The organism is Paenibacillus periandrae (assembly GCF_022458865.1).
GTDB lineage: Bacteria > Bacillota > Bacilli > Paenibacillales > NBRC-103111 > Paenibacillus_S > Paenibacillus_S periandrae.
In genome coordinates, this window is sequence record NZ_JAJNMU010000031.1 from 57,672 (window position 1) to 103,289 (window position 45,618).

At 45.3% G+C, this 45,618-nt stretch carries 41 protein-coding genes (1 of these 41 cut by a window edge); 10 read left to right on the top strand and 31 right to left on the bottom strand.

From position 1 onward, the window contains the following. Positions 1 to 155, bottom strand: partial view of a lipid II flippase Amj family protein gene (locus LRL21_RS37565; protein WP_240420929.1) — the start only. Its footprint begins 643 nt before the window's first position; 155 of the gene's 798 nt are visible here — the first part of the coding sequence; its start codon is at positions 153 to 155; its stop codon lies off the left edge, out of view. Next, positions 152 to 511: an Hpt domain-containing protein gene (locus tag LRL21_RS37570; RefSeq protein WP_240420930.1), complete on the bottom strand. Its 360-nt coding sequence runs from the start codon at positions 509 to 511 to the stop codon at positions 152 to 154. The genes LRL21_RS37565 and LRL21_RS37570 overlap by 4 nt, the downstream gene beginning before the upstream one ends. A 41-nt stretch (positions 512 to 552) precedes the next feature. On the opposite strand from LRL21_RS37570, the gene LRL21_RS37575 reads away from it, so the two are divergent. Then, complete coding sequence (locus LRL21_RS37575; RefSeq protein WP_240420931.1) at positions 553 to 927, top strand: response regulator; 375 nt, start codon at positions 553 to 555, stop codon at positions 925 to 927. A gap of 133 nt (positions 928 to 1,060) precedes the next feature. Here the strand turns inward: LRL21_RS37575 and LRL21_RS37580 are convergent, their stop codons facing one another. The 5 genes from LRL21_RS37580 to LRL21_RS37600 all read right to left on the bottom strand — a co-directional run bounded on the left by LRL21_RS37580 (position 1,061) and on the right by LRL21_RS37600 (position 4,792). Continuing rightward, positions 1,061 to 1,834 (bottom strand): ABC transporter permease, encoded by a 774-nt coding sequence (locus LRL21_RS37580; protein ID WP_240420932.1) that lies wholly within the window; start codon positions 1,832 to 1,834, stop codon positions 1,061 to 1,063. Beyond that, positions 1,827 to 2,762: an ABC transporter ATP-binding protein gene (locus LRL21_RS37585; protein WP_240420933.1), complete on the bottom strand. Its 936-nt coding sequence runs from the start codon at positions 2,760 to 2,762 to the stop codon at positions 1,827 to 1,829. Before LRL21_RS37585 ends, LRL21_RS37580 begins: the two co-directional genes overlap by 8 nt. An 88-nt stretch (positions 2,763 to 2,850) precedes the next feature. Beyond that, on the bottom strand, positions 2,851 to 3,657 hold the full coding sequence (locus LRL21_RS37590) for a uroporphyrinogen-III synthase (protein ID WP_240420934.1): 807 nt from the start codon (positions 3,655 to 3,657) through the stop codon (positions 2,851 to 2,853). 24 nt (positions 3,658 to 3,681) lie between these two features. Then, complete coding sequence (locus tag LRL21_RS37595) at positions 3,682 to 4,587, bottom strand: YitT family protein (protein ID WP_420832537.1); 906 nt, start codon at positions 4,585 to 4,587, stop codon at positions 3,682 to 3,684. Further along, positions 4,505 to 4,792 (bottom strand): hypothetical protein, encoded by a 288-nt coding sequence (locus tag LRL21_RS37600; protein WP_240420936.1) that lies wholly within the window; start codon positions 4,790 to 4,792, stop codon positions 4,505 to 4,507. The genes LRL21_RS37595 and LRL21_RS37600 overlap by 83 nt, the downstream gene beginning before the upstream one ends. A gap of 143 nt (positions 4,793 to 4,935) precedes the next feature. Here LRL21_RS37600 and LRL21_RS37605 point away from each other — a divergent pair, with 143 nt between their 5' ends. The 4 genes from LRL21_RS37605 (at position 4,936) to LRL21_RS37620 (ending at position 8,372) form a co-directional block, all read left to right on the top strand. Beyond that, positions 4,936 to 5,340 carry a hypothetical protein gene (locus tag LRL21_RS37605; RefSeq protein WP_240420937.1) on the top strand — a complete coding sequence of 135 codons (405 nt, stop codon included), beginning with the start codon at positions 4,936 to 4,938 and terminating at the stop codon, positions 5,338 to 5,340. A 128-nt stretch (positions 5,341 to 5,468) separates the two neighbouring features. Further along, positions 5,469 to 6,215 (top strand): ABC transporter ATP-binding protein, encoded by a 747-nt coding sequence (locus LRL21_RS37610; protein ID WP_240420938.1) that lies wholly within the window; start codon positions 5,469 to 5,471, stop codon positions 6,213 to 6,215. Beyond that, on the top strand, positions 6,212 to 7,396 hold the full coding sequence (locus LRL21_RS37615; protein ID WP_240420939.1) for an ABC transporter permease: 1,185 nt from the start codon (positions 6,212 to 6,214) through the stop codon (positions 7,394 to 7,396). The genes LRL21_RS37610 and LRL21_RS37615 overlap by 4 nt, the downstream gene beginning before the upstream one ends. A gap of 40 nt (positions 7,397 to 7,436) precedes the next feature. Next, entirely contained in the window at positions 7,437 to 8,372 is a 936-nt protein-coding gene (locus tag LRL21_RS37620) for an alpha/beta hydrolase (protein WP_240420940.1), read from the top strand. Between the two features lie 164 nt (positions 8,373 to 8,536). Here LRL21_RS37620 and LRL21_RS37625 read toward each other — a convergent pair whose 3' ends face one another. Beyond that, on the bottom strand, positions 8,537 to 9,571 hold the full coding sequence (locus LRL21_RS37625) for a Gfo/Idh/MocA family protein (protein WP_240420941.1): 1,035 nt from the start codon (positions 9,569 to 9,571) through the stop codon (positions 8,537 to 8,539). Positions 9,572 to 9,750: 179 nt separating this feature from the next. Between LRL21_RS37625 and LRL21_RS37630 the strand changes: the two genes are divergently transcribed. The 3 genes from LRL21_RS37630 (at position 9,751) to lplT (ending at position 14,300) form a co-directional block, all read left to right on the top strand. Continuing rightward, positions 9,751 to 10,599, top strand: coding sequence for a helix-turn-helix domain-containing protein (locus LRL21_RS37630; RefSeq protein WP_240420942.1), 849 nt, complete (start codon positions 9,751 to 9,753; stop codon positions 10,597 to 10,599). Between the two features lie 290 nt (positions 10,600 to 10,889). Next, on the top strand, positions 10,890 to 12,998 hold the full coding sequence (locus LRL21_RS37635; RefSeq protein ID WP_240420943.1) for an AMP-binding protein: 2,109 nt from the start codon (positions 10,890 to 10,892) through the stop codon (positions 12,996 to 12,998). Positions 12,999 to 13,085: 87 nt separating this feature from the next. Continuing rightward, a complete protein-coding gene (lplT, locus tag LRL21_RS37640) occupies positions 13,086 to 14,300 on the top strand; it encodes a lysophospholipid transporter LplT (RefSeq protein ID WP_240420944.1) in 1,215 nt (404 codons plus the stop codon). 89 nt (positions 14,301 to 14,389) lie between these two features. On the opposite strand, the gene LRL21_RS37645 is transcribed toward lplT, so the two are convergent. From LRL21_RS37645 to LRL21_RS37725, 17 genes are all read right to left on the bottom strand, one after another. Beyond that, positions 14,390 to 15,241, bottom strand: a complete 852-nt coding sequence (locus LRL21_RS37645) for an EamA family transporter (RefSeq protein WP_240420945.1) — start codon at positions 15,239 to 15,241, stop codon at positions 14,390 to 14,392. A 1-nt stretch (position 15,242) separates the two neighbouring features. Beyond that, positions 15,243 to 16,043, bottom strand: coding sequence for an alpha/beta fold hydrolase (locus LRL21_RS37650; protein ID WP_240420946.1), 801 nt, complete (start codon positions 16,041 to 16,043; stop codon positions 15,243 to 15,245). A gap of 240 nt (positions 16,044 to 16,283) precedes the next feature. Further along, entirely contained in the window at positions 16,284 to 17,258 is a 975-nt protein-coding gene (locus LRL21_RS37655) for an S-layer homology domain-containing protein (RefSeq protein WP_240420947.1), read from the bottom strand. A 156-nt stretch (positions 17,259 to 17,414) separates the two neighbouring features. Then, positions 17,415 to 19,625: a helix-turn-helix domain-containing protein gene (locus LRL21_RS37660; RefSeq protein ID WP_240420948.1), complete on the bottom strand. Its 2,211-nt coding sequence runs from the start codon at positions 19,623 to 19,625 to the stop codon at positions 17,415 to 17,417. A 106-nt stretch (positions 19,626 to 19,731) separates the two neighbouring features. Next, positions 19,732 to 21,381 carry an extracellular solute-binding protein gene (locus tag LRL21_RS37665; RefSeq protein WP_240420949.1) on the bottom strand — a complete coding sequence of 550 codons (1,650 nt, stop codon included), beginning with the start codon at positions 21,379 to 21,381 and terminating at the stop codon, positions 19,732 to 19,734. Positions 21,382 to 21,418: 37 nt separating this feature from the next. Next, positions 21,419 to 22,294, bottom strand: coding sequence for a carbohydrate ABC transporter permease (locus LRL21_RS37670; RefSeq protein ID WP_240420950.1), 876 nt, complete (start codon positions 22,292 to 22,294; stop codon positions 21,419 to 21,421). A 12-nt stretch (positions 22,295 to 22,306) separates the two neighbouring features. Beyond that, entirely contained in the window at positions 22,307 to 23,281 is a 975-nt protein-coding gene (locus LRL21_RS37675; RefSeq protein WP_420832538.1) for an ABC transporter permease, read from the bottom strand. A 283-nt stretch (positions 23,282 to 23,564) separates the two neighbouring features. Next, positions 23,565 to 24,284, bottom strand: coding sequence for a ThuA domain-containing protein (locus LRL21_RS37680; protein WP_240420951.1), 720 nt, complete (start codon positions 24,282 to 24,284; stop codon positions 23,565 to 23,567). A 23-nt stretch (positions 24,285 to 24,307) separates the two neighbouring features. Continuing rightward, a complete protein-coding gene (locus tag LRL21_RS37685) occupies positions 24,308 to 25,375 on the bottom strand; it encodes a Gfo/Idh/MocA family protein (RefSeq protein WP_240420952.1) in 1,068 nt (355 codons plus the stop codon). A gap of 246 nt (positions 25,376 to 25,621) precedes the next feature. Continuing rightward, positions 25,622 to 26,647 (bottom strand): LacI family DNA-binding transcriptional regulator, encoded by a 1,026-nt coding sequence (locus tag LRL21_RS37690; protein WP_240420953.1) that lies wholly within the window; start codon positions 26,645 to 26,647, stop codon positions 25,622 to 25,624. 29 nt (positions 26,648 to 26,676) lie between these two features. Beyond that, positions 26,677 to 27,231, bottom strand: a complete 555-nt coding sequence (locus LRL21_RS37695) for an HAD family hydrolase (protein ID WP_240420954.1) — start codon at positions 27,229 to 27,231, stop codon at positions 26,677 to 26,679. Then, positions 27,212 to 28,240 carry an ABC transporter ATP-binding protein gene (locus LRL21_RS37700; protein WP_240420955.1) on the bottom strand — a complete coding sequence of 343 codons (1,029 nt, stop codon included), beginning with the start codon at positions 28,238 to 28,240 and terminating at the stop codon, positions 27,212 to 27,214. The genes LRL21_RS37695 and LRL21_RS37700 overlap by 20 nt, the downstream gene beginning before the upstream one ends. Positions 28,241 to 28,242: 2 nt before the next feature. Beyond that, on the bottom strand, positions 28,243 to 29,304 hold the full coding sequence (locus LRL21_RS37705) for an ABC transporter ATP-binding protein (RefSeq protein WP_240420956.1): 1,062 nt from the start codon (positions 29,302 to 29,304) through the stop codon (positions 28,243 to 28,245). A 49-nt stretch (positions 29,305 to 29,353) separates the two neighbouring features. Continuing rightward, positions 29,354 to 30,499 carry an ABC transporter permease gene (locus LRL21_RS37710; RefSeq protein WP_240420957.1) on the bottom strand — a complete coding sequence of 382 codons (1,146 nt, stop codon included), beginning with the start codon at positions 30,497 to 30,499 and terminating at the stop codon, positions 29,354 to 29,356. Position 30,500: 1 nt separating this feature from the next. After that, positions 30,501 to 31,499, bottom strand: coding sequence for an ABC transporter permease (locus LRL21_RS37715; RefSeq protein WP_240420958.1), 999 nt, complete (start codon positions 31,497 to 31,499; stop codon positions 30,501 to 30,503). Between the two features lie 92 nt (positions 31,500 to 31,591). Beyond that, the gene (locus LRL21_RS37720) at positions 31,592 to 33,559 is read right to left on the bottom strand and encodes an ABC transporter substrate-binding protein (RefSeq protein ID WP_240420959.1); all 1,968 of its coding nucleotides are present in this window, start codon (positions 33,557 to 33,559) and stop codon (positions 31,592 to 31,594) included. A 734-nt stretch (positions 33,560 to 34,293) separates the two neighbouring features. Then, entirely contained in the window at positions 34,294 to 35,181 is an 888-nt protein-coding gene (locus LRL21_RS37725; protein ID WP_240420960.1) for an AraC family transcriptional regulator, read from the bottom strand. A 217-nt stretch (positions 35,182 to 35,398) separates the two neighbouring features. Between LRL21_RS37725 and LRL21_RS37730 the strand changes: the two genes are divergently transcribed. After that, positions 35,399 to 36,154 (top strand): SDR family NAD(P)-dependent oxidoreductase, encoded by a 756-nt coding sequence (locus tag LRL21_RS37730; RefSeq protein ID WP_240420961.1) that lies wholly within the window; start codon positions 35,399 to 35,401, stop codon positions 36,152 to 36,154. 173 nt (positions 36,155 to 36,327) lie between these two features. On the opposite strand, the gene LRL21_RS37735 is transcribed toward LRL21_RS37730, so the two are convergent. The 6 genes from LRL21_RS37735 to LRL21_RS37760 all read right to left on the bottom strand — a co-directional run bounded on the left by LRL21_RS37735 (position 36,328) and on the right by LRL21_RS37760 (position 44,136). Next, entirely contained in the window at positions 36,328 to 37,209 is an 882-nt protein-coding gene (locus tag LRL21_RS37735; RefSeq protein WP_240420962.1) for a carbohydrate ABC transporter permease, read from the bottom strand. A 19-nt stretch (positions 37,210 to 37,228) separates the two neighbouring features. Beyond that, positions 37,229 to 38,131: an ABC transporter permease gene (locus tag LRL21_RS37740; RefSeq protein WP_240420972.1), complete on the bottom strand. Its 903-nt coding sequence runs from the start codon at positions 38,129 to 38,131 to the stop codon at positions 37,229 to 37,231. 144 nt (positions 38,132 to 38,275) lie between these two features. Continuing rightward, the gene (locus LRL21_RS37745) at positions 38,276 to 39,931 is read right to left on the bottom strand and encodes a type 2 periplasmic-binding domain-containing protein (RefSeq protein WP_240420963.1); all 1,656 of its coding nucleotides are present in this window, start codon (positions 39,929 to 39,931) and stop codon (positions 38,276 to 38,278) included. Between the two features lie 226 nt (positions 39,932 to 40,157). After that, positions 40,158 to 42,548: a helix-turn-helix domain-containing protein gene (locus LRL21_RS37750; RefSeq protein ID WP_240420964.1), complete on the bottom strand. Its 2,391-nt coding sequence runs from the start codon at positions 42,546 to 42,548 to the stop codon at positions 40,158 to 40,160. Positions 42,549 to 42,715: 167 nt separating this feature from the next. Next, positions 42,716 to 43,153: a bactofilin family protein gene (locus tag LRL21_RS37755; RefSeq protein WP_240420965.1), complete on the bottom strand. Its 438-nt coding sequence runs from the start codon at positions 43,151 to 43,153 to the stop codon at positions 42,716 to 42,718. A 20-nt stretch (positions 43,154 to 43,173) separates the two neighbouring features. Next, positions 43,174 to 44,136, bottom strand: coding sequence for a peptidoglycan DD-metalloendopeptidase family protein (locus tag LRL21_RS37760; RefSeq protein ID WP_240420966.1), 963 nt, complete (start codon positions 44,134 to 44,136; stop codon positions 43,174 to 43,176). 215 nt (positions 44,137 to 44,351) lie between these two features. On the opposite strand from LRL21_RS37760, the gene LRL21_RS37765 reads away from it, so the two are divergent. Beyond that, positions 44,352 to 45,443, top strand: a complete 1,092-nt coding sequence (locus LRL21_RS37765; RefSeq protein ID WP_240420967.1) for a ParM/StbA family protein — start codon at positions 44,352 to 44,354, stop codon at positions 45,441 to 45,443. Positions 45,444 to 45,618 lie beyond the last annotated feature (175 nt).

Sequence of the window (45,618 nt, forward strand, 5' to 3'; positions counted from 1 at the left end):
GAGGTTCTCGATACAAGCACAATCATCCCGGTTAGCGATAGCGCAACGGCCAGCTTTCCTGTTCTAACCCCGGCCAGACGTATGCCGTAAGACAAGGTTTCCACAGCATGAATGATAAAAGTCAGGATCGATATGATCAACACTTTTTCAATCATAAAGCCTCCGCTTGACCATGCTCGCGCTGCAGCTCGATGTGGAGCTGATCCAAATATTGGCACAGCACTTGAATTACCTCTTCCGTCCACTCATTCTGATGCAGTATACTGTAAGAGTCGGCTGCTTCACTGAGCTGATGCACCTGATCGCAGCCAACGGTCTGAGCAACCCCTTTGAGTGTATGCACAAACAGGTATATATGCTCACCGATCTGCTGGTTTGACAGCTGCTGCTGATTCCACAGCTCCATGTCTGCTCTAAGTGCGGCCTCACGCTCCAAGGCATCTGTTACAAATATCCTGCGTGCTTTGACTATAATTGCCTGCATACGCTGTTCTCTGCTACTATCAGCCATGTCGAATCATCCCTTCATCTAATAAGGAAGTGACCCAAAGCATGAACAAACAAATTGCTCTCATTGACGACAGCTCCCCTTTTTGCTTGCTAGTCAGACAAATTTTCGAACATCGATATGATATAGACACCTTTTCCACGGCCAACGATTTCCTTGTGCTGATTTCTCGTATCACGCATTATGATCTCATTCTGCTTGATATTAATCTCCCCGGTATGAATGGCCTTGAGGCTTTGACAAAATTAAAATCTACACCGGAAACGGCAGCTATCCCGATTCTCTTACTGACTGGCGACGCGCGTCGTGACACCGTTGTACGCGGTATCAAGCTGGGTGCGCATGATTATATGTCCAAGCCTATAGATCCGCTTCTGTTGGAGGAACGGGTAATTGAGCTATTGGGAGACACGCTCTAGTACTTATATATGCATGTCCTTCTTCATACATACAGCCGAGCGCGTCAGCGAAAATATTAATTTCGCTGACGCGCTCGGCTATAGATATTTCTTTGAAGCATGAAGATGAAGGCCGGCAGCTGCCTGGAATTCGTTAGCTGGCAATATCACGCTTGGTGAAAAATAACCAGGAAACCCCATAGAACACAACCCAATAAGCAACAAGCATGGAAATTGAAAAGCCAAGCGACATGCCTTCCACCAACGGCTTCCCGCCGGATTGGTAGATGGATAAGTCCGTGTTGGCAAACAGCAAATATTTAACCCAGGTATATTTGAATTGCGCCAGAATAAAAATCAATCCGGAAGAAGTCACGAACATCAACAAAAAAGATAATCCGATAGCAAGCGAGCTGCTGCGAAAAGCGGCTGATATCATAAAGGCCAAAGTAATCGACATCAGCAGATCAATACCTTTGAATCCATAAGTTTTCAATATATCTGTAAACGTCTCCTGCTCAGGTATCATCCCTCCGAGACCAAAAAATATCAATCCGACAAAATAGGAGGCGATCAATAGAACCAGCAGCAATGTGATTAAAAAAAGCACAACAGATATATATTTGGACGCTAACACCTTGGATCTAGTAGCAGGCCGGATCAGCAGCAGTTTAATGGTACCCCAGGTAAACTCCGAGGCTACGATGTCACCAGCTACAATGACCGCAAAAATGAATACCAGTGTGGATAGTCCTGTACTCATTGATACGAATGAGATCATGCTGTTAAGACCCGTTTCTACCACGTATTTGAGCATGACGGCCCATAATACGACAACCAATACCAAGATCGCAAGCATAATCCATGTACGTGCCCTGCTGTATATTTTCATTTGCTCATTTTGGATGAGGCTGAGAAAGTTAGACAATTTGATTCCCCCTAGTAATTTCAAGGAATTGATCTTCCAGCGATTTGTTTTGTGTTCGGATTCCGTATACGCGCACGCCCGCGCTAACTAACCGGGCATTCAGCTCGGCAATCTCTTCTCGTTCACTGGTCAGGCTCACAGTCAAGATGCCATCCGCCTGCTGCACAACCGCTTGTTCACCGACAAACTCTGCTGCCGCTCTGGCCGCTGCTTGAAGATGATCCACATCGAATTGAACCTCAAGACGTCCGGCCTCAGCTTGCATTTCCTTGAAGGACCGCACATCCAGCAGCTTGCCATTCTGAATGATCGCCACCCGATCACACATCAGCTCCATTTCGGAGAGTAAGTGGCTGGATACGATAACAGCGAGGCCTTCTTCTCTGGAAAGCTTCCGCAAATAATCACGCAGCTCGCGAATTCCCTCCGGGTCAAGACCATTCGTAGGCTCGTCCAGTATTAATACGGAGGGCCGATGCAATATAGCCTGTGCCACACCAAGCCGCTGACGCATACCAAGCGAGTAAGTTTTTACTTTATCATGAATCCGGTGATCCAGCTTTACCAGAGCAATCACTTCGTTCATGCGTTCCTCGGTAATCCCTGGAATCATTCGGGCATAATGCTGTAAATTTTGATATCCGCTCAAAAACTTATAAAATTCGGGGTTTTCAACAATAGCTCCAACATGCCGCATCGCTTGCTCAAATTGGTTTTTAATATTGTGGCTGCTAACAAGTATTTCACCCTCGGTCATGGACATCAGTCCAACAATCATCCGAATGGTTGTTGTTTTGCCTGCTCCATTAGGTCCCAGGAAACCGAACACCTCACCAGGGTGCACATCAAATGACAAGCGATCGATAATAGTTTTGGAGCCGATCCGCTTGGTCACATTACGAAGCTGTACGATACTATTTGATTCCATGAGTCCTCCAAATTAAATAAGGATAGGGTAACTTTTCAGGAAAAGTATACCATACCCTTTATTCTATACCAACCTATGTATTCAGATACTATGCATTCTCGTAGTATTGAGCCAAAGTTACTATCATGCTGCCCATCCGTTCTTCAACGGGAGCAATCACGCGTTCCACACCTTCATCTCTAAGCGCCTCCGCCGTTACCTTGCCTACCGCAACTGCAACGGTCTTCTCGCGAAATGCTGCCAGCAAGCCTTCAGCCTGCCCTTGTTCGCGGGCATATGCCATCATAAACCGTACCTGCGGTGTACTTGTGAAGGTCACAGCGTCCACGGAGCCTGTAATCATTTCCGACATCAATTGATCCAGCACAGCCAAATCCGGCGGAACATGAATATAAGGAAGAATTTCATAATAATCAGCCTGCTGCTGCCTCAGCCATTCCACAAGCCTCGGCGCGTGATCGCCATAAAGCTGCAGCGCCACCCGCCGATTCTGGAGGTCATAGGGTTGGAGTGCACGAAGGATGCCAACGGTTGTACCATCATCATCGCGAACGGTAGGCACAAGCCCGAGGGTTTTCAAGTACTTTACCGTCTTATAGCCTCTGGCTGCGATCTGTGTCTGTTGAAGTCTTTCAACAAAGGCATCAGCAAGAGACATCCGTTCAGCAGCCTGGTACAGCATCTCCGTGCCTACGCCCGTGGTCAGTATGATCCAGTCCACGCCTTCTTCGATCAGCCTTCTTACTTCCGCCTCAACTTTATGGTCCTCAACTGCAACCGTCCCTTGAGCCGGGCGAACCAATGGAATACCACCCATCTTTTCTACAATAATGCTTAACTCTGAAGCCTTGCGCGGCCCAGTGATAGCAATTCTTTTGCCTTCCAGTCTGCGCATAATGGTGTGCCTCCGATAAATAGCTTAGTGGATGTCTTTTTTCTTAAAGCGTCCGCCTTTGACATCATGTATATTGCCTACAGCCAGAAAGGCTGTCGGATCATAGTTTTCTACGATTGATTTCATCTTGGCTTCTTCCAATCGGGTAATGACGCAAAAGATCACACGTTTTTCCCCGCCTGTGAAGCCTCCTTCTCCATCCAAATAGGTAACTCCACGTCCCAAACGACTTAATATCGCATCGCCAATATCGCGGTAATTGTCACTGATAATCCATACAGCCTTCGATTCATCGAAGCCTTCGATTGTAATATCAATCATTTTGAAAGCTATGTAATAAGCAATTAATGAATACATCGCATGATCCCAGCCAAATACGAAGCCCGCGCTGGCAAGAATAAATAAATTGAAGAACATCACGATCTCGCCTACAGAAAATGGCGATTTTTTATTCAGCAGGATAGCTACAATTTCCGTTCCATCCAGTGAACCTCCATAACGGATAACCATCCCGACACCAACACCCAGTATGATACCTCCAAAAACTGCCGCTAGAAGCGGATCAATCGTAAATGCCGGCACCGGATGCAGCAATGTGGTACCTACAGACATGATCAGAACACCAATGAGGGTCGATAACGCAAACGTTTTACCAATTTGCTTGTAGCCCAGAAAAAAGAAAGGAAGGTTAAGAATAAAGAGGAAGACACCCAGAGGAAGTGAAGTCAAATGGGACAAAATAATGGATATACCGACAACCCCACCGTCGATAATATTGTTCGGGACAAGAAAAATTTCCAGACCAACAGAAACTAAGCCTGCCCCGATCAAGAGGAATATAAAACGCTTAGCGACCTGGATCCTTGTTGCCCTCGAATGTTGAGGGTTTGGAAGATCCGAGCTTGGAACAAGTTTTGCTGACATGGTCATCGCCTCCTTCAGTATGATTTTCATTCAAACCAAATTCCATCGATATCTCTCGAATAATCAAATCGGTAGCCGATAGCTGACCGCAGATAAATTCTTTGGATATTTCCAAGCCCTGCATCTCAAGTTGTGCCGTTAAAGCCTCCTTGCGTACCTGCAGTCGTTCCAGGTAGTGCTCAATCTTGGATTTACGATAAGTTTCCGCCATGCTTAAACCCTCCCGTAATTCCATTGTTTAATATATATATTGTATTCAAATGTATACAAAAAATCAATTTTTTTCTCATGTCATGTTCTTCTGGCAGATCGGGCAACCTATCTTTAATTCTCTAAAAAGGGGCTGACCGTTTTATGAAGGGCTTACCTATCCGGTTGATGATATCGATTACTGCTGTATTCGTTGGCGTTTCCTTAATCATGTCTGTGGCAGGCTGCGGAAAAAAATCAGAACAACAAAGCGGAAACCAGCAAAAGGCCCAGGGACAGCAGCAATCAGGTAAACCAATCGACTCTGCACTCAAGGAACAAATGAACATGTATAAGGATATTAAGCAATATGAATTTCAGGAATCCGAAAAGGTTCGCAAATCCAATAAGGAGCAGCTAAAAAAACTGCAGAAGGATCAGTCAGGATCGAAATCCCAGTCAAGTGGTTCGTCGCAAAAGCAGAAAGGCGCTTCAAAGGATGCTTCGAAGGAACAAAAGAGTTCAACCAATCAATCTTCTAAAGACACTTCCAAGGATAAAGGGAAGTAAAGTAAAGCTCCTGCTTCCTTCGCAGCCTTGACGTCTCAACCACACCGATATCCGAGGTCTTACTGGAAATCTGCTGCTATTTCCGCTACTCTTAGTAGATACGGATTTCAAGGGAGGACCTATTTATCATGAAGCCGATTCTCGAAGTGGACGGCATTACCGGCGGTTACAGCCGCCTTCAGCCTGTACTGCATAACCTCAGCTTTCATGTGCAGCCAGGGGAAATGATCGGCTTGATCGGGCTGAACGGAGCAGGAAAAAGCACGACTATCAAGCATATCCTCGGATTAATGATGCCCCATCAAGGGGAGATTCGTCTGAATGGTCAGACCTTGGCCGCATCTCAGGAAAAGTACCGGCAAACGTTTGCCTATGTGCCAGAAAGCCCTTTATTATACGAAGAATTGAATGTTCGGGAGCATATGGAGCTAACCGCTATGGCCTATGGACTGGATAAAGCTACCTATGAGGAACGCGCTGGCGTGCTGCTCAAGCAATTTCAGATGGATGCTTATCAGGAGCGACTATCCTCCCACCTGTCCAAAGGCATGCGCCAAAAAGTGATGATTCTGTGCGCATTCCTCGTACAGCCGGAGCTGTATATTATTGATGAGCCCTTTCTTGGATTGGATCCCCTCAGCATGCGATCTCTGCTGGAGCTATTGGTCAGTGTTAAACAAAGCGGTGCCTCGATTCTCATCAGCTCTCATATTCTGGCTACCATTGAACGTTATTGCGACCGTTTTCTCGTCCTGCATCAAGGCAAGCTGATAGCTTCTGGTCCTGTGGATGCACTGCAGGCTGCTGCAGGCATGCCCTCTGCGTCCTTGGACGATCTGTTCTGCGAGCTGGTAACAAGGGGCGATCCTCGATGATGGATATACAAGCTTTATACCGTCGCCGTGAGGCTGAATTTCTCAAAGAAATTCGTCCCTATTTGCACTATGCGTTGCAAAGCTTGTCCATCGCTGCGGGGATCGCCTTTCTTGTTTTTATGATCGGGTATCGACAGTTCCTGCAGTGGGTAACACCGGAATTTCCTTGGCAGCTGACAGCGACGGTTTGTATGATGCTAGTGCTTGTCGGCGGCCGTATTCGTACCTATTTACAGCAAGCAGATACTTTGTTCCTGCTGCCTCAAGAGCCTGCGATGGCCATCTATTTGCAAACGGCCATGCGCAGAGCCCGAATTATTGGGTCTATTCTGGCTGCCATTGGCTGGTTGATCGTCTGGCCAATGTATCATAAGCTTGCGCCTTCAAGCGGCTGGTTATTCTTGCTTCTGCTGCTCGTCTGGCTTGTATTTAAACAGGTGCTGCTGTTCGGCAAATGGACAGAGCAGCAGCTTCTGGAGCAGCGGACACGTAACTTATTCATCCTGCTGCGATGGCTGCTGTGCGCCGGACTGACCTATGCTGTTTTCAAGCTAGGGCCTGGCTATGGTGCGGGGATATTAGCAGCTGGATCTCTGGCTTACCTGGGTATTCTTCGGCTTCCACGGCAGTACAAAGTACATTGGAATTTGCTCATTGATTGGGAGCTGCGGCATAAGGCGAGTATTTATCGGATTCTGAACCTGTTTATCGATGTGCCCGAGCTGCGCGGCAAAGCAAGAAACATTCGTTGGCTAAATCGAATCGTGAGCATCATCCCGTTTCAACGTAAATTCACCTATAACTATTTATTTACGCTCGTCTGGCTGCGCTCCGAATTGTTCGGCATGACCTGCCGTTTCACTGTCATTGGTATACTGCTGATGGTCGCTTTTGACAATAAAGTATTGGCAGCCGTATTGTATGCCATTCTGGCCCTTTTTAGCGCTGTTCAACTGGCCGATCTGCTGCGTTATTATCGCGAGCATCTCTGGCAGCACATTTACCCGCTCTCACCACATCTACGGAAGCAATCGCTGCGGAGAGTCCGCTTGATCCTGCATCTGTGTATGCTCGTGCTGATCATTGTACCTGCATTCTGGACGCTGTCTGCACCACTATGGGCAGCAGCCATGCTCGTTATTGCAGCTTGCGGGTCTATCATCTACCATCGTTTTAAGTAAGCTAATAAAGAAAGGAACGATTCCAATGCGACCGACCTTGATGATTTCAAGAGCAGCGCGCCCCCGGCGCAAGCCTTATAAAATCGTGCTGTTAGCCTTGATTCTGTTGGTTGCCATCCTATCGCTGGTCAGCGTCGGAGTTTCTACCTACGTAGGCTGGCAGCTGACTCATCCGGCACGCAAAGCGCTTACCGATAGCCCCGATCGTTATGGATTAGCCTTTACCCCTATCCAATTTCCAAGCCGTACTCAGGATGTAACACTGGAAGGCTGGCACATTCCTGCAGCAGCGGAGCCAACAACGGACAAGCTGACAATCATCATGGCCCATGGCTATCGGGAAAACCGGCTGCAGAGTGGTGCGGAGGCGATCAAATTGACCAAGGCGTTATCCGCTCAAGGCTTTGATGTTGTGATGTTCGATTTTCGTAATTCAGGTGAATCTGGCGGCAGCCTGACGACCGTCGGCTATTTGGAAAAAGCAGATGTGCTCGGAGCCATCGATTGGGTTCGAACTCATCATCCTGGACGAATAGCGCTACACGGCTTTTCCATGGGTGCTGCGACCTCGCTGCTCGCCGCTGCTGAGGAGCCTGCTGTAGCCGGAGTCGTCGCAGACAGTCCTTTTAATCATTTAACTCGCTATTTGGAGGACAACCTTCCGGTTTGGTCACACCTGCCGAGCTTTCCCTATACACCGCTGATTTTGGGGATTTTACCTCGTTTGACAAATATGGACCCGGATCAAGTCGATGCGTTGAGCGCCGTAGATCATATCTATCCACGTCCTGTCTTGTTTATTCACAGCATTGAGGACCAATCGGTTCCCTATGTGAACAGTGAATCGATGTGGGCAAAGCATAAGGACCGTTTTCAAATTTGGCAGACGACCGGTAAAGAGCACGTCAAGTCCCATGCCAAATTTGCGAAGGAATATGAGGAAAAGGTTATTGCGTTCTATAAGCAGCTGCAGTAGATCAATCCTAAGCCCCCGTAGATTGCGAGGACTTCTTCGGGCTTCAAATTCAAGAAAGAGTACTTGGTAAAAATAAAAAACAGAGTGCCTCTATTCGTTCTAGAAGCACTCTGTTGGATCATATATCATTAAATTGCAATCGAGCAGCAAAATTTGTTGATTTCTTACAAAGCTATTTCTGCGCCATTGTAAACAATCTTTTGGCCAGTACGTGAGGATTCATATATGTCCATCACCACACGGAAACCATTGAAGCCTTCTGGTCCATCGATCCAGAACGGTTTACCTGCCAGCAGATGCTCGTAGTAATCACGAATTTGCAGCTCGTGGCTCATTCCCCAATATGATTTCTCGCCCAGAGTGTTGACCACCGGCTCCTCCAGCGTGGTAAGCTTGCCGTCCTGATCAAGGTACAGCGAATCGCCGCGCTGCAGCAAGGTTCCTTGCTCGAATACGAGCTCCACCTCAACCGGTGAATTGCGTCCATATGCATTGGTTGCGTAGAAGATCGCAGTAGCGCCATTTTTAAATTCAATGTAGGCATGTGCAGTATCTTCCACTTCGATGACGCCCTCCAAGGAATCGGTAGAAATCGAGCCCTTAATGGAAGAAATTTCGCCACCCAGCCATTGCAGTAAATCGACCGTATGAATCGACTGATTAATCAGTACGCCGCCACCTTCAGTTGCCCACTTGCCTTTCCACTCGGTTTCATAATAAGCCGCTGTCCGATTCCAGGTAACGATTCCCTTCATGCAGATCAGCTTGCCCAGCTCACCGGATTCAACATACTGCTTCATTCTTTTGGATGGGGCATTGTAACGGTTTTGAAAAATAACGCCCAGCTGCACATTCGGATTCTCGACAGCTGCCTGCAGCATTTTTTGAGCGGAGGCAATATTTTCTGCCATCGGCTTCTCAGTCAGCACATGCTTGCCTGCTCTCAACACATCAATTGCCATTGGTGAATGCAAGTAATGTGCCGTGCACAGGTGAACAACTTGAATATCATCACGTTTGAGCATTTCCTTATAGTCGGTGTAATAATCGCAGCCATATTCCTCTGCTATCTGACGTGCCCGGTTTTCATCAATATCTACAACCGCTTTCAACTCTGTCAGTTCCAAATCTGCTATTGCCTTTAAATGGACCCCTGAAATGGCTCCGAGCCCGATTATTGCTGTACCCAATGTTGTCAATGGATTCACCTAATTTCTTCAGATTGGTTATGTCCAAAAGCTTATTCTTGAACATAAGATTAAAGTTAGCTTTATAATGCAGTATAATAAAAACAAATACATTGCGTCAATTGCCGTGTTTCTTGCTTTTTTTGACTTTTTGCTGATGTGATCTTGTTTATTTGGAAGGTGTGTCCTCTGTGAACTTTAATATCCATACTAATACTTCCCAACTTCAATATAACCATAGACGATTGTCGCCTCCGCCCAAGATGGATTTTCATTTGCATGAGCGTTTTGAAGTTTATTTTTTTATTGCAGGCGACGTCAATTTTATAATAGAGAAAAAGGTATATCCGATGAAATCCGGCGACTTGCTCGTTATTAACAACCGCGAGCTGCACAAGTCGACCTTCAAATCCGATGCACCGTATGAAAATATTGTTATTCACTTCGACCCGGAAATCGTTCAGCCGTTTGAATCCATTTTTCAATATGGTCTGCTCGATTGCTTTACAGAGCGTGAGTCCGGGGAGCACAATAAAATCCATCTTCAACCCCAACAGCTGGAGGAGATCATGGCCTTGTACAAAAGGATCGATACCCTGCTGCTGCTTCCATCCGAAGAAACCAATCTGCTGTTGACGATTCAATTCATTGAGCTGCTGGTGCTGCTGAATCGTTCCTTCCGCAACAATACCGCTCTGTCGGAATCGTCTACTGTATCAGAGAAGCTGGCACCCGTGCTCGATTATATCGATCATCACCTCGATCAGGATCTGACTCTGGAAATGCTGGAGCGGCAGGTGTACATGAACCGCTACTACCTGAGCCGTCTATTTAGGCAGAGCACCGGAAGCACCATTCACTCCTACATTCTTATGAAACGAATTTCCCGCGCCAAGAAGCTGCTGCATGATGGACACAATGTCACCGAAGCCTGCCAAATGTCCGGCTTTAATGATTACTCCAATTTTATCCGGATGTTCAAACGTATCGTCGGTATGCCGCCAGGGCAGTATCGCAAGCAGATCGGATTTACCAACTAAGGCTGCTGGAGGCAGACAATTGCTGTATGATTGGCTTGGATATGCAGCTTGTTTCGCCTTAATAAGAAAACCTGTCGAGGCCTTTCAAAGATGAGCGACCGCGGTTCAGAGGTAATTTTCTTGAAACATAAGAATCCTTCAGCTCCGCTGAAAACTGATAAATTCTTATGTTATCAGAAGGGTACTACATAAAGTTAGTACTCTTCTTTTTGCTGCCTTCCATGTACAATACAAATATCAGCCATACTCAATTTCCCATTTATGCGTTCCATCTAAAGGAGTCGATTGCCATGTCCGTGCTTATCACGTTCTTAAAAGGATTATTCCGGATCATATTCCGGCTCAAGCTATCCGGCTTGGAGAAGCTCGATTTCAGCCAGCCGACCATTCTGATGCCTAATCACGTGTCACTGCTGGATGCGCTGCTGTTAGCACTCTATCTGCCCCAGGAAGCGACCTTCGTGGTGAATACATCAATTGCCCGTCGATTGCGATTACCTCTGAAGCTGGTCCGGCATATTACCGTAGATCCGCTTAATCCGTATTCGGTTCGCAAGATGGTCAAGACGGTACAAAGCGGTGTTCCACTCGTTCTATTCCCGGAGGGGCGTATCACAACTACAGGTGGATTGATGAAAATATATAGCGGTATTGCTTACATTGCCTTAAAAACAGGGGCTAAGCTTATTCCCATCGCCATCAACGGAGCCGAACGCTCCAAGCTTTCCTATATCGGTCATAAAATCAGGACGGTCTTGTTTCCGGCAATCCGTATCCAGATTGGCGACCATTTCCGGATCGAGCAGCAGCCGGGAGTATCCATGAAGCTGCAAAAGCAGCAGGCTGCGGATACGATTCTGACTACCATGCAGGAGCATTTGTTGAAAAGCCGCTTGAAAACGGAAGTAAATCTGTTCAACGAACTGCTGCTGCAAGCTTCCCTTCATGGACAGTCGAATAAAATTTGCGAGGATTTGACACAGAGCCTTACCTACAAGAAGCTGATCGTCTCCTCTTACGTATTCGGGCGTAAGCTGCGGCCCAAGCTTAACAATCAAGCCGCTATCGGGTTGCTGCTGCCTAATTCGATTGCTCATGTGATCACTTTGTTCGCGCTGCTGCGTCTTGGGAAAACACCTGCCATGCTGAATTTCTCGGCTGGACAGCAAAGCCTGCTGGATGCTTGTGAAACAGCGGTGCTGCGGACCATAATCACCTCCCGCCAATTCATTGAGAAGGCCAAGCTGGAAGCCACCATTCAGGCCTTGGCACAGGAACACACGATCATTTATTTGGAGGATGTTAAGGACGAAGTCAAGCTGTCTGACAAGCTGGGAGGTCTGCTTGATTATTGGATGGGCGCGCAAGCCGAGCAAGGGTTTCGCGATATCATCCTGTTCACCTCCGGCAGTGAAAGCAAGCCCAAGGGTGTCGTTCTCGGTCATGATCAATTGTATGCGAATATTCAGCAGTGCAAGGCTGTATTCGATTTTACTGCGGCTGACAAAATGTTCAATGCACTGCCGATGTTTCACAGCTTCGGTCTGACTGCGGGTACCCTGCTGCCTATCCTTACCGGAGTGCCGGTGATGCTCTATCCAAGTCCCTTGCATTATCGTGCCATTCCCGAGGTCGTCTATGATCGCAATGCGACGATTTTATTCGGAACCTCTACCTTTCTCGCTGGATACGGACGGGCTGCACACCCATATGACTTTCATTCGCTGCGAATTGTTGTAGCAGGAGCCGAAAAGCTGAAGGATGAGGTGCGCGAGCTGTGGAGCCAAAAGTTTGGTATCCGTATATTCGAAGGCTACGGCGCAACCGAAGCTTCGCCAGTCGTCTCGATCAATTCACCGCTCAACTACAAAAGAGGTACCGTCGGCAAGCTGCTGCCGAGCATTCGCTACAAGCTTGAACCGATACCGGGTATTGAGCATGGCGGCAACCTGCTCATTCAAGGTCCTAATATTATGAAGGGTTACCTGATTCATGGCAAAGGCTTTGTTCCTTGCCCTGAATGGTATGATTGCGGAGATATTGTAGAAGTGGATGCACAAGGATTTCTGAGCATCAAGTCGCGGCTGAAGCGTTTTGCCAAAATCGGCGGTGAAATGATTTCCCTTCAGTTGGTTGAAGAGCTTGCCGCGGCCTGCTATGGCGATATTCCGCTTGCTGCAATCAGTGTAGCCGACGGCCGCAAAGGAGAGCGAATTCTGCTGTTCACCACCAAGGAAGGTCTGAATGTACAGGAATTTAAGGCCAAGCTTAACGAAAAAGGATATACACCGATGCTGCTGCCCTCCAGATTACAAGTCATCGATAAGCTGCCGCTGCTTGGCAGTGGCAAAACCGATTACGTAACACTGAAGAAACACGTTGAAGCTGGGCTCGAATAAAGAGCCTGAAATTGTTGCAACCGTGTATGCTTCTACCGACGCTTTGACAAATGTCTTGCCCATTGCCATTAGAAGGGATTGATATGTATGAAAGAGCGAGCCCTGAATGCCTTATATATCACTCAATTTTTGTCAGCTTTCTCAGACAACATGTCCCTATTAGTCATTGCCAGTCTGTTAACAAAAAATGGATTTTCGCCCGAATCGTTAGCCTTGGTGACGATGGCATTTTTCCTTCCCTATATTTTGTTAGCCCCTATTGTCGGTCCATTTGCAGATAAAATGCCAAAATCCGTCGTGCTCATTATAGGCAATCTGATCAAGCTGCTGGGTATCTCTGCACTTATCTTTATTGATCAATCCAATATTATTTTATTAATGCTCAGTTATTTTACCGTAGGCGTTGGAGCCGTTGTGTATTCGCCAGCCAAGTATGGAATATTACCGGAGCTCATCGAAACCGACCAGCAGCTGTTTAAGGCTAATTCCAGAATTGAAGCGTACACGATCCTCGCCATCCTGACAGGGATCGGTGGAGGCGGTGCTATTGTCTCCGCAACCAGTACGGTGCAATCGTCTCTCATCTGTGTATTGCTGTATGCTTTATCGCTCGGTGTGACTTTCTTGATTCCACGTATGCCGGGAGATCAGTCCATACGCTATACGCGGGAAGCTCTACAGTTTTTCAAAAGTGTCTCGACACTGCTGAGCCATTCCAAAACCAACTTTTCCCTGATCGGTACAGGAGCCTTCTGGATGAGCTCAGCCGTACTCCGTACAGCAGTGTTAGCCTGGATACCACTTGCTCTGGGGTTTAGTCCTGAGGATTTCAGTGTTTCCCTGATTCTCGCTACCACGTCGATCGGGATCGTGATCGGTGCATTCCTTGCCCCCAAATTTGTTCAGCTTCAGCAGTATTACAAATCGATTATTTATGGCTTTTTGATGGTAGTGCTCATCTTTATTTTCCCATGGCTGCATTCGACCTCAATCACCATCGTATTTTTATTGGCGGTAGGCTGTATGGGCGGGATCTTCATTGTACCGATGAACACGGTGCTTCAGGAAGAAGGCACGAGAATGGTAGGGGCTGGAAAAACGATAGCTGTGCAAAATTTTGTTGAAAATATATTGATGGTGATCGGATCGGGGCTGTACTATTTGGTCATTGAACAAGGGGCGTCGATTTCGATGGCTATTGTTATTCAAGGTGCGATTATGCTGCTCATTCTGTTGTATCTGGGCTCGAAGATCAGCAGGCATTCATCACCGATGCATGCAGGTGGAAAAAGCTTCAAATAAGGCTGGCAGCTCCTTCCTGATATTCCCACCTTACGCCGAATATTCAGTTTGATCCAACAGGAAACAGGCTCCAGGGAGAGCCTGTTCCATTATAAGAATCCCAGACCAATAACGCCTGCCGTTATAAGTGCAGAACCGATAATACGACTGCGGCCTTGCGGCTCATTCAGCAGCAGCAGACCGAACAAGGTGCCAAATACGGTGCCAATTTCCCGCATTGGCGCCAATTGCGACGCTGGTGCCAATGTTAACGCATACAGAAATAGCATGTAGCCGCCAGGCGCCAAAATTCCACCGATAATAATTGTACGATAGTTCAGCTTCCATTCAGCAGCAATCCCTTTTGAACGGATGACCGCTATCGTTAATGCCAGTAAGTTGGCGATATTGGTAGCTTCATTTAATACAATAGGCGGAATTGACGACTCGATGGCGATTTTATCCACAACGATATAACCACTGACACAGATCCCGACTGCACCCGCCAGCAGCAGGGTATGATGGGTATGAGCGGGCTGACGAAGCAACGCCCTGCCCCCACTCACCCAAACAATACCAGCTATAATACCCAGAATACAGATCCAACCGAGGCCGGACATCGATTCACCGAGCAGAAGCACAGCGACAAGCGGGACGATAATGGGACTGATCCCTCTCATGATTGGATAAGCCTGGGACAGATCACCAATCTGATACGTTCGGGCAAGCAAAAATAAATACAGTCCATGAATGAACATGGAGCCTGCCAACAGTCCCAGGCTTTTGAAAGTAAAAGTAAAGCTCCCCCACTCATACCAGGCTCCGGGTAGAAAGACTAAAGTTCCTACCCAATGCGCTATCCATAAAAAGACAGACTTATTAACGCTTTTCTTGGCAAACAGGTTCCAGACAGCATGCAGCATCCCTGAGAGCAATACGAGTAATAAGGCTATAACATGCAACCTAGTAAACCGTAGCTAGAAACGATTCGATAGCTTCCTTCAATGCTTCCGGCGCCTCCAGCATACTCATATGACCTGACGTTTCGATTAGGCGCTGTGTAATTTGACTTCCACTTACCGTAAACGTCCGTTCAACCGGAATAATTTGATCATGCGCACCTGCAACCAGCAGTACAGGAACCTTCGTGCTGGATAGTACACCGTTGCGATCAGGGCGTGATCTCATTCCTTGAAGTGTACGGATCGCAGCCTGTGAATCCGTGCTATTGCCGATCTCGATCGTTCTGACCACTGCCTCCGGCATCGATTGAAGATGATTCGGAGCAAACAGCTTCGGAACCAATCCCTCAATAAAAGCTGGCAGTCCTTGCTCCTCAATCGTAGTGATGCCTTTCAATCGCCCTTCTTTACCTGCATCCGTATCCGGGAAGCCTGTGGAATGAATCAACCCGAACCCGGACAGCAGTTCAGGGTATCGTTCGGCAAAAGCAAGCGCGATATAGCCTCCCAACGAATGTCCAAGTACAATTGCCGATCCTGAGACAAGTCCCTTAAGCAGCTGCGCCAGATCGCCTGCGAAGGCTTCCATTGAATATTCACCTGCCGGCGCTCCCGATTGCCCGTGTCCTCGCAAATCCGGCAAAATCCAGCGATAACTATTAGGCAGCAGCGGAAGCAGCTCATCCCAATAGGCAGAGCTTCCGCAAAAACCATGCAGCAGCACAACCGTCTTTTTACCTGTGCCTTGTTCCTTATAGGAGAGCTTGCCTCCACCTTCCACTGCAACAAATTTGTTTTCCATTCTTATTTCCCCTTCCCCAGCTATACGTTATATTATACGGCACTCTTCTGAATATTATCTATATAACGATACCCTACTTTCCTGTTCATTAAACAAGGATGGTGAATGAACAAAGAACGGTAAAAGCAGCAAAAGGCCGCCGCAGCAGCCTTTTACATTTTTATAAAAATAAAGTTTAGCTTGTAAAAAAACCTCCAGGCCCACGAGAATCGTGCAGCTGGAGGTTGAGAGCTTCCTTCATTAACTTGGGTTCGGGTTGACGTCAGCAGGTGCTGGAGGATCAATGGCAATTGTTGGTGCTGTTTCCCGCTCTGTGACCGGTTTATATTTGGACGAAATATAGGTTTCGGCTTTGCCCTCAGTGATGACCTGAGGATACATCATGCCTGGCTTAGGGTCACTTACCTGATATTGGATGACTGCCGTACCATCTGGCTGGAAACGAATGCCGCTAATTGTGAAGCCATACCCTGGACTCGGCAAGCTGCGGGTTAATGTGACTTTGCTGACATCCGCATTGACTTGCTCAACCGTCACTTTGACATCGTCCTGTTGATCGGGAGCTGGCTTAACAGGCTGCATGTAGTCAGGCTGGCTTTCCAAAAATTTCACCGTGTTGCCCACCCATACCGCCGCTTCACCACGCGTCATTTCGCGCTTCGGATAAGCCATCCGGCTTTCATCCGCCTTGGCGATACGATACAAGTACAGGCGCTGCAGTGTTCCTTGGTATTTAGGGTCAATTTGATCATTATCATCAAACAGAACCATCATCTTGACCATCGGGAAGGTACCTTTTAATTCCAGAGCGGTAACGAGCAGATTCGCATATTTTTCACGGGTGATGGCGGCATTGGGATCAACATCGTTGGGAATATCCAACCCATTGATCTTGGCATTAATAAAAGCCTCTGCATACCAGGCATCATTCGGAATGTTCGTAAAGAAGTCGCTTGCCTGCGGCTGCTTCACAAAAGAAACTGCGTTCAAATTAATATCGAGTGCCTTTACAATCAGGCTGATACTCTGTGCATAGCTCATCGTGCTCCGTGGTGCAAAATGCTCACTGTCCACACCCGTTACGAATCCTTTATCCTTAAGCATCATAATCGGCTCCTTCTCTGCTGCGTTCAAATCCGAGAAAGCAAACACTGAGCTGGCCGATACCGTACACAATAATGCAGCTGTAGAAACCAAAGTTACGAACTTTTTCATTATATTCATCCTTCCTTGATGTAAGAGTATAAGTTCAACTTCGAAGTTATACCTACAGACGGGACTCTTGTTCAAAAGGTTGCAGCTGGAGTTAAAAAGTTAAACTTAGCCTGCCCATTCATAGTAGTGAATTAACCATATCACCTACAAAAGTCGTTACTGGTGTACTTTACGATAGTCCCCTGGAGTCGTTACCACCATCTTCTTGAAAGCCCGAATGAACGACATTTGATGAAGATATCCTACCTGCTCGGAAATTTCCTGGATCGGAAGCGTCGTTCCTCGCAGCAGTTCCTTCGCATGCTCCATCCGGACCTGACATAGATAGACGACAAACTTTTCCCCGAACTCCTCCTTAAACAGAGTGCTCAGGCTGGATGTATTCATATGAAATTGTTCACTGAGTCCAGATAAGGACAGGTCCTGATTGCTGAAATTGTCTTCAATATAGTCTCTAACCTTCTGGACTACGGCATGATTACCCTTGCTTTCGCGAATCGCTGCCATTTTCCTCGCGCAGGCAGACAAATTCTTGGAATAGAAGGATTCCAGCTCGTCCAAGGTTTCCAGCGTATCCATACTCTCATCCCACGGCGCCCGGAACTCCCGGTTCCACAGCTCCTGATATTCCGGCGGCAGCTCCATCATTTCGCGGTAAAAATAATAGTTCATATAAATAAGGATACCGCTGATTTCTTCCTTAGGCAGCATCAGCCTTCTTAATCCGTCAAACAAAAGCTTTAATTGCTCCTCCCAGCCTTCGTTGCCTACACGAAAGGCTTGAGCGATGGTTCGTACATACTGCAAATAAATAAAAAGATCATCATGTGACAGCAATTCGATCTCCCAATGACCGATAACACGGTTGCTGCCAAGTGCCGATTTATAATCTAGTGCTCTAGCAGCCGACTCATAGGAACGGGATATGGCAAACACCTCGGATACGGTACATCCTAATCCAAACGTCACAGTAAGCTTCAAATTATGCTGCATCCATAGACGGACCTGGTCAGAGAGGGCCAGCATATGATTTTCTGTCTGAAACTGCTGCTCATCGAGACACATGACGCACAGTCTGTGATTGGTGACCCATTCCTGCCATATATGCAGTCCCTTGGCTTCCGCCGTCTCATCAACCACTTTTTTTAATATATATTTAAATAGACCTTGATCCTTGCGGGAATGCCCGCTAATAAACTCCATATACTTATCAATCTCAATAATGCTAACAGAGGCACTCCCTAACACCTCCAAACCCATCTCGCGAAGCTCCGCATCCCATTCAGCCTGATCGATAACTCGGCTACCTTCAACCAATTCCTGAAACAGCCGCAAACGCCGATATTGATGATTTTCTTTATTTTGGTTCTCATAATCCCGAGTGAACTCCATCATGCTGTTAAGCGTATAATCAATATATTTGAGCTCATCCACAGTAGGCTCCTGGATGGAATGCTCTTTATGCTGTTGATTGTATTTCTGAATTCGGGACATCATCGTTTCAATCGGTTTGTAATTCTTACGTGTAATATAGACGATCCACCCGATCCCAATAAGTAAACCGAGGAATCCGAATAAAAACCAACCGCTGGTTACATAGCTGTATAGATGACCAAGTCCAGCCGTCCGTAAACCGCTGTAATAGGTCCATCCCGTATAACTCGATAGGAGTTCCACATCGTCAGACTTTCGATCTCTGTGTGTTTGCTCGAATAAATAATTACCCGCACTATCCAAAACTGCAATTTGATTAACTTCTGAGCTCCCGTATTTCTCCAAAAACTCTTGAATCGCACTCACCCTGACATTCACTACAAGCAGTGAAATACCTTTAGCGTTAATCGGGACACCTTTAGCCATAGAAATGACCTTACTCTCATCATCCACATCCTTGAGTATGCGAAACACCCGGGGAGCACTCCAACTGCCTTTCCCAGAGTTATTTAAATTTTGTTCGATGTAGGAGCGATCTCCAAATTGCTCAATGGTAAGCTTCGTCTTATCACTGACAATCGTTCCATCTCCCGCTCGATATATATAAACGGAATCGATCAGCGGATTCGTCGTTGTCATGCTTTGAAGCAGCTGAGACAATTCAATAATGAATGGCGAGTCACTTTCCATACCGGCAAAAGAAGTGAGCTTATTGTTCCTTGTAATCGTCTCAATCATAATCATTTCTATCGATCTCAGAGACATGTCCATGCTGCTCTGTAGATTCTGAACATAAACGTGGCTTGATTTTATCGCTTCCTTCCTCGACAAATCGTTCAGTTGTACAATGCCTATGAAGATAAATAAACAGACGATCAAAAGAAGAACAGGCAAATAGGAAAGAAGCAAACGATAAAACCAATTTCTTCTCATGAAGTATTCTCTCCTTCGCATTGATGATACGATTATCTTAACATATTGCCAATCTCCCTTGGACAACAAAGAGAAGGCGAGGGGTCAGCTCGCCTTGCTCCTTGCCTTATTTCTGCATATACTTGTAGAAATCCTTCGTATAAACAACGTCTTTCTTATTATCCGTATAAGCTTGTGCATAGAAGCTATCGATTTTCTTGCCACCGGCCTTGTCCCAGGCATCCATTGCATCCTTCATCGCTTGATCCACGGTATAGCTGCTGCCGCCAACAACCGCCTTGGTATAAATATTGGTAATCGTATTTTTAACTGTATTGTTAATGACAAGCAGGTCATCCGGCAATGTTTGAGGAATAAGCACCTCAACGTGAAGCGGACGGTCCGGTGATACATAAGCTGCTCTTCCTTGCTCCATAAGCTTCATATATTGTTGATCCAAAGGCTTATTCGGGTCCAGCTGGTTGGAGAAATCTGCGCACTTGCCAAAGAGCGCTGTATTGCTCAGCATTTGGTAATCACCATTCCAGCTAAGCTCCTTTTTGTTCTTGGCTGCATCAATAGGCTTCGGACAACCATTCTCCATCTTGTAATGCTCACCTTCAAACCCGAACATCAAGGTTTTCTGTGTCTCTTCGCTTACTAGCCAATCCACATACTTGATAACCGCTTCTACATTCTTGGCTGTCGCATTAATGGCGGCATTGAATTGAACCGGTGTGGACGTCGCCGGAGCGAACTGGCCGAATTCGGACTTCGGCATAGGGAGTATCATAACCTCACCATCCGGATTGTTTTTCTTAAAGGTATCATACACGCCATAGCCTTTAGTACCTTCCAGATTATCTGAGCCATAAATACCGAGCTTTCCATTAACCCAATCCTGCTGAGCCTTGGCGCCAGTCTTGTCTGCAAATATATCCTTATCAACGGTTCCAGCATCATACAGCTTTTTCTTCATATCAATAACCGCTTTAGCGCGATCCCATGAACGGACATACTGATCATTTTGCAATAAGTACGCACTTAAAGTAGCAGGATCAAACTGGTAGAAAAATTCGATATCGTGGAACGTAGTTCCGAGTGTATCCTTTTTCCCATTTCCATCTGGATCCTGATCCGTGAACGCCTTGGCTGTTTGCAGATATTCTTCGGTAGTCTTCGGTACCGGGAGCTTTAACTTATCCAGCCAATCCTTGCGGATCATCAGATAATGGTTCGGTGTGAACGGAAGCAATCTGCCAAAAAAATAAGTTTTACCGTTATATAAGGTCGATTTCTGAATAACCGGATTTTCCTTCAAAAACTTCTTATATGTCGTTGAATATTTCTCAATCGGTTCATCAAGCGGGATGATTTGCCCTTTTGATGCCAAATCCTTTGTGTAGCTGTTGGTGAATTCCATGATCAGATCAGGCGCTTCACCGGAGGCAAACATCACATTAAACTTCTCTGTTGAACTCGTTCTTGGAATGGGAATAAATTCAACCTGAACCGGAGCTTTTTCATTAATCCATTTGGTCCAACGATTATTGGTGATCGTCCCTTCGCCTTCAGGCACATTGTTACGGTCGTACACCGAGACGGTTATTTTCGGTTTAGGCCCTTTAGCCTGAGCAGCCTCCTTGCCGGAATCGGCGTCTGCATTGGGAGCAGCCTGCTTGCTGGCCGGAGTACTGCAAGCCGCCAAAACGGCAGTACTGCTTACTAATAACGCCAAGGTAACGGATACCGCTTTTTTACTGTTCTGTTTTTTCATAGTAACATTCTCCCCTTAACTACATCATAATGGCAAACTAACCTTTTACGGCTCCAATCATAACGCCTTTGACAAAATATTTTTGCAAAAACGGGTATACAAGCAGCATCGGAAGTGTCAGAACCATAACCCCTGCTGCCTTCAGCCCTTCCGGAGTCAGGCTTGCCGCCATATCAGGCTGAACATTCGTCATTTCCTGCATCAGACTCTGGCTCTGAATCATTTGCTGCACCAGAACAGACAAATTGTGCTTGCTCGAATCATTGATGTAGATCAGTACATTCATGAACGCATTCCAGTGACTGACACCATAAAATAACGATAAAGCAGCTAAAACCGGTACGGATAACGGTAATACGATTTGTATAATCAACCTCCACTCTGAACATCCGTCTATACGCGAGGCCTCCTCCAGTTCCTCAGGAATACCTTCAAAAAAGCTTCTGAGCACCATCAGATTCCACACACTGACCAGACCCGGAAACCAGATCGCTCCGTATGTATTGAGCAGCCCCAGGCTTTTGAGCAGCAGGTAGGTAGGGATCATCCCTGCTCCGAACAGCATCGTAAAAATAATGGCGAACGAGTACAATTTGCGTCCGATAAAATATCTTTTGGATAACGGATAAGCGGCCAGCACAGTAAACAGCATATTTAGCGCAGTTCCGACTATCGTAATGATCAGACTATTTCGGAATGCTTTGAGGATTGGGGTTTCCGTAAATAAAGTGTTGTATCCACTGAAATCCAGATTGACAGGCCAAAAGCTTATAGTTCCGGATGCCAGGGCATGCTTGTCACTAAGCGATAGCGCCCATATATGTACAAGCGGCAGCACGCAGCTCATTCCGATCAGGAACATCACAAGGTAATTGATCGAATAAAATATTTTTTCTCCTGTTGTGCTTTTCATGAAATCCCCTCCTCACCACAAGCCTTGATTAAATCGCCGCGCGATTGCATTAGCCGTTAGCACAAGCACAAGTCCAACAAGTGATTCAAACAACCCCATCGCAGTAGCCAGACTAAATTGCGCTTGCTGAATCCCGATCTTGTACATAAATGTACTTATGACCTCCGATATATTGGCAACAGCATTATTCTGAAGCACATACACATGATCGAAGCCAACTTCCATCAGCTGGCCAATTTTCAAAATCAACATTATGAAAACGGTTGGCACAATTCCGGGTATCGTCACATTGCGCATCTGCTGCCACTTGTTCGCTCCGTCTATGCTCGCCGCCTCATAAAGGCTTTGGTCGATAGAGGTGAGTGCCGCTAAATAAATGATCGCCCCCCAACCCGCATCTTTCCATACACCAGAGGAGACATAAATGGAAACCCAGGAAGCTTCATTGTATAAGAAAGGATAGGTCGATCCGAACAGCTGCTCCACCAGATGATTAATGGTTCCCGTGCTTTGTGAGAATACCGTAACGATGATCCCTCCGACAATGACCCAGTTTAGAAAGTGCGGTAAATAAACAAAGGTTTGAATTGTCCGTTTGAACCATGCCCTGCGCATCTCATTAAGCATCAGGGCCAGAATAATCGGCATCGGAAAGCCGACAACAATATTTAATCCACTAAGCAGCAGCGTGTTCCATACGATACCCAGCATTTGGTCGTTATTGAAAATAAGCTCGAATGAACTGAATCCGGCCCAAGGGCTGCCCCAAATCCCCTTTATAAAGCTGTACTTCTTGAATGCGATGACTAAGCCCGCCATTGGAGAATATTTAAATAACAGGAAGAAAATGATTATAGGCACAAACATTATGTACAATGGAATGTTCTGCCTAAGAATCCGTCTTGAATACTTCCTCTCCAACCAGCTTGGTTTGGTTATGACTGGATCTCCGATGCTTGGTGGTGTTGACGGAGCCGGTGGTCTCATGGATGTCACTTCCTCGTATTGTGGTTTGAGCTCAATCGTATAGCACACCAACTCATGATTCAATATACATCATTTCGCCGAATTAACATGCAGGCTTCCACACGGTATTTGAGCGACAATATACTTTTTTTCGATCAATATACATGACCTCGTTTCTACCATTTTTCGCGTAGTTAACACAGAAAGCTCCGAATATATTCGCATTAAAAAAAGCTTCCCTCACCCAATGGTGATAGAAGCTCGCTTTTGTCTCATCTCAGCTATGAACATAATGTTATTTCAATTATTTCCCAATTTCCTCAAGCGGATCATGATGTCCGTAGAACGTCTGCTCTCTTTGAATAGGGGCCGTCCATTTTACAGCATTGGCGATTACGCGATGAACGTCCTTATTATGATAGGTCGGATAGGTTTCGTGTCCAGGTCGGAAATAAAAGATTCGGCCTTGACCACGTCGGTAGGTGCAGCCGCTGCGGAACACTTCTCCTCCGGCAAACCAGCTTACAAAAATGAGCTCATCAGGTACAGGGATGTCAAAATGCTCTCCGTACATTTCCTCCTCATCCAAATCGATATAAGGGCCAATGCCTTCTACAATAGGGTGAGACGGATCAATGACCCACAGCCGCTCCTTCTCATCGGCTTCTCTCCATAAGAGGTCGCAGGATGTGCCCATGAGCTTGCGGAATAGCTTGGAATGATGCCCTGAATGCAGGACGATCAGCCCCATCCCCTTATGAACACGAGCGCAAATACGGTCAACAACTTGATCCTGAAAGCCTTTATGATCCACATGACCCCAATAGATCAGTACATCCGTATTGTCGAGCTTATCCTGGGTAAGTCCATGCTCAGGCTCATCAAAGGTTGCATAGGAAAGCTCAAATCCATCCTGCTTGATCCCATCGGCAATAGCTCCATGCATACCTTTGGGATAGATGTGAGCTACCTCTGGCTTACGCTGCTCTTGGAGAAATTCATTCCATATGGTTACTTTAATCATCGAATTGACTCCTTTTCATTCGGTTATGGTCGATTTAAGCTTCTGGTTACTCCATCTTTAGCTGAATCTATGATCGCTTGCAGCACCTGCTGATTACGGTATCCATCCATGAATGTCGGGAATAAAGGAGAATGCGCCTGATCCAGATAATCCACAAAATCCTGAAGCATCGGTTTCATTGACTTCTCGTTTAAGAAAATCCTTTTTTCTATCAGCTCCAGGCTTTCTCCTTCTCTAACCGTCAAATGAACCTCATTGGGTTGTTCGACTGAGAATCTGATCGTGCCCAAATCACCAAACAAGGTCACATTAAACTGGTTGCCGGTTCCAAGCGCATTCTTATGGGTATAAAATGTGCCCATGACTCCACCTTCAAGCACACCCTGGAAGCCGGTAAAATCATCTACGTCGACCGCAGTTGGCTGCCCTGTACGCAAATCTATCCGTTGGTCAATAAATGTGCTCATCAGCCCGGACACCTGTGTAAATTCCCCAACAAAAAAACGCGCCGCATCCACCATATGAGAGCCAATATCCGCCAATATACCCGACCCGGCCATCGCTTGATTAAACCGCCATGTATACTCCTTGTTAAACATAGGCGCATTTTCTTCTTGCAGGTAGTGGGCGGCAATATGCCGAATCCGACCTAAAGCACCTTGCTCGACCAGCTGCTTCACGTATTGGAAGCAGGGTCTGTATCGGTATGAAAACCCAACCATGCAAGGAATCGGATTGTGATCATACAATTCCAATAGCTCGTCTGCCTCTTCCATCGTGCGTGTGAAGGGTTTCTCGGAAAATATCGGTTTGTTATAGGCAATCGCACATTTTAAAATATCATAATGGAATTTATTGGATACCCCGGATATAACAAAATCAATTTCCGGATCCGCAATGATATCCTCGTACTGGATGTATCTTTTGCTTGCAGACAGTCCCAATCGGCTGCCGACCTGTTCTACAGCCTGTACATTCACATCACAAATAGCTGCAACTCTTGTATTAGCGATTTTGGAGAGATTGTTCATATGATAATCACCAATGCTGCCAAGCCCAATAATACCGACATTCCACTTTTTATCGTTCATGGTATCCTCCTTATAAGTACGGTGAAAAAGTGGCGCTACACAGCCAAATATCCTTCCGGGATAATGCTTACGAAGCCAGTTTGCTTAAGCAAACTCTCAGCTGTTGAAATCGTGAAATTTGAATAGGTTAAGAGGTTTTTTCACGATTTCAAAGGCGAGCGCTTACGCTTCTCCAGGATCATTTGGCCGCTCCGCTCGTTGTTCACCGGCTTTTAGAGCTTCCGCAGGAAGCTTAAATAGTAAGCGTTAAATCGTCGAACAAGAGTCTCTTTCGATAATCTTGCTTTCGATAATTTTATTTTCAGGGAAATCGCCTTTTAACACGTCCAATTTATGCATTAACAGTCTGACCGATTGAACCCCAAGCTCCGAGGGCTGCAAATCCATACTCGTCAAGGAGGGGTTGGATTGCACCATCATCGAAAGATCTCCGCATATGACGAATAGAGAAATATCCTCAGGTACCCTTAGACCCAGATCCTTAATAGCATTCAGCACGCTAAACGCCGTTCGGTCATCATCGGCAATAATGGCCGTTACTTGTTTCTTGAGCTTTCCCAATACACGGATCGTTTCGGCGTATCCATAATCCATATATTCATTGGACAATATCGCTGGCTTATGGTGAATCATGTGCGGTTCCACTTCGATCTGGTGATCATGCATGGCCTGGATAAATCCCGCTTTTCTTACAATCGATACGGTCATCAGCTCGTTTGCATTCAAGAACATCAGATTGCGATGACCCTTATCTATTAAATAGTTGCATATGCTAGTAATAATTTTCATATTATCGTTATCTACACTTGCAGCATGATCCATATTGGTATTCATCACTTTCCCGACAGTAACAAAGGGAATTTGACCGTGATGCATCAGATCGATCCGCTCATCATCTGTCGTAGGACTCATAACCACAGCGCCATCAATCGGATAACTCGACAAGAAAGGCGTCTTCACCTTCTGCAAAGGGATCATATCGAGCAGCACTCTATATCCATAATAGGAAGCTTCCAATATTACCGCGTTGATAAACTGCGAATGAAAGGCGCTGAAAAAGAAGCTGCCATGCGGTATCGTCAACCCGATAGCCATTGTTTTTTTGGTAACCAAGCTGCGCGCAATATGATTAGGCACGTAATTTAATTTCCTGGAAATACTCATGACCCGCTCTGTGACTTCCTTGCTTGTAGGTCTTTTTTGGCTAAAAACATTCGATACCGTCCCCTTGGACACCTTCGCTAATCTTGCAACATCATCAATTTTGGCCATATCTGATCAACATCTCCTCAGAAATCAATTCAGCCTAATTGTTGATTAAGCTTTTCCACTAGGTCAATCAATTCCAGCGGCTCACTGATCGTATAATCGGGAATCTCGCTTTCATCCGTATGTAATTTGGGGTATCTCGGTGTCCAGCTCAGAAAGATGCTCGTAATGCCCATTTCATTGGCCCCCTTAATATCGCGGCTCAGATTGTTGCCTACCATGACAATGCGCGAGCAGTCCTGCTCCGTAAGATCCAAGGCTCCGATCGCGGCTTTAAACATGCGTGGGCTTGGTTTATACGCCTTAACTGTTTCCGAATATACCATTGTGGCAAAATAGTCGTATAATCCATTGTCCGTCAATATATTTTTGAACGATTGTGCGTAACCGTCAGCCACGATAGCCAGCGTGTAGCCGCGTTCGGCCAACGTCTTGACCATCACATCCGCTCCGGGAATGACATTGGCCTGGATGACGATATCGTGATCGTCCCGAATTTCGGTGCCTTCATCAATGATCGTATCTCCGCAATCCAGAAATACAATTAATTTCTTGTGCTCGGAAATATTACTTGTCTTGTGACTCATGGTTTACGCCCCTTAATGTAAATTCGTTAGCATAGTGACATGCAGCATAATGATGATCACCGACTAGCTGCAGCTCCGGCTCTTGCTTCATACACTTGTCAGTCTTATAAGCACACCTTGGATGAAAGTGACATCCACTTGGAGGGTTAGCTGGATTCGGAACTTCGCCTTCGAGAATAATGCGATCTTTTTTCAGATGTGGATCTGGCTCGGGCACTGCCGATAGAAGCGCCTCGGTATAAGGATGTTTGGGATGATCAAATAATGAATCCACTGGCGCTAGCTCCACGATTTTACCCAAATGCATCACAGCTACCCTGTCGGATATGTTTTGAACGATAGACAAATCGTGTGAGATAAAAATATACGTGATCTGCAGCTGCTGCTGAAGATCCTTCAATAGATTAATAATTTGCGCTTTAATCGAAACGTCCAAAGCCGACACCGCCTCATCACATACAATGAGTCTGGGCTTGGAAACAAGTGCCCTGGCAATCGCAATACGCTGTCTTTGCCCACCGGAAAACGCATGCGGATAACGCTTGAGATAGCTGACATTTAATCCGGTCTTTTGAGCGATTTCCGTGACCTTGTCATCAACCTCGGCTTTGCTCAGCTTGAAGTTGGCAATCAGCGGCTCGGAAATAATGTCATACACACTCATTCTTGGACTGAGCGAGGAGTACGGGTCCTGAAAAATCATTTGGATATCTTTTCGGTACTTCTTGAACTCCTTACCCTGCAGCCCTAAAAAATTAACCTGCTCTCCGCCCTCAGTATGATAAAGCACCTCGCCGGAGCTTGCATTCATTCCTCTTACGATGCATCGGCCCAAGGTCGTTTTACCACAGCCGGATTCACCCACAATACTTAAGGTCTCTCCCTCCATCAGCTCAAAAGAAACATTGTTTAACACACGAATGTAAGAAGGTTTACTAAATAACTTGGTTTTGGATTTCACTTGAAAATCCTTATTTAGATTATTTACATCCAAGATACGTTTAGACATATTTATTCTCCTTCATTCTTGTCCTTGTACAGAAAGCATCTAACCATATGATTGTCGGATAGCCTGGTTTTGGGTACCGCCTGCACATTGCATACACCTTCAATCCGGTCCGTGCAGCGATCGTAAAAACCGCACATAGGAGGCAAATTAATAGCCATTGGAACCGTGCCTTCGATGGAATCCAAGCGTTTATTGCGGTCTGTGCCTAATTTGGGCATCGATTTGAGCAGACCCTTCGTATAAGGGTGCTTCGGATTGTAAAATATTTCATCGACCGTCGACTGCTCCACGATTTTCCCCAAATACATGACCGCTACCTCGTCGCACATTTCTGCAATGATGCCCAGATCATGGGTCACCAGCAAAATCGCCATCCCAAATTCCTTCTGCAGTCCTTTCATAAGCTCCAGCACCTGTGCTTGAATCGTAACATCCAATGCGGTTGTCGGCTCATCGGCGATCAGCAGCTCCGGATTACAGGACAAGGCCATCGAGATCATGGCTCGCTGGCGCATGCCGCCGGAAAATTCATGCGGATATTGATCAAATCGTTTTTCCTGATCTGAAATTCCAACTTTGCTTAACATTTCGAGCGCTATTTTCTTGGCTTCTTTTTTATTCTTTGTGCGGTGGATCAATATCGATTCCATGATCTGATTGCCAATCGTGTACATCGGTGAGAAGGCTGTCATCGGCTCTTGGAAAATCATCGCAATTTTTCTGCCGCGAATGGAACGGATCTGTTTGCCACGCGGGTCTAACGATAACAGATTCAAATTGTTTAACGTCTTCTCGGCAGTAGAGTGATAAACAATCTGGCCTGTGGTTTCACACTCTTTCGGATTGATGCTGATGATGGCTCTGCTGGTCAAGCTTTTGCCACAGCCGGATTCGCCCACAAGACCGAGCGTTTTTCCTTTTTTTATTTCGAAGTCAACTCCATCTACGGCTTTCATTTCCCCGTTATCCATTTGAATGCGGATTTTGAGATCTTGAACGGAAAGAAGGGGTTGTTCAGATTCAGCCTGTGGAGCTATTGAAGCCTGAGAAGCTTGTGATGCCATAATATCCCCTCACTATATTGAAATAGGTACCGGTTCGAGCTCTTCACGCTTATCTCTTATAAGGGTCTGCCGCATCACGTAATCCATCTCCCAGAAAATTAAAGGTTAATACGGTGATGATAACAAAGCCCAAAGGTATTAACTTCCACGGATATAAAGCGATATTTTCAATCTGCTGCGCTTCCTGAAGCAGTACTCCCCAGCTCGTTGCGGGTGACCGGATACCAAGTCCAAGAAAGCTCATCGCGGTCTCACCCAGGATCATGCTCGGTATGGCCAAGGTCGTTGCGACAACCAAATAACTGATAAAACCGGGCAGCAGATGCTTAAGAATGATTTTGGCATCACTGACGCCAGCTATTTTGGCTGCTAATACATACTCTTCATTTTTCAAGGAGATGAACTTGCCTCTGGCAACTCTCGCCAGCTCCGTCCATCCGATAAAAGCAAAGATGATCACGATATAGATATACATCGTGACGACCGGTATGCGTGGCGGAATGGCCGCCGATAGCGCCATCCACAGTGGCAAGGTTGGAAAGGAGCGAATAATTTCGATGATCCGTTGAATGACTGAATCGATCCAGCCACCGAAATAGCCCGACACTCCGCCGATTAGCAATCCGAGCACAAAACTAATCGCTACTCCAATAAGAGGAATGCTTAATGAAATTTGACTCCCCAGAACGATTCGCGACAGCAGATCGCGCCCCATCCCGTCTGTACCAAATAGAAATAAACGTCCCGGCTCATCTACGCCAAACAAGTGAATATTGGTTGAGAACAGACCCAGAAATTGATAAGTTTCACCCTGCACAAAAAACCGGACTGCATGACGCACCTTGTCATCCTGCACAAACATTTTGCGCAGTGTAACCGGATCCCTCGCTGACTTCAACTCGCTGACAAAGGGTTGAAATTGAAACTTGCCATCTGCATCTAAGAAGCTCACTTTGACAGGAGGCGCATTCACATATTTGCTGTCATAGCTCTGCAAGCCGTACGGTGCTATGAACTGTGCGAAGATGGCGGCCAAATAAAACATCGATAAAATAAATAAGCTGATTCGAGCTAACTTATGCTTCTTGAGCCTTAGATACATAAGTCGCCATTGTGAGCTGTAGTAGACGTCGTTAGTGATGGCGGGTTTGATCGGCGTTAATTTCTGTCTTCCAAATATCGGGATTGTTTTCATATTACATACCTCTGAACTCTGTGCGAATTTTTGGATCCAGCCATGCCAATAAAATATCGGAAATCAAGGTCCCAATGACCGTCAGTATAGCCATAAACAATAGCCAGGTTCCCGCCAAATACATATCCTGACCTAATAAAGCGTTATACATGACAGGACCCTGAATCGGTAAATTCAGTACAATAGCCGTTATGGTGGAGCCTGTGAAAATCGAAGTGAGTGACCAGCCAATCGTACTGACGATAGGATTCATAGCGGCACGCGTCGGGTATTTAAGCAGGATTTTGGTTTCCGATAAGCCTTTGGATCTGGCAGTCACTACATTCGGCTTATTCAGCTCATCCAGCATTTGACCTCTCATGACACGAATCAGCTCGGCGGTATTAGCCAAACCAATAACAATAACAGGAATAACCATATGCTTCAGTAAATCAAGAACCTTACCCATGGACCACCCGGCATTCACATAATCGCTTGAAAAAAGCCCCAGCAGCGGATCTCCAAAATACACGTAAGACAGATACATAAGAAGAATCGCTAACAGGAAATGCGGAGTTGCCATCCCGAGAAAGCCTATAGCTGAATATAAATAATCGCCTATCGAATATTGCCTCACTGCACAATAAATACCGATTGGAATCGCAACTGCGTACGTGAACGCCATGGTCACCAGAGAAACGATGATCGTGAGCGCCATGTATTGCTGGATAACCGCCATAACCGGTTTGTTATAGCTAAAGGAATAGCCAAAGTCGAAATGCAGGATAATGTTTTTCATCCATACAAGATACTGTATATACCAGGGCTGATCCAGCTTCAGACTTACTCTCATTTCATCCATATCCTGCTGTGTCATTACATCGCCGGCTACAGCCATTTTGGCGGCATAATTAGATACATAATCACCGGCAGGAAGCTGAATGATGTAGAACACGATAATAGAAATGAAAATCACTACGGGTATGACTAAGATGATTCTTCTTAAAATATATTGGAGCATCTCTGATCCTATCCTCTCCGCTTAATTCGAAGATGCCATTGAAACCAACAAGGGGGAAGCTCACTTCCCCGCGGGTTGATTAACCATTCGACTTATTGTTTGATAAAAAACTGTGAAGGATGACCATGGCCGATGCTGCGGAATTCATCCGAGTACACCAAATCCTTAGGCACATTTCCGACTTTATTGGATGCGACAATCAGACGAGGTGTCGGACCTGCGTAACCAATAACCCACTGATTTTTTTGATGAAGCTTGATGATCTCATTACTCCATTTATTAATTTCCTCTTTGGTTGCCGATGCTTTCACTTTACTCCAGTAGTCAAGAATCAAGGCAACATCACCCTCAGGCTTAACTCCTTCCTTGCCATTCGAGGAGCTGTACAATCCATATTGTCCGTACCATGGAGTGAGGACTCTTAGAGGTACAAGCGTATCAGGCCGGAAGGATACATTAACCATCGAAATATTTTCAGTAGTGGCGGGGATTTTATTCGAGTACTTGAGCTCTTGATGGGTGCCGGTATCCACAACCTTAAGGTCTACCTTGATGCCTACAGCTTCATAATATTTTTTGACCAATTCCAGAAAACCTGCGGTGCTCGTACTGCCTTCAATAATGGTGATGGTTAAATCCGATCCATCCTCATTGAGACGGAAGTTGTTTTTATCACGTTTTGTCAATCCAAGCCCATCCAAGAGCTCATTCGCACGCTTCGGATCGAATTTGCTCCATTGATCCGCCCAACCCTTTTGATAGCCGACCAAGCCTTCGGGAACCGATGCCTGAATTGGAGCGCCTAACCCATTCGTAACGATCTCGGAAATTTCTTTACGGTCTACCGCAACCGATAACGCTTCTCTGAATTTGATATCCTGGAACAGCTTGCGCAGATTCGGATCTGCGATCGTCTGATTGAGCTGAATACCCGCACTTGACCAGGTTGGCGTTGACCAATTCATAACTCTGAAGCCTGCTTTTTTCTCATTTTCTTTTAATACCGTGAAATCCTTAAAGTCAAAATCGATAATATTATAATCGCCTGCCAAGGTGCCGAGAATTCTTTGTGCCGGGTCCTGAACCTTGGTAGCTACAATACGGTCCATATACGGCAGCTGGTTGCCTTCACCATCAACCTTCCAGAAATACGGATTGCGTTCCATAATAAATTGATCACTATTGGGATCATTTTTCGCTACCCAAGCTCTTAAGGTTGGAATTTGCGGGTAGACCCAGTAATAATAACCGGTTGCGACCAGGAACGATTTGACGTCCTCGAAGCCCCATTTTTTGGCGATCTCTAGCGCCTTCTCCTGACCTATGAATTCAGGTAAAATAGTCTTCTGAAAATGTGCCGGTGCCTGAAACCATTTGTTGTCAATCGCCACACGCTCCAGGAACTGCACACTTGGATATTTATGAACGACCTTGAAGCTGTAATCATCAATTTTGGTCACTGTCGCTAAAGCCTTATCACCCGTTACAGGATCAACCGAGTAATAAGCATCATAGATTTTTTTACCGAACGTCTCTTTGGTCAACATATGCTCCCAATAGAACAGGACATCATCAGCTGTAAAAGGCATTCCGTCCGACCACTTCATCCCTTTTCTTAAGTAAATGGTGAACTCCGTTGAATCTTTATTGACGTCGTAGCCTTTGGCGATGTTAGGTTCGACCGCGCTTCCATCCTTGTTAAAACGGAAAAGCGCTTCCTCTGTAGGCTGACCGACCGTCCAGCGATCATTGACTCCTGTCCAAGGCAGCTTCCAATCGCCGCCGTACTTACCCGTTTCCTCCAATACCTTTTCCACCATGATATCTTCCTTGGCCGGCAATCGTTCAGTAACCGCTTTCAAAGTTGAGGCAGCAGTAAGCTTGGCGAGCATCGGTGCCTCTTTGTAACCCTCTATCTTGGCAGGAGCTGCGGGTGGTGCTTTATCAGGAGTCACAGGTGTCACAACGACTGATGTCTTGGCATTGGGATCACTTTCACATGCAGCCAGCGCAACCGCAAGCATTAATATCATAACCATTAGTAACCCGATTTTTTTCAAAAATTTCCCCTCCATAATGAGCTTATAATTCAACCCTTGTTTTGAAAATGCGGTGAAACGGGTTAATTCCTGTTCTTCACCTCCCTGATAACTTAAACCGGTTTAATAAAAGCGGTTATTTGCTAATAAATTCAGGTATGCTCTATATAGTGGAAATTAAACCGGTTTAATAAAATTAATAATACTATTTAGCATCATATTATGTTGACCAATATGTAATTATCACCACCTTGATTAAACCGGTTTAAAATAACTTTATTGGCAATGAAAGCGTTTTATTAATGTCTGTATAATACCTCGAAATACAGCATATTGCAATAGTTTTATTTTTGAATTTATTTTCCTTATTCCGTTAAATAAGATTATATTAATGGATTTATTATCCATATACAAGAGAAATAAATGAAAAAATTTAGGATCAACCCCAAAATGAGTGCTTGACTATTTAGCCCAAATCAGCCCAAAAATCGGCTGCAGTTGCATTCGTATATCGGTATTTTTCATTGTTTGCAACCATTACATTGCCTGTCTTATTAGATAAGAATCGAGCAAAAAAATAATTAGTATATGAATGAGTCAAAAAATGCTAAAAAGAACCTCCTTTAGGAAGTTCTCAGCCTTAAATTCTGATCGATAGACTCAGCTCAATAAAGAAACTATTAAATTCTGTCCTCCCGATATATCCCTACCGCGTACTCCACATACCTTGAGCGTGCCAAAAAGATGCCAGCTATCTAATCCCTCGCGCTTTCGATTCGTCTTAGATTCTCAGTATCCCGAGCTGGAGACGAACCAAAGAAGCGGGAGTACTCTCGATTAAACTGTGAGGGACTCTGATAGCCAACTTGATATGCGGCACTGGCTACTGCATAGCCCTCAAATGCAATGAGGTTTCTAGCCTCCAAAAGCCTTAATTGCTTTTGAAATTGAATAGGACTTAAACCAGTTGCACGTTTAAACTGACGGTGAAAGGTGTTTATAGCCATACCAGATTTTGATGCCATCTCACCGATGTCTAATGGCCTCATAAAATTATCGCGAAACCATTTTACAATTTGAGAAATCCTAGAGAAATTACTTTCCCGCAGACCAAGTTGCCTCAGGTACCATCCTTGTGGTCCTATCAGAACGCGATAAAGGATTTCGCGTTCATAAGCCGGTGCAAGAGCTGGGATATCTCTTGATGTATTCATTAATCGTAATAAGCGCAGCCATGCCTCCATAAATTCAATGTCTATTTCACAGGCTGCGAAATGCCCAGAAGCAGTTGGTATTAGATTTTCAGGAAGATCTCTTAATAAACTCTGAAGAACATTCTGATTCAACGCAAGACCTAGGGACATGTAAGGACGGCCATCACGGTCTGGATGTACACTCGCCGTTGCGGGAACATGTACCGGTACCACGTAATACGACGGCCCTTCCAGGGTGGCGCTACGCTCCCCGATTGAAAGAATCTTTGTTCCTTGAACCGTAAAACCAATCATTGGCTCGTAGAGCGCTGCGAGTTGATGTGCGGGAATGTCTCCCTTAATCATGCTTAGCCCCGGTACTCCGGTTTCAATGGGTCGAGTGCCTGCACTTTTCATTAGATCAATAATTTCATCTATAACTTTTTTCATACACTTATTCTATCACATGACTTCTTATTCCTCAACACAGCTTTGCAATAGATCGGCATTTTTAGGCTCCTCTTATATTAAAAAAAGGGGATAATTCGAGTTTTCCGAAATCACACATGGTGGTTTTAGGCAATTAAAAGGCATTATTAAATCTATATTATTTTAGCAGAAGCGACTAAAATAAAAACCAGATCGAACACAAAAAGGAGAGGATTTTATGAAAATCGCAATCGTAACAGGTGGAAGCAATGGAATTGGGAAAGCAACAGCTCTTGAGTTTGGCAAGCGAGGAATTAGCGTCATTCTCACATACAATTCCTATAAGGACCGGGCAGAAGCTGTCGTTAAGGAAATTGAGGAGAATAAAGGAGTTCGGGCTGTAGCACTGAAGTTGGATCTAACTCAAATATCAACATTCGAAGGTTTCGTTCTAGAAGTAAAAAAGAGCCTCAAAGAAATTTGGGACAGAACAACCTTTGATTACTTAGTTAATAATGGCGGTGTTGGTGGACCCATGATGCTCACTGAGATGAGCGAAGAGTACTTCGACAAAATTCTGAATACGAACTTTAAAGGACCGGTTTTTTTAACACAACACCTCGTCCAATTCATGGAGGATGCTGGAGCCATCGTGAATACCACGAGTTCCTCCAAGAACCAATCATTCCCAGGATACTCCGCCTACGGCTCGTTAAAAGCAGCATTCTCAACTTGGACTCGCTATATCGCCAAAGAACTTGCACCTCGCAAAATTCGGGTCAACGCAGTTTCTCCCGGTCCTACGCACAGCAATTTTGGCGATGGAGTATTCGATAAGCATCCTGAATTCATCAAGCCGCTGGCTGAGCAATCGGTATTCGGCAGAATCGGCCAGCCCGAAGATCTTGCGAAGGTCATTGTGAACTTATTGTCCGATGATTTCGGCTGGGTTACAGCCCAGGACATTGAAGTGTCTGGCGGACATTTGCTTTAAGATAGACACCTAACCAGCTCTCACACATTTTTAAAAATCGGGAAGAAAGAAGATTATATTTCAAATCATATTCACTATTACCGAACTGGAATTAACAAAAAGTCGTTCCTACACCTATTCCGAATAGGAGTATGAACGACTTTTCAGTATCAGCTCTTGGCCATTATGGTCGATTAGCCTTTTAATGCGCCTACCATAACACCTTTAACAAAATATTTTTGTACGAATGGATATACGCACAGAATTGGAATCGTAGCTACCATGATGGTCGCATATTTGATCGTTTCCCCAATCTGGAACTGATCCCCGGCACTCGCTCCTGCCGACATGCTGTCTGTCTGATTGGCCAGCAATATTTCACGCAGCGTCAGCTGCAGCGGGAACAGCTCACGGTCCTTCAGGAATACAGATGCATAGAACCAGCCATTCCACTTCTCAACCGCATAATAGAGGATCATAACGGCAATAACTGGCATGGACAATGGAATAATGATTTTGAACAGGATCGTAAAGTGATTGGCTCCGTCAATCTTGGCTGATTCTTCCAGACTGTCTGGCACGGACATAAAGGCCGTACGCATGATGATCAGATTAAAGGTGCTAATTGCAAATGGGATAATCGTCGCCCAAAGTGAATTGATTAATCCAACATTTTTAACAGTCAGGTACAAAGGAATCAAGCCGCCATTAAAAAACATGGTAAATACGATAATAATAATAAATACCTTGTTCCACATTACATTTTTACGAGAAAGCACATACGCACCCATAGCCGTCATAAGCAGATTCAGAATGACACCCATCACCAAAATAAACAAGGTGTTCCGGTATCCGATCAATATGCCTGGATTTTTAAAAACGTTCTTATAAGCTTCAATACTGAATCCCAACGGTTTAAACAACAATCCTTTGTGTGCTATCAGCTGCCCTGCGTCACTGATGGATGCAAAAGCAACATACAGCATCGGATAGAGCGCAATAATCATTAAAAGAAAAAGTCCCACATGGATACCAATATCCAATGCCTTATCCATTAACCCTTGATCCTTTGGCATAATCCTATCTCTCCTTTCCTTACCATAGGCTGCTATTGTTCACTTTGCGACTAATGTAATTCGCTGTAATCAATAGTATCAGATTCAACACCGAATTAAATATGCCCACCGCGGCGCTGTAGCTCCATCCGAACTCCAACAAACCTTTACGGTACACGAAGGAGGATATGACATCAGCGGTATCGTAAGTAACCGGATTGTAGAGCAGGATGATCTTCTCAAAACCTACGTTGAGGAGGTTCCCCATCCGTAAAATGAACATGATGGCGATTGTCGGCATAATACCAGGCAACGTAATATGAAGGATCTGCTTCCAACGGCTTGCACCATCCATACGGGCTGCCTCATATTGCTCCTGATCAATACCCATCAGCGCTGCAATATAGATAATCGACTCCCAGCCGATTTTTTGCCAAATTTCAGAAAGAATGTAGATGCTTCGGAATAGCTCCGGCTTTTGCAGCATGGCTTTTCCATCATAGCCAAAGTACGTCAAAAGCGTATTAATAACACCATCCGAATTCGTAAAATCACTAATCATACCACAGATGACAATCATCGAAATAAAATAAGGCATGTAAGTAATGGACTGAACGACTCGTTTAAATATTTGATTGCGGACCTCATTAATCAAAACCGCAAGAATAATCGGAGCAGGAAATTCAAATATTAAAGAATAGAGACTGATCACAACGGTATTTTTCAAAATACGCCAAAAGTAATAACTACCAAAAAAGTCTTTAAAATTTGCCAAACCCACCCAAGGACTGTCCACAATACCTTTCATCGGGGTATAGTCTTTAAAGGCGATTATAGCTCCGTACATAGGAGTGTAGTGAAAAATGGCATAATAAGCGATGACGGGAACCATCATCAGATATAAATATTTGTTCAACACAAAATCGCGGATAAACCGAGTCATAAAGGTAGGATTTGACTTTCTTACCGATTGTGACTTTTCAAGCTGCATCGTTTTGGCCATCTCATACCCCTCCTTCCTCACCTATTTGTCTCTCGCTCATAGCTTAATGGGTGGGAGGGCTTGTAGGCCCTCCCATCTTGCAAATTAACGTTTGTTGAAGCGATCCAAAGCTGCTTTTTGAATCTCGATAGCACGATCCAGCTTAACGGATTTCAGCTTTTCAACATATTTTTCATACGCATCAAGCGGCTCAGCGCCCAAAATAATTTTCAAAGTCATTTCATCGACTAATGTGTTAACATCGGTCATAATTTTCGCCATTTCCGTACTTTCTTCTGGTGTCGGTGTGATTGGCGGCAATTGATATTTAGCTACATCGGTTTTTGCCCAAACTGACAGAGCGTCTTTTTGCTGTGGAAGTGCTAGATACTGTTGAATATAATTTTTATCCTGTACGAAAGGACCGCTGTAATTTGCACGAGTATATAACGAAAGCGCCTGGGCTGGAGCCAATTTATCCGGGTTTTTCATTAAAAGATCCGTATAGGTCGGAACGCCATTCACCATATTGTAGCTTACGCCTTCTTGACCAAAGTTGAAGTATTTATTGCCTTCTTCGCTATAGCCGTAGTCCAGCAGCTTAACAGCAAGCTCTGCATTCTTGGAGGTTGCTGAGATCGCTACCATACCGCCATTTACGGAGAACGGCAAATCTCTTTGACCAAATTTCGGTGTATCGCCTTTTTTCAGAACCGGCTGTGGTGCGGGTACCAGCTTCGCCTTAGGATTAGTTGCTTCAACAAGCGGCTGCCATTTCCCAATACCGCCACCTGTATTCGCTACTGTAGCACCGGATGCGCCTGAAGAGATGTTCGCGTCAAAAGCTTTGGAATCGACGGTTGCGATGTTCTTATCCAGCAATCCTTGCTCGTACCAACCGCGGAATAGTGCCAGCCAATCTTTATAACCCTTTTCCGCAGGACCGAACTTAATCTGACCGCCTTCAATATAGAAATCACGTGTTACCCCATACGCACCCATGAAATGTCCGCTGTTGAACTCATTAAATACGCGAGGCTTGCTGCTTGCAGTGAAAGGAGCTGCTGCGCCTTTCTTTTCTTTGAAGGCCTTCAGCATCGCAGTCCAGTCATCGATTGTTTGCGGCAATGGAATTCCTAGCTCATCAAGCCAATCCTGACGAACAATCGGGCCTTGATACACCATCAGTGAAGCATCACCGCGGATGAACGGGAATGAATAATAGCTTCCGTTATCCGTTTTAACCATTTTGTCGATGTCTGGATGTTCTTTCAAATATTTTTTCAGGTTCGGTGCATTTTTATCGATCAGATCATTCAGCTTCAGAATGTATCCGTCTTTAATCGCTTTTTCCGGACCGCCTGGGAAGTCCTTAAAGAAGTTGAACTCAATCATGTCCGGCAAATCTCCGGAAGCCAGCATAACGTTAAGTGCTTCTTTGGCCTGGTTAACAGGAGGTGCAATAAATTTTAATGGAACACCAGTTCTTTTTTGCCATTCTGCAAAGAAAGGAACATCCTGGTGAGTCGCTTTTACGCCGACTAGGTTACCCGTCATCTCCATCCAATAAGAAAGTGTTTTGTCCGTCTTCATCGGATACGTTGTTGCGGTCGCAGCAGGTGCAGGTGTTCCAGCGGCAGGTGCTTTCGTGTCAGCAGGTGCAGGTGCAGGTGTGGCTGCGGGTGTCGAACAAGCGATCGCTGCAGTACTCATCATGGCTGTAACTACTAGAGTGGAGACGATTTTCTTTTTGCTCTTCATAGTATGAAGACCTCCCTAATATTTCGGCTGAACCGAATAATAACTTCAACATGAGATTGTGTATATAACCTGTTTCCCATACTCGTATTATATGATGACGCTTACATAAAATGAAATCGTAAATTGTGCCAATTTTATCGGCAAAAACACGAATTCGGATCAACAAAAAGTACAATTGAATATACAAAATAATCAATATACAAGAAAAAAACCGCATAGCAGCGGCTTATTCCTCCTTCATTTCCTTATATTTTCCGGGGGTGATGCCTTCATATTTCTTGAAGGTTCGAATAAAGGCATTCACATCATTAAAGCCTACCGAGGTTGCTACATCACTTACATTTCGGCCACTTTCATCTATAATCAACTTGGCACGCGCCACCCGGGTCTTGTTAATCGAATCCAGCAGTCCTTCATTGGTGTGGTCCTTGAACAGCTTGGACAAGTAAGCAGGCTTCATGTCAAAATGGTTGCCGATCATCGAGATATTAAGATTCGGGTCCGTGTAGTTTTCGTTAATGTAATTAACAATTTGCTGAATACGTTCATCCATAACCCGTTGTTTGGACTGTTGAATATTTTGCTGCCGCTTGTTGGATGTATATTCACAAACCTTTTCCAGAAATTCCGTCATTTGAACCTGCATTTCCTGAATCGTTTCACAGGTCGCCAGCCGCTCGATCCTTTTTTCAATCCGTCTTGGGTTACGTATTAAGAGGCTGTCCTCGATATAACCAAGCTCACTGATCGTTTTGATCATCGTGCTGACCAAATTGAACATCAAACATCGGCCTAGCGGAACCGACATGAATGATCGTTTAAAATTGCGTTCGATGATCTCATCGAGTGTTTGTCGAGCCATCGGAAAATCGCCGATTTTGACATAATTAATCAGCTGCAGCTCTACCTGAAGCGGGTAATAATAAACGGTGTCCGCTTCTTCCATAGCCTCATTCTGGTGAATATCCTCATAGGACAAAATTTCCTTGCTGCCCATAACCAGCTTGTACTCCATAGCATCGAGCGCTTCCAAATAAGCTTGGGAAATTCCGTTAATCCCGCTATGAATACCACTTATCGACAGGGTCAAGCTAATATGATATTTGGACATAATGAACACTTGTGCGTCCTTGGAGATGCGGACCAGCTCTTCCATCCGTCCTTCAGGATCCTTGGCAGAGAAATTAATAAGACAGACGAGCGAGTCTTCCATTTCGGTTACATAGCCTTGATGGTTCTGGGCTGCCAGCTCCTCCATCACATTGGTAATAATAAATTGCATCAGCTGCTGCGGGTCGGTCGAGCCTATTTCCTGAATACGCTCATGGAAAGTCCCGCTCTCCTGTACATAAAGCACAATAACGGCAAAATCGTCCGTAGCAAACCGCATATTAAAGGTGGCCAACGATTCATCAACAGGAATTTGTTCATTAAGCTTTCCTTTTAACATCCGTCCAACAAAATTGGATCGTAAAATATGGTATTGTTTTTTACGTTCAGACATAATTTTGGCCATTTCTACCAACGTATGGTCAACGGCTTGCTCGATAAATCGAAACTCATTGTAACCTTGACCACCAGTCAGCTCGGTTTTGCCGGAAAGAGCGGTTACAAGACGTCGTACCGGATTATAATTTTTGCGTAAAAATACATATGTTAAGGAAATTCCTCCAAGCAAGCTAATAAAAATACTCATGTAGGTCAGATTCCGCACCCGCTCAGCTTTTTCCCAAAACAATTGGCTCGGGATAATCGATAAGTATCTAAGCTTGGAACGATCTGATTTGATATAGGTGACCTCGTAATTAAGGCCATCCTTTTTCCATAAAAACATATTCGATTCCGGCATTTCCTTATCAAAAGGAAAATCCTTGAGCAAATTTACGCTTTCCTGCGAGCTGGTTACCAATACCTGGTTGGCTTCATTGAGGATTAACACATGTCCCTTGTTAAACAGCTCTATGTTTTCAATAGCACGCAGAATACGCGATTGGTCAACCATGATTACATTAGTAGCTCCAGGCTTGTCCGATTCCTTGCGATACGTGCTGATGTAGGCAACTGTATTACGGAGGTTGCCGCTTTCGTCAATGCGGGACATCGGTATAAAGCCTTTAAATTCTTTTTGATTAACAATTTGTAACCACTGCTCATAGTTATAAACACCATTTTTATGGATCAAATTGTAAGCGAAGGGAGCATCTCTGTAAACATCGGGCATGAGTACCTGATTGCTGTTCGCTATATAAATATAAAACAGATCGATCAGAGAATAGGAGGTTCTGTACAACAGCAAATCCTGTGTGATTTGATGCAGGTCATATAAGTATTCATTCGGGTAGATTTGGTATTTATCCGAATACAGGAACTGTAGAAGTCTGACATTCCAGGTTAATTCAAAATTCAGCCGCTCCATCGACTCGAATTGATTGTCCATGACCTCGCGAACCTGCTTCAGCAGCGATTGATTCGCCTGGTTGATTTCATTCTCCAGCGTCTTACTTGACTGCGTGTATACGATTACACTCATCAAAACAGGCAGCAATAAAACCGCCAAATAAGATAGGAGCCAAGTTAGGAGCACACTGCGCCTATTGATTTGAAACTTACCCAGCATCGAATCTCTCCTTGTAATCAATTGAAACATACCTCTTGCGCATGCCTCTTTCCGATTTCACCATTAGCCTACATTATACTGCAAACTCTGGCATCACGCGACTTTTAACAAAAAAAAGACATGCATTCAGGTTTGTCCCCTGTACACATATCCTTTGGGTATGTAAGCTACTGCCATGTGATAACGGTAGGCGCGGTTGTCACTGATTCCGTCTGTTTCGAAGGAGCAGACATCTCCAAGGAATTCGATTCGGCACTCTCCATTTTGCTCATTCCCTGGAACAATCCGCCTTCCGCTATAACGAGTGATTGGGCTGTCGTGTTCCCGTACAGCTTGCCGGTGGCGTGGATCGTCAGCTTGCCTTTGCACAGAACATTTCCATTGACGGTGCCAGCCAGAATGACGTTGCGTGCAATCACGTTGGATTTCACGATGCCCTTCTCGCCAATGGTCACATCGCCAGCACAATCCACATCGCCCGTTACCTGACCTTCAATACGGATGCTTGCCTCCGACTTGATCCTGCCTTCAAACAAGGTCCCCTCACCGATTAATGTATCTGTCGCATGTACACCGTTCATATGCTTCTTACCTTTAAACATCATCGTTCCCCTTTCAGGCTGGATTATTTGAGATAGGGCAGTGGATCGACACTGACACCATTCTGCAATACCTCATAATGCAAATGGTAGCCTGTGCTTCTGCCTGTTGATCCGACAAGCCCAATCAGCTGTCCTTTTTGAACCGAATCATTTTTTTGCACGAGGATTTTGTTGAGATGCATATACATGGTTTGCAAGCCATTCGAGTGGTCAACCACAATATGATTGCCTCGCTCTGGATCACTGCCAGTGACCCGCACAATGCCATCTGCTGTAACTGAAACCTCCGAATTGACAGGTGCGCTAATATCGTAGCCGCTGTGAAAGCTCGGACGACGTGTAAAGGGATCCTGCCGCAATCCAAAGGTTGATGTGATTCGATGACTGTCTACAGGCCAAATATTGGGTGTCACGCGAAGCTGCTCCTTAATTGCCAATGCTTTATGCTTCGTATCGGTAATACTTTGCTGCAGCGCGGCCAATTCAAGGTCCATATCGCTTAATTGTATTTTTGTTTGACTTAGCAGCTCGTTCACTTCGTTATTGGTAGCCGGATGGCTGATTCCTCCCATTGCGCTATCAAGAGGGGCTGTACCTTCAGCCGCTGCTACTATTTTGGTGGAGCCTGTGATCGATCGAACCTCGTCCTCCATTTTGCGAATATCATCAATTCTGGCCTTCATTTCCGAGGTTTGCTGGGATAGCTTGATCACTTCATTCTGAAGCTGCTCAATCGTTTCATTCTTATCCTCCACCGTATGGTTATACACCAGCTCCTGACTATCGATCTTAACCTTTAACTGGTCTGCGATAACGGCTGTTCGTCCCTGAAAGAAAAATAGTACTAAAGTAATGAGAATCAGGACAAAAACAGCGGACACAGCAATGTAAGGTATCGAATTCAGCATCTCAAACTGGCGAACGGAACGGTTCGCATCCGGAATTATGACTAATGTAAACTTTTTACTTCCCCATCCCAGTTTCATATTGGCTCCTTCTGCAGGATTCACACTCATCAAGTAATATTCACCAACAAATTTCGATTAAATCTACGTTCTTATTCGTCAAATCTGCTTCATAACCCTGCCTGCTTGCAGCCTTCCCTGCAAAATGGTTCTAAAGTACGAAGGGATTTTGTGGAAACAAATCGAATTCTAGTACTAAAGTAATTCGTTGGGAAACGATTGGAGGAGTCAGATCAATGAAGTTGGCTGGTATAGATATCGGCAATGACAGTATCAAGGTAGTATTAGACGGAGTACGCGAGCCACTGGTGATTCAAAACATTGTTGCTCCAGGCTATGAACGACACATTTTACAGGAGGAGGATTCACCGTTAAAGGCGCTTGATGTCGTGGTTCACAGTCCTCGGCTGTCCAAGAACAGCCAGCGTTATTTTGTTGGCTTGCTTGCTATGGAGAACGAGGACAGCATGGAGCTTGAGGAGACCGACAATAAAGCAGTTTCTGATCAGTCTCTGGTCGTAGCCTTAACTGCACTTGCGTATGCCGGTATTGTCAGTCAATCCGTGACCAACAGCGGCTACGGCAACATTGAGGAAGTCGAATATACGCTGGGCACCGGCCTTCCTGTACGCAGCTATTCCTATTACAATAAAATGTTCGAGGATCGGCTTGTCGGCGAGCATGAAGTGACCTTCCTGACCACACCTACCCTGCGTAATCGAAAAGTTAAAGTGTCGATCCGCCGCGCGGTCATTTCTATTGAAGGTGCAGCGGCGTTATTTCACATGGCTACCCATGACAACCTGCAGGTTCGGGATGATGAACTCCATCAGGGCTGCATCGGTATATGCGAGATTGGCGCCTTGACTACTGACTTTCCTGTCATTAATAAAATGAGCATCGACAATCAGTTCAGCACAGGAGAGCAGATTGGGATGGCTACCTATTTGGACAGCATTATTCGCGATGTCGAGGATCAATACGGTTATCGGTTTCCAAGCCGCGCCAAGCTGGTCCAACGGATCAAAAAAAATGATTTTACGATTCGTCGCATTGGTGAAGGACAATCCAGCATGAAGCAGGTGGTCGATCTGTACTTCAGTCGAGCCGCCAACAAAATCGTGGACCTGATCAAAAAGCGCTGGAAAAAGCACCCTGATATTCAATGCTTTTATGTGATCGGCGGCGGTGCGGCAGCATTGCGTTCTTATATTGTTGAAGCCGCCGGCCCGATTAAATTGCGCTTCGTAGATGAAAGTGAGCTGTTGAACGTTAACGGATACTTGAAGCTGGCAAAAAATAAAGTTAATTACAATCAGTATACATAAGCATACACGCACGCTGGTTACGGATAAATGAACAAAACCGACCGCTCCTGAACTGCACCCCAATTGTTAGACATCATCTAACAGTTGGAGGTGCAGTTTTTTAATGGCTAAGTATACTTCAGACGAAAAATTATCAGCTGTTCAACGTTATTTAAGCAATTCTGAGAGTTATGCA

Excerpts from the sequence above, each read along its gene's own strand:
- LRL21_RS37610 (WP_240420938.1), top strand. The coding sequence starts at position 5,469 with ATGAAGCCGATTCTCGAAGTGGACGGCATTACCGGCGGTTACAGCCGC.
- LRL21_RS37715 (WP_240420958.1), bottom strand. The coding sequence starts at position 31,499 with ATGCTCCAATATATTTTAAGAAGAATCATCTTAGTCATACCCGTAGTG.
- LRL21_RS37670 (WP_240420950.1), bottom strand. The coding sequence starts at position 22,294 with ATGAAAAGCACAACAGGAGAAAAAATATTTTATTCGATCAATTACCTT.
- LRL21_RS37620 (WP_240420940.1), top strand. The coding sequence starts at position 7,437 with ATGATTTCAAGAGCAGCGCGCCCCCGGCGCAAGCCTTATAAAATCGTG.
- LRL21_RS37710 (WP_240420957.1), bottom strand. The coding sequence starts at position 30,499 with ATGAAAACAATCCCGATATTTGGAAGACAGAAATTAACGCCGATCAAA.
- LRL21_RS37735 (WP_240420962.1), bottom strand. The coding sequence starts at position 37,209 with ATGCCAAAGGATCAAGGGTTAATGGATAAGGCATTGGATATTGGTATC.
- LRL21_RS37595 (WP_420832537.1), bottom strand. The coding sequence starts at position 4,587 with ATGACCATGTCAGCAAAACTTGTTCCAAGCTCGGATCTTCCAAACCCT.
- LRL21_RS37650 (WP_240420946.1), bottom strand. The coding sequence starts at position 16,043 with ATGGAAAACAAATTTGTTGCAGTGGAAGGTGGAGGCAAGCTCTCCTAT.
- lplT (WP_240420944.1), top strand. The coding sequence starts at position 13,086 with ATGAAAGAGCGAGCCCTGAATGCCTTATATATCACTCAATTTTTGTCA.
- LRL21_RS37570 (WP_240420930.1), bottom strand. The coding sequence starts at position 511 with ATGGCTGATAGTAGCAGAGAACAGCGTATGCAGGCAATTATAGTCAAA.
- LRL21_RS37730 (WP_240420961.1), top strand. The coding sequence starts at position 35,399 with ATGAAAATCGCAATCGTAACAGGTGGAAGCAATGGAATTGGGAAAGCA.
- LRL21_RS37705 (WP_240420956.1), bottom strand. The coding sequence starts at position 29,304 with ATGGCATCACAAGCTTCTCAGGCTTCAATAGCTCCACAGGCTGAATCT.
- LRL21_RS37605 (WP_240420937.1), top strand. The coding sequence starts at position 4,936 with ATGAAGGGCTTACCTATCCGGTTGATGATATCGATTACTGCTGTATTC.
- LRL21_RS37675 (WP_420832538.1), bottom strand. The coding sequence starts at position 23,281 with ATGAGACCACCGGCTCCGTCAACACCACCAAGCATCGGAGATCCAGTC.
- LRL21_RS37745 (WP_240420963.1), bottom strand. The coding sequence starts at position 39,931 with ATGAAGAGCAAAAAGAAAATCGTCTCCACTCTAGTAGTTACAGCCATG.
- LRL21_RS37700 (WP_240420955.1), bottom strand. The coding sequence starts at position 28,240 with ATGTCTAAACGTATCTTGGATGTAAATAATCTAAATAAGGATTTTCAA.
- LRL21_RS37660 (WP_240420948.1), bottom strand. The coding sequence starts at position 19,625 with ATGAGAAGAAATTGGTTTTATCGTTTGCTTCTTTCCTATTTGCCTGTT.
- LRL21_RS37740 (WP_240420972.1), bottom strand. The coding sequence starts at position 38,131 with ATGACTCGGTTTATCCGCGATTTTGTGTTGAACAAATATTTATATCTG.
- LRL21_RS37665 (WP_240420949.1), bottom strand. The coding sequence starts at position 21,381 with ATGAAAAAACAGAACAGTAAAAAAGCGGTATCCGTTACCTTGGCGTTA.
- LRL21_RS37680 (WP_240420951.1), bottom strand. The coding sequence starts at position 24,284 with ATGATTAAAGTAACCATATGGAATGAATTTCTCCAAGAGCAGCGTAAG.
- LRL21_RS37600 (WP_240420936.1), bottom strand. The coding sequence starts at position 4,792 with ATGGCGGAAACTTATCGTAAATCCAAGATTGAGCACTACCTGGAACGA.
- LRL21_RS37750 (WP_240420964.1), bottom strand. The coding sequence starts at position 42,548 with ATGCTGGGTAAGTTTCAAATCAATAGGCGCAGTGTGCTCCTAACTTGG.
- LRL21_RS37760 (WP_240420966.1), bottom strand. The coding sequence starts at position 44,136 with ATGAAACTGGGATGGGGAAGTAAAAAGTTTACATTAGTCATAATTCCG.
- LRL21_RS37585 (WP_240420933.1), bottom strand. The coding sequence starts at position 2,762 with ATGGAATCAAATAGTATCGTACAGCTTCGTAATGTGACCAAGCGGATC.
- LRL21_RS37725 (WP_240420960.1), bottom strand. The coding sequence starts at position 35,181 with ATGAAAAAAGTTATAGATGAAATTATTGATCTAATGAAAAGTGCAGGC.
- LRL21_RS37575 (WP_240420931.1), top strand. The coding sequence starts at position 553 with ATGAACAAACAAATTGCTCTCATTGACGACAGCTCCCCTTTTTGCTTG.
- LRL21_RS37755 (WP_240420965.1), bottom strand. The coding sequence starts at position 43,153 with ATGATGTTTAAAGGTAAGAAGCATATGAACGGTGTACATGCGACAGAT.
- LRL21_RS37690 (WP_240420953.1), bottom strand. The coding sequence starts at position 26,647 with ATGGCCAAAATTGATGATGTTGCAAGATTAGCGAAGGTGTCCAAGGGG.
- LRL21_RS37615 (WP_240420939.1), top strand. The coding sequence starts at position 6,212 with ATGATGGATATACAAGCTTTATACCGTCGCCGTGAGGCTGAATTTCTC.
- LRL21_RS37655 (WP_240420947.1), bottom strand. The coding sequence starts at position 17,258 with ATGAAAAAGTTCGTAACTTTGGTTTCTACAGCTGCATTATTGTGTACG.
- LRL21_RS37695 (WP_240420954.1), bottom strand. The coding sequence starts at position 27,231 with ATGAGTCACAAGACAAGTAATATTTCCGAGCACAAGAAATTAATTGTA.
- LRL21_RS37635 (WP_240420943.1), top strand. The coding sequence starts at position 10,890 with ATGTCCGTGCTTATCACGTTCTTAAAAGGATTATTCCGGATCATATTC.
- LRL21_RS37685 (WP_240420952.1), bottom strand. The coding sequence starts at position 25,375 with ATGAACGATAAAAAGTGGAATGTCGGTATTATTGGGCTTGGCAGCATT.
- LRL21_RS37765 (WP_240420967.1), top strand. The coding sequence starts at position 44,352 with ATGAAGTTGGCTGGTATAGATATCGGCAATGACAGTATCAAGGTAGTA.
- LRL21_RS37590 (WP_240420934.1), bottom strand. The coding sequence starts at position 3,657 with ATGCGCAGACTGGAAGGCAAAAGAATTGCTATCACTGGGCCGCGCAAG.